Below are 56,570 nucleotides of genomic sequence, written 5' to 3'. Positions count from 1 at the left end.
GGCTTCAAGGCGTCGCTCTGGCACGAGTACGAGGCGATCCTCACCGAGTTCGCCGCGCTGGTCCGTACCGGTGCCCCGGCCGGCCCGGGGGCGCACGGCGGCCTGGCCGCGCTGGAACTGGTGGAGGCGGCCTACCGCTGTGCCCGGCCCGCGTTGGACGCGACCGCAGCGGAGGCGGACCGGTGAATCCGGCGGAGGACGGCCCGAAGCGCGTGGTGCGCGGATCACTGGTCAAGGTGCTCGTGCATCGCCGCACGGACCGGGGCATGCGGCTGGAGGAGCACGCGGCACGCTGCGTGCGCCGGGGCGAGGTGCACGAACTGGTCACCACCGACCAGTGGGACCCGCGCCCGGGCGCCCGGATCGACCGGGTGGGTTTCCTGGGCTTCGCCGAGCTGTTGTGCGGCGGGGTGATCGACCGGGGTGACCTGGTGCGGATCGGGGACACGACCGTCGGCACGGTGCTCGGCTTCGACGCCTGCCACCTACCGAACCACTACAACATCCTGATCCACGCGGCGCGTCCGGTCAGCGGCGGGGACCTTGGCCTGCGGCCGGAGACCACCGTCACCTTCGTCCAGGGCCGGGCCGGGAGCCACGGCACGGTTCCCGCGCCGCCCGGTGCCTGAAGGGCATCTGGCTGTGGAACCCGGGTGGTTGCCCACCCGGGTCACAGCTGCCGCTCGGGCAGCTCAGCCGAGCAGGTCAGCCGAGCAGGTCGACCTCCAGGCGGCCGAAGTGGAAGTCACGGACGACCTGCAGCAGTTCGTCCTCGGACAGCCTTCCGTCGCCGTTCGTGTCCACCTTCTGGAACATCTTCCCGGCCTGGGAGGCCGGCACGCCGACGGCGGACAGCCAGGCCTGGAACTCACGGGCGTCGATCTCGCCGTCGTGGTTGTCGTCGCACAGGCGGATCAGCGCCTTCACGACGGGAGAGAGCGCGCGGTTGAAGCTCGCCTCCCCCTCCTTGAACAGCATCTCCCCCGTGGCGTCGAGGAACTGCTCCCGGCTGATGGCGCCACCGGCCGGGACGCCGGCCTTCTGGGCCAGATGCTGGTACAGCCCCTGGAACGCGCTGTGGAGCTCCTGCACTTCCGGGGAGTCGGCGCTCTTGCCGAGGTTCTGGGCGATCCGGGCGGCCTCGCCCTGGAAGTCGCTCGCCTCCAGGACGCCGTTGCCGTCGGTGTCCCACTTCTCGAAGCGCTTCACCAGGCGGTCGTTGGCGACAGCGGTGCTCATGTGTCTCTCCTAGTCTCGGACGGTGTCCGATGGTTTCGAGTGGTGTCGGGTGGATGACGGACCGCGGCACCTGGGCAGGGCCGCGACCGCGCAGGGCGGTACCGCTGCGCGGGCTCTGGGGCCGGCGACGGCCGGCAGGGGGAGACGCCGGCTCAGGCCGACGCGAGGAGGCACCGGCTCCAGCCGGCGCGAGGATCAGAGAAGGGTGACCCGGCTGCCCACGGCTTTGCCGCGGGTGTCGAGCAGGGCGCAGCGGGCCTGGCCCAGTGCTTCCCTGGCGTAACAGGCGTGGTCCTGCAACAGGATCGCCACATCGGCCTGGGCCATGGCTTCCTGGAGGTTTTCGGTGCGCGGCAACGACCGTCCGCCGACCGTGAACTCGGCTATGTACGGGTCGTGGTAGGACACCTCGGCACCGGCGGCGAGCAGTCCTGCCGCCACCGGGTGCGCCGGCGTCTCCCGGACGTCGGCCACATCCGCTTTGTAGGTGATGCCGAGCAGCAGGGCGCGTGCGCCCTCAGGGCGGCCCCGGACGTCGGTGAGCAGACCCAACGCTCGGTCCACGACATGGTTCGGCATACGGCCGAGGACCTCGTGGGCGGCTGCCAGCGTGCGGAAGGCGAAGCCCTGGGATTCGGCCCGCGCGGCGAGATAGCGGGGGTCGACGGGAATGCAGTGTCCGCCGACGCCGGGGCCGGGCCTGAAGGGTGCGAAGCCGAACGGCTTGGATGCGGCGCAGTGCAGCACGTCCCAGATGTCGATGCCGGTCTCGTGGCAGAACAGTGCCACTTCGTTGACCAGGGCCATGTTGACGTACCGGTAGGTGTTTTCCAGGAGTTTGGCCATCTCCGCCTCCCGCGTACCGCGAGCTACGACGAGGTGGTCCACGAACCGGGAGTAGAACGCGACGGCGTACTTGGCGCACAGCGCGCTGCAACCGCTCACGACCTTGGGCGTGTTGCGGATGGTCCACGTCTCGTTGCCGGGGTCGATGCGCTGCGGCGAATACGCAAGGTGGAAGTCCTCGCCCGCCTGCAGCCCGCTGCCCTGCTCCAGCAGCGGCCGCACGACGTCCTCCGTGGTGCCGGGATAGCTGGTGGACTCCAGGACGACGAGCATGCCGGGGCGCAGCCGGGCGGCGACGACCCGGGCTGCGTCCTCGACCGCGGACAGGTCGGGTAAGCCCTCCGGTGTGAGTCCGGTCGGCACACAGATCACCACGGTCTGCGCGCCGTCCAGGATTGCTGGGTCGGTCGTGGCATGAAAGCCCGCGCCCAGCATGCCCGCGACCTCGGCGTCCAAGACGCCGCCGACATGGGAGCGGCCTGCGGCGAGTCCCGACACCACCGTGCCGGACACGTCGTACCCCACGGTCGCCAGACCTGCCGAGACGGCGGCTCTGGACAGCGGCAGCCCGACATGCCCCAGCCCGATGACGACGAGATCGGTGGCCATGTGCGTACGTTCTCCTGAGGGTGTGGGGGTGAACGGAAACAGGAGGGGCTCAGGCGGAGAAACTGCCGCTGCCGGGCGCGACGTGCGAGCCGTATCCGGGCTCCACGGTGAGGCCGGGTGTCAGACAGAACGGGTCGGCGTGGACGGTGACCGGACGATCGGTGTGGTTCGTCAGCACATGCGCGTCGAGCGGAAGCTTCTGGCACCCTTGCGGATCGCGATAGACAGTCAGCGGCGTCGCTTCGGTGGTGAACACCACCACATCGCCCTGCTCCGCCGCGGCAGCCGTGCCGGTGGCGGCGCTTGCCGCGAGCAGCGCACCGGCGGCGGCGAACATGAAGACAGCGGCGCAACGCATGAATTGGTCCTTTCGGCAGCGTGTTGTCGAAATGATTCTTTTCAGGAGATGCACCCGCTAAGCACGGCCCACCCCGATCCGCCCGAACCAGTGATGCAGTCAAGTGGAGTTGACGTCACGGTCGGTCACACGCGCGCCCCGTCGGTATCCGACGCGCACGGGGCGGACGGCACGCGGCCGGCCCGTACACCCGCAATTCCCGCGAAGGGGCACTCGACTACGACCCGACACTGTCATCGCCGTAGGGGCACAGACCCATCCCGAAGCCGCGCGCCTTTACTTCGCCGGATACACCAATCCACTCACAGGTGTCCTTCGTCAGGCCGGCATCGAGGCTCACGCCATCGCCCACGCGCTACGACGCGAGACAGTGCGGGTCCCTCTTCCCGAGGTAGCGGTCTCACCGTGACCTCGAGGCTCGGCCCGCTGGGCCCCTGGGCGGCAGGCATCACCCTCGCAAGAACCGAGGAGAACGCATCCAACATCTAGCGAGACGCCCACGAAGCCGCAGGTCAAGCCCACTCGCCGGTACCACGGACTCGTTCCACGTCGGGCATTTCGGGCAACACGTCGAGCGCACCCGGACGCGCCCGAGCGGCCGAGGAAAACTGCGGGTCACAGTCCCTTTGTGGCGGGCTCAAGAACCGCCACGCACTCCACATGATGAGTCATCGGAAACAGATCGAACGCCCGCAACATCCGCACCCGATACCCCCCATCCCGGAAATACCCCAAGTCCCGCGCCAGCGCCGCCGGATCGCACGCCACGTACGCGATACGACGGGCGCCGAGCGAGGAGAGATGCTCGACCGTCTTCCGGCCCGCTCCCGCCCGAGGCGGGTCGAGGACGATCAGGTCGACCTCGGTGATGCCCGTGCGCGGCAGGACCGACTCGACCTTGCCCTGTTCGATGCGGACGCGGGGGAAGTCGGCGAGGTTGTGCCGGGCGTCTTCGACGGCCCGCTTGCCGGATTCGATGCCGAGCACCGCGCCCTTCTCGCCGAGCCGGTCGGCCAGGGCGCCGGCGAAGAGGCCGACGCCGCAGTAGAGGTCGAGCGCCATGTCGCCCTTGCGTGGGAGCAGCCCTTGCATGACCGCCGTCACGAGCGTGTCCGCGGCCTTCGGGTGGACCTGCCAGAAGCCGCCGTTGCCGACGCGGTGGGTGCGGCCGTCGGCGCGTTCGCGGACGAAGGGACGGCCGTGGACGCGGTGGACGCCGCCGTCCTTCTCCTCCACCCGCAGCACGGACACCGGCTTGTCCAGCTCGACGAGCGGCAGCCGCGCGCCCGGCCTCGGCGTCAGGATCACCTGGCGGTCCTGCGACCCCGTCGCCGCGATCGCCTCGACTGACTCCATGCCCGTCCAGTCACGCTTCTCGATGCCCAGCTCGCTGACACCCTCGGCCGCGATCATGCAGTGGTCGATCGGCTCCACCTCGTGCGAGCGGTGCCGGCGCAGACCCGCCCGTCCCGTCTCGGCGTCCACGGCGTACTGCACCCGCGTCCGCCACGCCGGGACCTCACCGGCGGGCAGCTTGTCGCCCTCGGCCGGCATCACCGTGCCGTCCCAGCCGGCCTCCTCGGGCGTCAGCCCCGCCAGCCGCTGCAACTGCTCGGCGATGACCTCGCCCTTCAGCCGCCGCTGGGCGCCGGGCTTGGCGTGCTGCCAGTCGCAGCCGCCGCAGCGCCCCGGACCGGCGTAGGGACAGGGCGCCTCGACCCGGTCCTTGGAGGCGGACAGCACCTCCACCGCGTCCGCGCGCAGGAAACGGGAGCCTTCCTCGCCCTCGGTCACCCGCGCCACGACCCGCTCACCGGGCAGCGCGTGCCGGACGAACAGCACCTGCCCCGACTCCGTACGGGCGATGCAGTGCCCGCCGTGTGCGACGGGCCCGATCTCGACCTCGTACTCCTCCCCGACCAGCGACTTCTTCGGTTCTGCCTGCATGGCGGGGTGACTCCACAACGTCAAAGGAAAAGGGAAACGGGCGGTCAAGGGGAACCGCGGGACAACAGCCCACCAGTCTACGTGCTCAGCCGCACGTCACTCCTTCCCGCTCGGCTCCTTCGCACTCGGCTCCTTCGGCCGCTGCTCCGCGGGACCACGCCGCACCGACCCCGGCGCGTTCCACTCCTTCCGCGCCCGCTTCTTCGCGAGCTCGGACGACTCCAGCTGGTAGGGCACCGAGGTCACCATGACACCCGGCGTGAACAGCAGCCGGCCCTTCAGGCGGAGCGCGCTCTGGTTGTGCAGCAGATGCTCGTACCAGTGGCCGACGACGTACTCGGGGATGATCACCGACACGGCGTCGCGCGGCGACTCCCGGCGCACGTTCTTGACGTACTCGATGATCGGCCGCGTGATCTCCCGGTACGGCGAGTCCAGCACCTTCAGCGGTACGTCGATCCCGCGCCGTTCCCACTCCGCGCGCAGCGCCTTGGTCTCGGCCGGGTCGACGTTGACGCTGAGCGCCTCGAGGGTGTCCGAGCGCATCAGCTTGGCGTAGGCCAGGGCGCGCAGGGTGGGGCGGTGGATCTTGGAGATCAGGACGACGGAGTGCACGCGGGACGGTCGTACGCTGTCGTCGCTCGGGCCCTCGGGGGCGGCGAGTTCCTCGGAGACGTGGTCGTAGTGGCGGCGGATGGCCGACATCGTGACGTAGAAGATCACCATGCCGAGCAGCGCGACCCAGGCGCCGTGGGTGAACTTGGTGACCAGGACGACGACCAGCACCAGGCCGGTGAAGAAGGCGCCGAAGGTGTTGATCGCGCGGGAGCGGATCATGTGGCGGCGCTTGGCGGGGTCCTTCTCGGTGGCGAGGTGGCGGTTCCAGTGGCGGACCATGCCGGTCTGGCTGAGCGTGAAGGAGACGAACACGCCGACGATGTAGAGCTGGATCAGCCGGGTGGAGTCGGCGCCGTACATCCACACCAGCAGAATGGCCGCGCCGGCCAGCAGCACGATGCCGTTGGAGAAGGCGAGCCGGTCGCCGCGGGTGTGCAGTTGGCGGGGCAGATAGCGGTCCTGGGCGAGGATCGAGCCGAGCACCGGGAAGCCGTTGTACGCGGTGTTGGCCGCGAGGAACAGCACCAGCGCGGTGGCCGTCGCGAGGATCACGAACAGGAAGCTGCCCTTGCCGAAGACGGCCTCGGCGACCTGGGTGATGACCGGGTTCTGGACGTAGTCGGAGCCGAGCGCGACACCGTTGCTGAGCAGGTCGACGGCCGGGTTCTCGGCCATGCGGACCTTGGTCGCCATGGCCAGCCCGATGATCCCGCAGAACATGGTGACGGCGAGCAGACCCATCATCGCCAGCGTGGTCGCCGCGTTCTTCGACTTGGGCTTGCGGAAGGCCGGGACACCGTTGGAGATCGCCTCCACACCGGTGAGCGCGGCACAGCCGGAGGAGAAGGCGCGCAGGAGCAGGAAGACCAGCGCGAAACCCGCCAGGCCCTGGTGCTCCGCCTTGATCTCGTACGACGCCGTCGGCGCCCGCATCGGGTCGTCGAGCACCAGCCCGCGGAACGCGCCCCACGCGATCATGATGAACACGCCCGCGACGAAGACGTACGTCGGGATCGCGAAGAGCTTGCCGGACTCCTTCACTCCGCGCAGGTTCATCAGTGTCAGCAGCACGATCACGGCGATCGCGCAGGCCACCTTGTGCTCGACCACGAAGGGGATCGCGGAGCCGAGGTTCTCGATGCCGGACGAGATCGACACGGCGACGGTGAGGACGTAGTCGACGAGCAGCGCGCTCGCGACGGTCAGGCCCGCCTTGTTGCCGAGGTTGGTGTTGGCCACCTCGTAGTCGCCGCCGCCGCTCGGGTAGGCGTGCACGTTCTGCCGGTAGGAGGCGACCACCGTGAACATCAGCACGACGACCGCGACCGCGATCCAGGGGCTGAAGTGGTATGCCGACACGCCCGCGATCGACAGGACCAGCAGCACCTCTCCGGGCGCGTACGCCACGGAGGACAGCGGGTCGGAGGCGAAGACGGGTAGGGCGATGCGCTTCGGCAGGAGTGTTTCCCCCAGCCGATCACTGCGCAGTGCGCGCCCGATCAGAATCCGTTTGGGCACGTCGGTCAGTTTGGACACAACAGAGGATCGTAGGCGTTCGAACGGGGGGCCGCCCACCTGCCACCCCACATCTGCTCACCGGGTGAAAACGGGGACCGGTGCGGGGGCGGTTTCCGCGGGCCGTCCGGCACCTATGCCTATATGACAAAACCCGGCCGTTGCCGACCTCTGGAGGATCCATGCACAGCACCGCCCAGCTGATCGGCGCCGCGGCCGCCCTCGTCGGCCTCGGCATCCTGACCCTGGTCAGCGTCCGCAGCATCAGCCGCCGCTGACCCGCTCGGACCCGTGCACGGGGGTCCCCTCCGCCGACCGCGCGTGTGTAGCTTGGGCGGCGGTCTGAGACCCTGTTCAGACCAAGTCAACGACTCTTTGACAGCGGAAGGACGGTCGTGCACATCGTCATCATGGGCTGCGGCAGAGTGGGCTCCGCTCTCGCCCAGACCTTGGAGCAACAGGGGCACACGGTCGCCGTGATCGACCAGGACCCCACCGCCTTCCGACGGCTCGGCTCCTCGTTCGGTGGCCGCCGGGTCACCGGCGTCGGCTTCGACCAGGACACCCTGCGCGAGGCCGGCATCGAGGAGGCGGGCGCCTTCGCCGCCGTCTCCAGCGGCGACAACTCGAACATCATCGCCGCCCGCGTCGCGCGCGAGATGTTCGGCATCGAGAACGTCGCGGCCCGTATCTACGACCCCCGCCGCGCCGAGGTCTACCAGCGCCTCGGTATCCCGACCGTAGCGACCGTCCGCTGGACCGCCGACCAGATGCTGCGCCGTCTGCTCCCCTCGGGTGCCGAGCCGTTGTGGCGCGACCCCACCGGCGGTGTCCAGCTGGCCGAGGTGCACGCCTCGTCCGCCTGGGTCGGTCACAAGATCAGCAGGCTGCAGGAGGAGACGGGCGTCCGCGTGGCGTTCCTGACCCGCCTCGGTGAGGCGATCGTGCCCAGCTCGCAGACGGTGCTGCAGGAGGGCGACCTGGTGCACGTGATGATGCGCACGGACGAGGTCGACAAGGTCGAGGCGGCGTTCGCCAAGGGTCCCGAAGAGGAGGGCGGTCACTGATGAGGGTCGCCATTGCCGGTGCCGGTGCGGTGGGCCGCTCGATCGCGGGCGAACTGCTGGAGAACGGCCACGAGGTCCTGCTCATCGACAAGGCGCCGACCGCGATCTCGGTCGAGCGCGTCCCGCAGGCGGAGTGGCTGCTCGCCGACGCCTGCGAGATCACGTCCCTGGACGAGGCCGCGCTCCAGCGCTGCAACGTCGTGATCGCCGCGACCGGCGACGACAAGGTGAACCTGGTCGTCTCCCTGCTGGCGAAGACGGAGTACGGCGTCCCGCGCGTCGTCGCCCGGGTGAACAACCCGAAGAACGAGTGGCTCTTCAACGAGTCCTGGGGCGTCGACGTCGCCGTCTCCACCCCCCGCCTCATGTCCGCCCTCGTCGAGGAGGCGGTCAGCGTCGGCGACCTGGTCCGGCTGCTGCGCTTCAGCCACGGCGACGCCAACCTCGTCGAGCTGACCCTGCCGGAGGAGTCGGCCCTGGCCGGCACCCGGGTCGGCGATGTCGAGTGGCCCCAGGACACGTCCCTGGTCACGATCATCCGCGGCAACCGCGTCCTCACCCCGTCCAAGGAGGACTCCCTGGAAGCCGGCGACGAACTGCTCTTCGTGGCAGCCCAGGCCCGCGAGGAACAACTGGAGGACCTGCTCTCGGTACGCCGCGAGGACACGGTGAGCTGAGCCGGTTCCGGTTCTACGACGACGGAGGGCGCCCTGCGATCGCAGGGCGCCCTCCGTCGTCGTAGAACCGCTTGCTACCCGTCCCGGCGGTGCCGGCCCGCCGTGGCCTCGTCGTGTTCCTGTGTGAGGGCCGCCTTGCGTTCCTGCTCGGCCTTTTCCTCCGCCTCCATCTCGGCGAAGACGTCGATGGGTGCCGGGGCCTTCGCGAGGAACACCCAGGTCAGCCAGACGGCCAGCAGGAACGGTGGGATCTTCAGGGCGACCAGGACCCAGCCGAGCTGGGTGGTGTCGGCCCACCAGTACAGCGGGAAGAGGATCGCGCACTTGGCGAGCAGGATCAGGCCCCAGGCGTAACTGGCCTTGGCGTACGCCTTCTTGCGGCCCGGGTTGCGGGTGCGCCAGGAGAGGTTCTCCTTGAAGACCGGGCCGAGGATCAGACCGAGCAGCGGGACGCCGGCCAGGGTCGTGATGATGTACGCGAGCGCCAGGCCCAGCGTGTAGAGCATGCCGGGCAGGTAGAAGTCCTTGGCGTTGCCCGTCATCATCGCGAACACGACACCGAACGCGACGCCGAAGACTCCGCTGAAGGCGTGCTTGACGGTGTCCCTCATCGCCAGACGGACCACGACCAGCAGCACGGACACACCGAGGGCGGCGATCGCCGACAGGTGCAGATCCTTGTTGATCGTGTAGATGGTGACGAAGAGAAGACCGGGCAACACCGTCTCGATCATGCCCCGCAGGCCGCCGAACGCCTCGAACAGCGCTGCCTCTGTCACCGCCCGGGCGTCGTGCCCGGCGGCTGCGGTGTCTTCGGTGTCTGTGGTCGGCTTGTCGAGCGACGTCACCGGCTACTCCCGTCCAAGGGGTCTCAGTTCGTATTTCGGGTTGAACAGCACACGGCGTCCGCGGCTCATCGAGATCCGGCCCGACGCGATCAGCTTGCGTCCGGGCTCTATCCCCACGATGGAGCGCCGGCCCAGCCACACCACGTCCAGCGCGGCGGAGCCGTCGAACAACTCGGCCTCCAGGGCCGGAACTCCGGCACGCGGCCGCAGGGTGACCGTGCGCAAGGTACCAGTAACGGTCACTATCTGACGGTCGTGGCAGTCACCGATGCGGATACAGCCTGCGGTGTCGGCGTCCTCGCGCAGTTCCTCCGACTCCAGGTCCTCCTGCGACGAGGAGAGCCGGTCGAGCATGCGCCGGAACCGGCCCACCGGCTTTTCGGAACGAGGAGCACCACTCATATCTGAAGCGTACCGGGGCCCGCCGACAGCTACGTACCCCCGGTGCTAGCGCTCGAACCGGTACCCCATCCCGGGTTCCGTAATGAAGTGTTTCGGGTGCGACGGGTCGGCCTCCAGCTTTCTCCTGAGCTGGGCCATGTACACCCGCAGGTAGTTCGTCTCCGTCCCGTACGACGGCCCCCAGACCTCCTGCAGCAGCTGCTTCTGGCTGACCAGGCGGCCGCTGTTGCGGACGAGGACCTCCAGGAGGTGCCACTCTGTGGGGGTCAGCCGTACGTCCTTGCCGGCGCGGTGGACCTTCTTGGCACCCAGGTCGACGGTGAACTCGTCGGTCTCCACCGTCACGTCGTCCTCGCCGCCCCCGGTGGGCTCGGCGCGGCGGACGGCGGCCCGCAGCCGGGCCAGCAGCTCGTCCATGCCGAAGGGCTTGGTGACGTAGTCGTCGGCGCCCGCGTCCAGCGCCTCGACCTTCTCGTCGGAGGTGTGCCGGGCGGAGAGCACGATGATCGGCACCCGGGTCCAGCCGCGCAGCCCCTTGATCACGTCGACGCCGTCGAGGTCGGGCAGTCCCAGGTCGAGCACCACGACGTCGGGGTGGCGGGCGGCGGCGAGCTGGAGGGCGGTGGCACCGTCGTGGGCCGCGTCGACCTCGTACTTGCGGGCCTTGAGGTTGATCACCAGGGCGCGCACGATCTGCGGTTCGTCGTCGATCACGAGCACCCGGGTCATAGGGACTGCCTTTCCGGTCGAGCGGGGTGAAGAGGTTCCTGCGCGTGCGGTTCTGCCGCGTCCGGCGGGCGGGAGCCGGTCCCGTGGAGGGAGAGGACCATGGTGAGGCCGCCGCCGGGTGTGTCCTCGGCGTGCAGGGTGCCGTCCATCGCCTCGGCGAAACCGCGGGCTACGGCGAGACCGAGGCCGACTCCGGCGCCGCGCGGGGCGTCGCCGTAGCGCTGGAAGGGCTCGAAGATGCGCTCCTTGGCGTCGTCGGGGACGCCGGGGCCGCGGTCGACCACCCGCACCTCGACCCGGTCCGCGATGGCGCTGGCGGACACCAGGACGGGCTTGCCGTCCGGGCTGTACTTGACGGCGTTCTCGACCAGGTTGGCCACCGCGCGCTCCAGCAGCCCGGCGTCGACGGACACCATGGGCAGCGTCTCGGGGATGTCGAGTACCACGCTGTCCTCGGGCACCCCGCCCAGCGCCATCGGCACCACCTCGTCCAGGTCGATCTCCCGGATGATCGGGGTCACGGTGCCGGTCTGCAGCCGGGACATGTCCAGCAGGTTGCCCACCAGGTGGTCGAGGCGGTCGGCGCCGTCCTCGATGCCCTCCAGCAGCTCCGCCTGGTCCTCCTCCGACCACGCCACATCGTCGGAGCGCAGGCTGGTCACCGCCGCCTTGATGCCGGCCAGCGGGGTGCGCAGGTCATGGCTGACGGCGGCCAGCAGCGCGGTGCGGATCCGGTTGCCCTCCGCCAGCGCCCGCGCCCGGTCGGCCTCCGCCCGCAGTCGCCGCCGGTCCAGCACCACGGCCGCCTGCGCGGCGAACGCGGCCAGCACCCGCCGGTCCTCCGCCGGCAGCACCCGCCCGGTCAGCGCCAGCGCCATGTGGTCGCCCACCGGCACGTCCACGTCCGCGTCCTCGGGGTTCGTGCACGGCCGCGGCCCCACACTGCCGGCGCAGGTCCACGGGTCCACGTCGCTCTGCCGCTCCAGCAGCGCCGCCGACTCCATCCCGAACGTCTCCCGCACCCGCTCCAGCAGCTCCTCCAGCCCGGTCTCACCGCGCAGCACATTGCCCGCCAGGAACGACAGGATCTCCGACTCGGCCCGCAGCCGCGCCGCCTGCTGGGTACGCCGGGCCGCCAGATCCACCACCGACGCCACCGACACCGCCACCCCGACGAAGATCACGAGGGCGACGATGTTCTTCGGGTCCGCGATGGCCAGCTGGTACAGGGGCCGGGTGAAGAAGTAGTTCAGCAGCAGCGACCCGAAGGCCGCCGAGGCCAGCGCCGGGAAGAGCCCGCCGAGCAGGGCCGCCGCCACGACCACCGCCAGGAACAGCAGCATGTCGTTGGCCAGGCCGAGATCGACGGCGTTCAACAGCACCGCCAGGAGCGCCGGGCCGGCCAGTCCGACCAGCCAGCCCCAGATGATCCTGGACCGACCGAGACGCGCACCCCGGGCGGCGGGCAGGCCCCGTCCCTTGCCCGCCTCGTCATGGGTGATCAGGTGGACGTCGAGATCGGGCCCTGAGTCCCGGGCGACCGTCGCCCCCACGCCCGGCCCGAAGACGTACTGCCAGCTCTTGCGCCGGGACACACCGAGCACGATCTGCGTGGCGTTCACTCCGCGCGCGAAGTCCAGCAGGGCGGCAGGAATGTCATCCCCGACCACGTGGTGGAAGGTGCCGCCCAGGTCCTCGACGAGCGTGCGCTGAACCGCCAGTTCCTTGGGCGAGGCGGACGTGAGCCCGTCGCTGCGGGCGATGTACACCGCCAACACCTCACCACCGGCCCCCTTCTCCGCCAGCCGCGCCGCCCGCCGGATCAGCGTCCGCCCCTCCGGACCCCCCGTCAGCCCCACCACGATCCGCTCCCGCGAACCCCAGATCGCCGACACCCGATGCTCACTGCGGTACTGCTGCAGATACTCGTCGACCCGGTCCGCCACCCACAACAGCGCCAGCTCCCGCAACGCCGTCAGGTTCCCCGGCCGGAAGTAGTTCGACAGCGCCGCATCCACCTTGTCCGGCCGGTAGATGTTGCCATGCGCCATCCGCCGCCGCAGCGCCTGCGGCGACATGTCCACCAGCTCTATCTGATCCGCGCGGCGCACCACCTCGTCCGGCACCGTCTCCCGCTGCCGCACGCCCGTGATCGACTCGACGACATCGCCGAGGGACTCCAGATGCTGGATGTTCACCGTCGAGACCACATCGATCCCGGCCGCCAGCAACTCCTCCACGTCCTGCCACCGCTTGGCATTCCGCGACCCGGGAATGTTCGTGTGCGCCAGCTCGTCGACCAGCGCCACCTTCGGCCGGCGCGCGAGGACCGCGTCGACGTCCATCTCCGTGAAGAGACCGCCGCGGTACTCCAGCTCGCGGCGGGGGGTCTGCTCCAGACCGTGCAGCATCACCTCGGTCCGCGGCCGCCCGTGATGCTCCACGAACGCCACCACACAGTCCGTGCCGCGCTCCACACGCCGATGCGCTTCGGACAGCATCGCGTACGTCTTGCCCACGCCCGGTGCCGCACCGAGGTAGATCCGAAGCTTGCCGCGTCCCATGGCCCTATTGTCTTCCCGTTCATTGCTGCGTACGCAGCGTCGACCTTACGGCCAACGATGTGGACAAACAGGACGGGGTGGGCGGCAGGGGACGTCTTTGACAGAACCCTGACGGTTCCGCGCACGAAAAAGGGCCGCACCCCGAACCCGGGGTGCGGCCCTTCTCGTGGCTGACTAGCGGACCTCGGTGATCTCCGGCCCGCGCTGCAACTGCCCCATGCCACCGGAGAAGCGCGAGCCCGCCTCCTCCTGCTGGATGGTCTCGGGGACCATCTGCGCGTCGTTCGGCAGCTTCAGGACGATCGGGTCGCGAGGCGCCATCGGGCCCTCGCCGCGGACCACGACCGTGTCCCGGAAGATCTGCTCGAGCAGCCCCGCGGCCTGCGGCTGCACCGCACCCTGCCCGGAGATCACCCCGCGCAGGAACCAGCGGGGCCCGTCCACACCGACGAACCGCACGACCTGGAAGCCGCCCGTGCCGTCCGGCAGTTGCACCGGCACCTGGGCGCGCAGCTCCCAGCCCAGCGGACCCTCGACCTCGTCGACGATGCCACCCTGCTGAGTGATGCCGCCGGCGATCTCCTCACGTACCTCGCCCCAGATGCCCTCGCGCTTGGGAGCGGCGAAGGCCTGCAACTGGACGGCGCTGTCGCGCAGCACGACGGTCGCCGCGACGATCGCGTCGCCCGCGACCTCGACCCGCAGCTCCATGCCGTCGACACCCGGCACGAAGATGCCGCCCAGGTCGACCCGGCCCTCGGCCGCGTCGCTCACCTCGGAGCTGTCCCAGGGCCCGTCGGGCCGCGGCTCCGGCTCGAGCCGCACGCGCCCGCTCTCTACCTCAACGTCCGCCTCAGTGTCGACACTGTCGACGACCTGCTCGGCCTCGCCGGCCGCGTCGTCGGCGGCACCCTTCTTCTTGCGACGTCCGAACACGTCACTGTCCTTCCCGGTCGGATACGACCGAAGCGTATCGATTCCCACCCGTCGCGCCGCCCACGGCGGCCTGACCGCTTGTGCTGTTCGTTCCGGTCACCGCGGCATGGCCGCCGGTGGATCCGAAGCCCCCTTCGGCCCGCGCCGACCCGGGAAGCTCCGCGACCTCCTGGAAGCGGACCCTCTCGACCTGCTGGACGACCAGTTGGGCAATCCGGTCGAAGCGCTCGAACCGCACGGCCTCGCGCGGGTCGAGATTCACCACGATCACCTTGATCTCTCCACGGTACCCGGCATCAACCGTCCCCGGGGCATTGACGAGGGCGACACCGCAGCGGGCGGCGAGACCGGAGCGCGGGTGCACGAAGGCCGCGTACCCCTCCGGGAGCGCGACAGACACCCCCGTGGGCAGCACGGCCCGCTCACCGGGCTCCAGCGCGCACGCCTCGGTGGTACGCAGATCGGCTCCCGCGTCACCGGGGTGCGCGTACGACGGAAGCGGTACGTCCGGGTCGACGCGCCGGATCAGCACGTTCACGGGGTCACGGCTCACGGATTCACCTCGAAGGCGCGGGCACGCCTGATCTGGTCCGGGTCGTCCATGGCGGCCCGGATCTCCTCCGGGCGGCCGTTGTCGGTGAAGTGATCGACCTTCACCTCGATGAAGAGCGCGTCGGCGCGGACGGCCACGGGTCCGTCGGGACCGTCGATGCGTCCGACGGCCGTCGAGTAGATCTTCCGTCCGGCCACCGCCACGACCTCGGCGGTCAGATGCAGGGTGGTGCCCACCGCCACCGGCGCGACGAAGTCCGTCTCCAGGCGGCCGGTCACGGCGATGGTGCGCAGCAGCCAGTTCAGCGAGCCGAGGGCCTCGTCGAGGGCGGACGCCAGCACGCCGCCGTGAGCGAGCCCCGGGGCGCCCTGGTGTGCGGTCCGCACGGTGAACTCGGCGGTGAGGGAGACACCTTCGCCCGCCCGCGCCTCCAGATGCAGTCCGTGAGCCTGCTCGCCGCCGCAGCCGAAGCACTGGCCGTAGTGCGCGCCGAGCAGTTCACCGGGCGCGGGAGCGTCGGGATGACGCACCGGCTTCCTGGCGTCGGCGGGGGGCTTGAGAACTGCGGACGAACCACTCACAGCCGCAGACCTTACCCGCGCGCCGACCCGATACCGACACCGTGCCAAGCTTGGCCGTATGCAGCTCTCCGCCACCCCGTACGAAGAACGCCTGACCGCTCCCCGCTCCTGGTGGCTGATCAGCTTCCTGGTCGGGGTCTCCATGGCGCTGATCCTGCTGCCGTTCGGCACGCTGCCGATGCTCGGCGGCCTGGCCGGGGGCACCGCGGCCGCGGCCGTCGTCGCCAGTTCGTACGGCTCGCCGCGCATCCGCGTCGTCGGCGGCTCGCTGATCGCGGGCGAGGCGAAGATCCCGGTGACGGCCCTGGGCGAGGCGGAGATCCTCGACCCGGAGGAGGCTCGCGCCTGGCGCACGTACAAGGCGGACACGCGCGCGTTCCTGCTGCTGCGCGCCTACATCCCGACCGCGCTGAAGGTCGAGGTCACCGACCCGGACGACCCGACGCCGTATCTGTACCTGTCGACGCGGGAGCCCGAGCGGCTGGCGGAGGCGCTGGAGGCCGCGCGGGCGGCGGCCGCCTAGGCAAAGATTCGGTTCAGTTCCCGAGTTCCTTGGGGATCTCGCCGATGCGCAGCGGATCCGCGGGAGTCTCCAGCGGTGGCAGTGCCGTCAGCGTCTCCCACGGCACCTGTGCCTTGCGCAGGTCCTTGCGGATGTGCTCGGCGAGCTTGCGGGTGTCTCTGCGGTTCATGACCGCCCCGACCGCGGCCCCGACCATGAACGGCATCAGGTTCGGCAGGTTGCGGACCATGCGCTTCATGATCTGCTGGCGCAGCTGGCGCTTCATCTGACCGTTCATCGCCGCGCTGAACGTCGACGGCTTCGTCACGTCGACCCCGCGCTCTCCCGACCAGGAGTTGAGATACGCGGTGCTGCGCTGCTTGAGATTGCCGGGCGGACGTACGCCGTAGACCTCGTGCAGCTCGGCGATCAGTTTCAGCTCGATGGCCGCGACGCCGGTGATCTCGGCGGCCAGTTCGGTCGGCATCGCGGGCGGTACCGGCAGCATGGCCGCCGCTCCGATGCCCGCGCCGACCGTGGACGTCGCGTTCGCCGCGCCCGTCACGAGCTTGTCCGCCAGCTGCTCGGGCCCGAGGGCGGGGAACTGCCGGCGCAGCGTCTCGAGGTCGCGTACGGGGATCCGCGGGGCGATCTCGATCAGCCGGTCGGCGAGGTACGCCAGGCCCGCCCTGGCCCGGCTGCCGCTCTTGCGGACGCCTTCCCTGGCCTTGTCCCGGAAGACCGCCGCACTCCCCCACCCTCGGCTTCGTTCGGGCGGGGGGACCCCCATCCGTGCGACGAGTGCCGGAGCCTCCGTCGGGACCGGCACCGGGAGGTCGGCCCGGTCGGCCGGTTCGAGCGAGGCCGATCCGGAATCGGATGAGCCCCGCTCGTCGTCACGCGCGCCATGAGGACCGTCGAGCGGCCCTTCGTCCGCTCCCCGTGAGAAGCGGCGCTTCCAGGGAGGGGTCGAGCCAGTCACGGCCGACCCGTCCTCAGTCGCAGTCGCGGCAGATCGGCTGGCCGTTCTTCTCCCGGGCCAGCTGGCTGCGGTGGTGCACCAGGAAGCAGCTCATGCAAGTGAACTCGTCCTGCTGCTTGGGCAGTACCCGGACGGCCAGCTCCTCGTTCGAGAGGTCCGCGCCGGGCAGCTCAAGACCTTCGGCGGCCTCGAACTCGTCGACGTCCACTGCGGAGGTCGACTTGTCGTTCCTACGGGCCTTGAGCTCTTCAAGGCTGTCCGAGTCGACGTCGTCGTCGGTCTTGCGTGGGGTGTCGTAATCCGTTGCCATGTCGCTCTCCCCCTCTGGGTGTCTGTGGTGTCTCCAGCGCACGTAACGCGTGAGAGGCCGGACTTGTGCCCGACCCGAGGCGGAGATTTTGCCTCACATCAAGGTCTGTTACTCAATCGACACCCAACCGGACTCCTCAAGAGTGATCGGCTTGGATGGCGATGCGGACCGTACACGGTCCCGATGCCGCACTTCAAAGGCGTCTCACCGTGTACTTCCCGTGATCAAGCTCCCCGAAAACCGGGATTTTCCCGGCTTTCCGACAGGGTGCATGATCACTGAGAGTAGATGGCCGGAAAGTTGCCTTTGTGATCGATCACACAGGGAGACGCCAGGAGCGGTCCATGAAAATTCCGCGCAAAGCGAACATCCCCGTGTGTGTCGCGGAATGGTCTCAGACGGGCAGGGTGACCCGCATCATGAGCCCTCCCCCCTCACGCGGTTGCGCCGTGATGTGCCCGCCGTGTGCCCGGGCCACGGACCGGGCGATGGACAGCCCGAGTCCGACGCCCTTGTCACTGCCCGTGCGCTCGGTACGCAGCCGTCGGAACGGCTCGAAGAGATTGTCGATCTCGTACGCCGGGACCACCGGGCCCGTGTTCGTGACGACCAGGACCGCCTGACCGTGCTGGACCTCGGTGCTGACCTCGACCCAGCCGCCCTCCGGAACGTTGTACCGCACGGCGTTCTGCACGAGGTTCAGCGCGATCCGCTCCAGCAGGACGCCGTTGCCCTGAACCACCGCCGTTTTCTGCTCGCCCCGGATCCGCACGCCCTTGGCCTGCGCCTCGGCGTGCACCTGGTCGACGGCCTGCGAGGCGACCTCGGCGAGGTCCACCGGTTTACGCTCGACGATCTGGTTGTCGCTCCGCGCGAGCAGCAGCAGGCCCTCCACGAGCTGCTCGCTGCGCTCGTTGGTGGCCAGCAGCGTCTTGCCCAGTTGCTGGAGCTCCACCGGCGCCTGCGGGTCGGACAGGTGCACTTCGAGGAGCGTGCGGTTGATCGCGAGCGGGGTGCGCAGTTCGTGCGACGCGTTTCCGACGAAGCGCTGCTGGGCGGTGAAGGCTCTCTGCAGCCGCTCCAGCATGTCGTCGAAGGTGTCCGCCAGTTCCTTGATCTCGTCGTCCGGGCCGTCCAGCTCGATCCGGCGGGACAGGTCCGAACCCGCCACCGCGCGTGCCGTGCGCAGAATCCGGCCCAGCGGCGACAGGACGCGGCCCGCCATGGCGTAGCCGAAGGCGAAGGCGATCACGGCCAGGCCGAGCAGGGCCAGGAGGGAGCGGCTGAGGAGATTGTCGAGGGCGTGCTGACGCTGTTCGTTGACGCAGGCGTTCATCGCCTCGTTGAACACGTCCGGCGTGGCGCTCGACGGCAGGTCACACACATTGCTGGTGACCTGCCCCTTAGTGATCTTGAAGGGCAGGTCGCTGCCGACGTTCAGCGCCTGCGCCGCCAGCAGATAGATGATCGACAGCAGCAGGATGCCCGCGATCAGGAACATGCCGCCGTACAGCAGCGTGAGCCGTATCCGGATGGTCGGGCGCAGCCAGGGGAACGGGGCCTCCGGCCTGCGGGGGTCCCAGGTGGGCTTCGGGGGCGCCTGGGGAGGCGCAGGTGTGGCGGCCACTGGATCAGATCCGGTAACCGGAGCCGGGGACGGTGACGATGACGGGCGGCTCGCCCAGCTTGCGGCGCAGGGTCATCACGGTCACGCGCACGACGTTGGTGAACGGGTCCGTGTTCTCGTCCCAGGCCTTCTCCAGCAGCTGTTCCGCGGAGACGACCGCGCCCTCGCTGCGCATCAGCACCTCCAGGACGGCGAACTCCTTCGGCGCGAGCTGGACTTCCTTGCCGTCGCGGAAGACCTCGCGGCGGTTCGGGTCGAGCTTGATGCCGGCGCGCTCCAGGACGGGCGGCAGGGGCACGCTGGTGCGCCGGCCCAGGGCACGCACGCGTGCCGTGAGCTCGCTGAACGCGAAGGGCTTGGGGAGGTAGTCGTCGGCGCCGATCTCCAGGCCCTCGACCCGGTCGCTGACGTCGCCCGACGCCGTGAGCATCAGCACGCGTGTGGGCATGCCGAGTTCGACGATCTTGCGGCAGACGTCGTCGCCGTGCACCAGCGGGAGGTCACGGTCGAGGACGACCACGTCGTAGTCGTTGACGCCGATGCGCTCCAGGGCGGCCGCACCGTCGTACACGACGTCGACGGCCATGGCCTCCCGGCGCAGTCCGGTGGCCACCGCATCGGCGAGCAGTTGCTCGTCCTCGACGACGAGTACGCGCACGTCGCTTGTCCTTCCTGTGTCCACCCGCGTAGCGCCTCCAGGGCGCACTCGGGCAGGGTCTACGTGGGTGTGTTGGTCTCCATCCTGCCCTTTTCGGCCATAAGTCGGCGGTAAGGCGGGGAACCGGGGCCCTGGGGGAGCGTGCGGCGGCCGGGAATACGAGATTTTCTCCTCGGGTTGAGGTTTCCGTGGGAGGGAGCGCGGGGAGGACCGATTACACCCCGCGATCACGCTCTGCATGTACCGCAGCACCATGTGGTACGCCGCAATCCGCTTTCCGCAGAGCGGGCGTGGGTGTCCGGCACCGTCGCCGCCCAGCCCGGGCTGCGCTGGGCATCCACAGGAGACGTGATCGCCCCTTCCGAACGGCACACCCCCGTGCCACCGACCCACGACCCAGGACGAGGGGGCGCAGCATGGACGCATTCACCGCAGGACTTCTGCAGCGCATAAGGGCGACCGAGTCCGACCTGACGCGGGCTCGTGACGAGGGCGACGACTTCCTCGTCGAGGTGGAGCAGGGCGAGCTCGACGACCTGCGCCGCCTGGCGGCCGAACACGGTGTGGAGGTCGGCGCCGCCAGCGTCTGATCCACCAGCACGCGCACGACGACAGTCCCCGGCGAATCCAGCGCCGGGGACTGTCGTTTTGTGACTGGTTCTTGCTCAGTCTTGGTTCTTGCTCAGTCGTGCCAGGCGCCGAAGTCTTCCAGGAGGCGCTGCAGGGGCTCGAAGACGCCCGGTGTGGCCGCGACCGTCAGGGCGTACGACGGGGGCTCTGCGGGCCGTCCGCCGGTCAGCGCGCCTGCTTCACGGGCGATGAGGTCACCGGCGGCCAGGTCCCAAGGGTGCAGCCCCCGCTCGTAGTAGCCGTCCAGGCGGCCCGCGGCCACGTCGCACAGGTCGACCGCGGCCGAGCCGCCGCGCCGGATGTCCCGCAGGAGCGGGATGAGTTTGTGTACGACGTCGGCCTGGTGGGCGCGGACTTCGGAGACGTAGTTGAAGCCGGTCGAGACCAGGGCCTGGTCGAGGGGCGGCGCCGGGCGGCAGGTCAGCTGCCGCTCACCGTCCCACGCGCCCGTGGCCCACGCGCCGCCGCCACGAATCGCGTGGTACGTCTCACCGCGCATCGGCGCCGCGACGACACCGACGACCCGCTCGCCGTTCTGCTCGGCCGCGATGGAGACGGCCCAAGTGGGCAGCCCGTACAGGTAGTTGACGGTGCCGTCGAGCGGGTCGATCACCCAGCGGATGCCGCTGGAGCCCTCGACGGAGGCGCCCTCCTCGCCGAGGAAGCCGTCGTCGGGGCGGCGGTCGGCGATCAGGCCGGTGATCAGCTTCTCGGCCGCGATGTCCATCTCGGTCACCACGTCGATCGGGCTGGACTTGGTGGCGGCGACCGCGAGGTCGGCCGGGCGGCCGTCACGCAGCAGCTCGCCCGCCTGTCGGGCGGCCTCCTGGGCCAGGGCGAGCAGGTCCGAGTGCAGGGGGTCGGTCACGGCGCTCCTCACGCGTACGTGCTGTCGGCGCCCGCGGCGGCGGGACGGGGGGCACGGGCCGGGCAGCAGCCCATCGGGCAGAGGTGGTGGCTCGGGCCCAGGGCGCCCAGGGCGCACGGTGTGACCTCCTGGCCGCGCTCGACGGCGGCCCGCTCCAGGACGAGGTCGCGGATCGCGGCGGCGAACCGCGGGTCGGCGCCGACGGTGGCGGAGCGGCGGAGCGGCAGCCCCAGTTCCTCGCCCTTCGCCTTGGCCTCCGTGTCGAGGTCGTAAAGGACCTCCATGTGGTCGGAGACGAAACCGATGGGCGCCATGACGACCGCCGGGGCCCCGGCCGCGTGCCGCTCCTCGAGGTGGTCGCAGATGTCGGGCTCCAGCCACGGGATGTGCGGTGCTCCGGAGCGCGACTGATACACCAACTGCCAGGGGTGGTCGACGCCGGTGCGCTCGCGCACGGCGTCCGCGATCAGCTCCGCGACGTCCAGGTGCTGCTCGACGTAGGCGCCGCCGTCGCCGTGGTCCTCGACCGGGCCGGAGGTGTCGGCGGCGGCCGTCGGGATCGAGTGGGTGGTGAAGGCGATCTGCGCGCCGTCCCGGACGTCCTCGGGGAGGTCGGCCAGTGAGTGGAGCACGCCGTCGATCATGGGCTCCAGGAAGCCGGGGTGGTTGAAGTAGTGCCGGAGCTTGTCGATCTTCGGCAGCTCCAGGCCCTCGGCCTGAAGCTGGGCCAGCGAGTCCGCCAGGTTCTCGCGGTACTGGCGGCAGCCCGAGTACGAGGCGTAGGCGCTGGTGGCGAGGACCAGGATGCGGCGGCGGCCGTCGGCGACCATCTCGCGCAGGGCGTCCGTCAGGTACGGCGCCCAGTTGCGGTTGCCCCAGTAGACCGGCAGGTCCACGCCGTGGTCGGCGAAGTCCTTGCGGAGGGCGTCGAGAAGGGCGCGGTTCTGGTCGTTGATCGGGCTGACCCCGCCGAACAGGAAGTAGTGCTGCCCGACTTCCTTGAGGCGTTCCTTGGGGATGCCGCGCCCTCGCGTCACGTTCTCCAGGAACGGAACCACGTCGTCCGGGCCCTCCGGGCCGCCGAACGAGAGCAGGAGGAGGGCGTCGTAGGGGGTGGCATCGAGCGCGTCTGGCATGACTCGATCCTGCCACCCGGTGCTGACAGCCGGGAAACGGCGGGGTGAGCAGTGCGGTCCCGGTGGTGCATGTGGGTGACGTGGCTCGTAATCTGTATCAGCCCCCTTTACGCCTTACCTCAGCCCGCGCCGGGCCCGTGCCCGGCCGAGGGACACCCGCACCCGCCGTACCGGAGACCTCGTGCCCAGCCCCTACCTCGCCCTGTTCGCCGCCCCCGGCTCCAAGGGCTTCGCCGCCGCCGGCTTCCTCGGGCGGATGCCGCTGTCGATGATGGGCATCGGCGTCGTCACGATGATCTCCCAGCTCACCGGCCGGTACGGGCTGGCGGGCGCCCTGTCGGCCACCATCGCGCTGGCGGCCGCGGTCGCGGGCCCGCAGGTGTCGCGGCTGGTGGACCGGTACGGGCAGCGGCGGGTGCTGCGCCCGGCCACGCTGGTGTCGCTCGTCGCGGCGGCACTGCTGCTGTTCGCCGCGCACTACGAGTGGCCGGACTGGGTGCTGTTCGTGGCCTGCGTCGGGATCGGCTGCGTGCCGAGCATCGGGGCGATGATCCGTGCCCGCTGGGCGGCCCTGTACCGGGGCACCCCGCAGTTGCACACCGCGTACTCCTTCGAGTCCGTGGTGGACGAGATCTGCTTCATCTTCGGGCCGATCATCTCCATCGGCCTGTCCACGGCGTGGTTCCCGGAGGCGGGACCGTTGCTCGCCGCCTGCTTCCTGGCGGCGGGGGTCTTCTGGCTCACCGCACAGCGCGCGACCGAGCCGAAGCCGCATCCGCGCGAGCACCGCGGCGGCGGCAGCGCGCTGCGCGCACCCGGTCTGCAGGTCCTGGTGGCCACCTTCGTGGCGACCGGAGCGATCTTCGGGGCCGTCGACGTGGTCACCGTGGCCTTCGCCGAGGAGCAGGGGCACAAGGGCGCGGCCAGCCTCGTGCTGGCGATCTACGCCGCGGGCTCCTGCGTAGCAGGAGCCGTGTTCGGGCTGCTGCGGTTCCACGGGGCGCCCGAACGTCGCTGGCTGCTGGGCGTGTTCATGATGGCCGTGAGTATGATCCCCCTCCTACTGGTCGGAAACTTGCCGTTTCTGGCCGTGGCGCTGTTCGTTGCGGGTCTGTCCATCGCTCCCACGATGATCACGACGATGTCCCTCATCGAAGAGCACGTACCACGCGCGCAGCTCACCGAAGGCATGACCTGGGTGAGCACAGGGCTCGCGGTCGGGGTCGCACTCGGCTCCTCCGTGGCCGGCTGGGTGATCGACGCGGCCGGAGCGCGTGCCGGGTACGGGGTTCCGGCGGTGTCCGGGGCCGTCGCGGTCGCGGTCGGTTTCCTCGGGTATCGCCGGCTCAGCAGGCCGGCTCCACGTCGGGGAGGCACCGTTGAGCACCACAGTGAGCGGCAGGAACGGCACGTGGCGTAACTGGGGCGGCACGGTCGCCGCCCGGCCGACGCGGCAGGTCGAACCCGCCTCCGTGGACGAACTGGCCGCGGCCGTACGGAAGGCGGCGGAGGACGGGCTGACGGTGAAGGCCGTCGGTTCCGGGCATTCGTTCACGTCCGTCGCCGCCACCGACGGTGTGTTGATCCGTCCTCAACTGTTGACCGGCATCCGCAACATTGATCGCGAAGCCGGGACGGTCACGGTGGAGGCCGGCACCCCGCTCAAGAGACTCAACATGGCTCTCGCCCGCGAGGGCCTGTCGCTCACGAACATGGGCGACATCATGGAGCAGACGGTCTCCGGGGCCACCAGTACCGGCACCCACGGCACCGGCCGCGACTCGGCCTCGATAGCCGCCCAGATCACGGGACTTGAGCTGGTCACGGCCGACGGCTCGCTGCTCACCTGCTCGGAGAAGGAGAATCCGGAGGTCTTCGCGGCCGCGCGCACAGGTCTCGGCGCCCTCGGCATCATCACCGCGATCACCTTCGCCGTGGAGCCGATCTTCCTGCTCACGGCCCGTGAGGAGCCGATGAGTCTGGACCAGGTCACCAGCCGGTTCGACGAACTCTGGGCGGAGAACGAGCACTTCGAGTTCTACTGGTTCCCGCACACCGGCAGCACCAACACCAAGCGCAACAACCGCAGCGCGGGCCCGGAACAGCCGGTGGGGCAGCTCGCGGGCTGGTTCGAGGACGAGTTCCTCTCCAACGGCGTCTTCCAGGTGGCCCAGTGGGCCGGCCGCGCGGTACCGGCCACCGTCCCGGCGATCGCCCAGATCTCCAGCAAGGCGCTGTCCGCACGGACTTACACCGATATTCCCTACAAAGTCTTCACTTCGCCGCGCCGGGTGCGCTTCGTGGAGATGGAGTACGCCGTTCCGCGCGAGGCCGTCGTCGAGACGCTGCGCGAACTCAAGAGGACGGTCGACCGATCCGGCCTGAGGATCAGTTTCCCGGTCGAGGTGCGCACGGCCCCCGCGGACGACATCACGCTCTCCACGGCGTCCGGCCGCGACACCGCCTACATCGCCGTCCACATGTTCAAGGGGACGCCCTATCAGGCGTATTTCACCGCCGCCGAACAGATCTTCACCGCGCACGAGGGCCGGCCGCACTGGGGCAAGGTGCACACCCGGGACGCCGAGTACTTCGCCGGGGTCTACCCCCGGTTCGGTGAGTTCACGGCGTTGCGGGATCGGCTCGATCCCGAACGGCGGTTCCAGAACGACTACTTGCGGAGGGTGCTGGGGTCGTAGCCGGCACGGGACGCAGGCGCGAAGCCATTGGTTCCGTATTTGCCGATTGCGTGAAGTGCGCCACGTTCAAGATCCCGAAAACCCGCGCCCGGACGGCCGAGTCCGCCCCCTTGCCAGAAGTTGGGCGGCGAGCCAATCCACGCACGTGGTCCGAATGGAGTACTGTTGCGAGCCCTGGGTTCGGTCTCCCGCCAGGGCGTCCGTGGCCTTCAAGGACCGCCGTGAGGGGGCTAGTTGCACAGGGTGACGGAGTTTGTCACTTAGCGTTGCGAATAGGTAACCGTGCCATAACGGCGATCCAGGGCCCTGGCCCGACACGCCGGGCAACTCGGCAAGGTTGTGGCAGGCTGCACCCGGGCAGGCCACACTCGACTAGCGGAAGCAGCGACGCACGTGACGTCGGCAGGCACCACCCGGGAGGTCCCCATGCCCGAACTGCGTGTCGTGGCCGTCTCCAATGACGGCACACGGCTGGTGCTCAAGGCTGCCGACTCGACGGAGTACACCCTTCCGATTGATGAACGGCTGCGCGCCGCCGTGCGCGGCGACCGGCCGCGCCTCGGCCAGATCGAGATCGAGGTGGAGAGCCATCTCCGCCCGCGTGACATCCAGGCGCGTATACGTGCGGGTGCGACCGCGGAAGAGGTCGCACAGATGGCCGGAATTCCGGTCGACCGCGTACGCCGCTTCGAGGGTCCGGTACTGGCCGAGCGCGCCTTCATGGCTGAGCGGGCCCGCAAGACACCCGTCCGCAGACCCGGCGAGAACGCCGCCGGACCTCAGCTCGGCGAGACCGTCCAGGAGCGGCTGCTGCTGCGCGGCGCCGAGAAGGACAGCGTCCAGTGGGACTCGTGGCGCCGTGACGACGGCACCTGGGAAGTCCTGCTGGTCTACGTGGTCGCGGGCGAACCGCACTCGGCGAGCTGGACGTACGACCCGCCCCGGCGGCTCGTGCAGGCCGTGGACGAGGAGGCGCGCTCGCTGATCGGCGAGTCCGAGGACCTCGCCTCGGCGGAGCCCAGCTTCCCGTTCGTGCCGCGCATCGCCCGGCTGCCGCGCGATCGCCCGCTGGACCGCCCGGACCGTCCGGTGCTGCCGTCGCCCTCCCCCGAACCCGAGGTGGAGAGCGCCGGCGAACGCGACTCGCTGACCAGCCTCCTGGAGGCGGTGCCGAGCTTCCGCGGCGACATGGTCGTCCCGGAACGCCCGGCGCCGGATCCGGTGGAGGAACCTCCCGCCGCCCCCGAACCCGCCGAGGAGGAACCCCCCGCGCCCGCCGCCTCGGCCGGGGCCGGTTCCGCCTACGCCGACGTCCTCATGCCCCGGTCCGTCGGCAGCCACCGCGACCGTCTGATCGGCTCCACCGACCGCCAGGCCGAAGCCGACGGCGTCCGCCCCGGCCGCCGGGCAGCGGTGCCGAGCTGGGACGAGATCGTGTTCGGGACACGGCGGAAGAAGCAGGAGTAGTAGGTCGTACGAGAGTGGGGCCCGCGCCTGACCAAGGCGCGGGCCCCACTGTCGTACGGCTGAACGGCTATTGAGGATCCGGCCCGACGGCGACCGGCCGGGACGGATCCGCGGACCACTCCGACCAGGACCCGACGTACAGCGCCGCCGGAATGCCCGCGACCGCCAGGGCGAGCACCTCATGGGCGGCGGAGACTCCCGAACCGCAGTAGACGCCGGCCTCGGGGCCGTCCTCGGACACGCCCAGGGTCTTGAACCGGGCCCGAAGCTCGTCCGCGGCGAGGAAGCGGCCGTCCGGCGCCACGTTCTCGTTCGTGGGCGCGGACACGGCGCCCGGAATGTGTCCGCCTACCGGATCGATCGGCTCCACTTCTCCCCGGTACCGCTCCCCCGCCCGCGCGTCGAGCAGCACGCCACTCCGGGCCAACGCCGCGGCCCCCTCGGCATCCAGCATGTCCACCGCTCCCGGCACCGGCTGGAAGTCACCCTCGGCCGGCACGGGCAGGGTCGTCTCCAGCGGGCCCTGCCAAGCGGGCAGCCCGCCGTCGAGGACCCGCACCTGAGGATGCCCCGTCCAGCGCAGCAGCCACCAGGCACGTGCCGCGGCCCAGCCCTGGCCGCCGTCGTACACGACCACGGGCACCGACGACGAGACACCGGCCCGGCGCATGGCCGTACCGAATTCGGCCATGTCGGGCAGCGGATGCCGGCCGCGCTCGCCCGGTGCCGACGCGAGTTCACGGTCCAGATCGACATAGACCGCGCCGGGGAGATGACCGGACTCGTACTCGGCCCGCCCGTCGAAGGGCGGTTCACCGGCCGCCTTGGCCACGCTCAACTGCCAGCGGACATCGAGCAGGACGGGCGGGGTCGGTCCCGCCAGCTCGCTCGCGAGTTCGATTGCGGAGATGATGGCGTTCATGGCCACCATCCTTGCGTATGGGGTGGCCGCATCGTCCATGTCCGACTACTCTGCTCGGCCGGACAGCCCCGATCACGAGGCGTACGGGATCGGGCACATGCTGTACAGCGGATCGACATCCGTCGGCAATCGCACCGAAATGGGCAAGGAACCGCACACCGGGCATTCTCCGGGCATGGGCCCGCAAAGACGGCGGCGCGCCCGGAGCGCGCGGTCCCATGGGGGTGCGAGCATCGGCACGGGGGTCCGCAGAGCGGTGGCGACACGGCTGCCGCAAGGGGTCGAGGAGAGAGTGACGATGACCGAGGCACGGGGGTCGGCCGGCCCGAACGGCGAAACGCACGCGCCTGGCACGCCCTGCTGGGTGAGTCTGATGGTGCACGGGCTGGCCACGACCCAGGAGTTCTACGGGGCTCTGTTCGGCTGGGAGTTCCGGCCCGGCCCCCAACAGCTCGGCCCCTATGTGCGCGCGCTGCTCGACGGCTCCGACGTGGCCGGCATCGGCCAGCTTCCGCCGGACCGGCACCTCCCCATCGCCTGGACGCCCTACCTGGCCTCGGACGACGTCGATCTGACCGCCGAGACGGTACGGCTGTGCGGCGGCACCGTCGGGGTGGGGCCGCTGGACGCGGAGGACGCCGGGCGGCTGGTGATCGGTTCGGATCCCTCGGGCGCGGTCTTCGGCGTGTGGCAGGCGGCGGCGCATCGCGGCACGGCCATCGCCGGGGTGCCCGGCACTCCGGCCTGGCACGAGTTGCTGACCTTCGAGACGGCGAGCGTCGCCAAGTTCTACGAGACCGTCTTCGAGTGCGACGAGGAGCCGGTGATCTCCGCCGACTTCGACTACGTGACCCTGCTCATCGACGGCCGCCCGGTCGCCGGTATCCACGGCGTCGGCAACTCCCTGCCCCGTGACCGGGGTCCGCACTGGGTGACGTACTTCGAAGTCGCCGACACCGACGAGAGTCTCGCGCAGGTCGCCGACCTCGGCGGGCATGTCCTGGGGCCGGCCCACGACACCGAACACGGCCGCGTGGCCACGGTCGCGGACCCCGAGGGCGCCAGGTTCTGCCTGGTCCAGAGCCCGGCCTGAGCTCAGGCCGGTGAGCCCGAGCCGCGAGGACGGCTTGCCCTCCCGTCTCAATGGCCGAGCCCGGCGCCTCCGTCGACCGGGATCACGGCGCCGCGCACATATCCGGCACCGGCCAGGAACGCCACCACATCGGCGACCTCCTCGGGCCGGGCGAGCCGTCCGGCCGGGGTCTGGCTCAGCAGGTCGCGGCGCTGCTCCTCGGTGAGCGCTCGGCTCATGTCCGTCTCGGTCAGACCGGGCGCCACCACATTGCAGGTGATGTCCCGGGAGCCGAGTTCATGGGTCAGCGACCGGGCGAACCCGACCAGCCCCGCCTTCGCCGCCGCGTAGTTGGCCTGTCCGGCGGCTCCGTGCAGCGCCACCGTGGAGGAGATCAGCACGATACGGCCGTGGCCTTCCCGGAGCATCCCGCGTATCGCGCGCCGGGCGACCCGGAAGGCACCTGTGAGGTTGGTGTCCACGACGGAGGTGAAGTCCTCCTCACTCATCCGCACCAGGAGACGGTCGTGGGTGACGCCCGCGTTCGCGACCAGAACGGTGACGGGCCCGTGGGCGGCCTCGGCCTCCTTGAAGGCCTGGTCCACCTGCTGACTGTCCGTCACATCGCAGCGTACGGCGATGAGTCCCTCGGAGACCGGGGGTTCAGCGCCCCGGTAGGTCACCGTGACCCGGTCCCCCGCCCTCGCGAAGCGGCGTGCCGTGGCCAGGCCGATCCCCCTGTTCCCCCCGGTCACGAGAACTGACCGAGCCGGTGCCTGTTCCATCGTCCCCTCCGTTCCTCTTCCACTGTTCTTGCGCCTTCTCCGCTTCCGGTGTTCCCGTTCCGCTGTTTCCGCTGTTTCCGCTGTTTCCGCCGTCGACGTCCCGCGCGCGCAGCCCGACGACGGACACGGCGAACCCGACGAGGGCCAGTACGGCGGTCCAGAACGTGGCCGCGTACATCGCGTCGAGGAAGGCACGGTCGGCCGTGGCCGCCAGTTCCGGCAGACGCAGCGAGCCGGCCAGCGAGCGTGCCGCCTCGGCCGAGGTCCGGGCCTGCTCTTCGGCGCTCGCCGTCAACCCCTGTGCGTCACCGGGCAGTTCGGCGTCCGCCATCCGCGCCCGGTACACCCCGGAGAGGATCGAGCCTGCCATTGCCACCCCGAGCGTCCCGCCCACCTGTCGTGTGACGCTGTTGACGGCCGAGCCGGCGCCCGCGAGATGCGGCGGCACCCCGCTCATCATCACGGCCGTGACCGGCGTACCGACCAGACCCATCCCGAACCCCTGCACCCACAGCAGCGCGGCGACGGTCAGGATGGAGGTTCGTCCATCGAACCACAGATAACCGACGTAGGTCGCGGCCGTGGCCAGGACTCCGGCCGCGACCGTCCACCGGGCCGACAGCAGCCGGCTCATCGCCGGGGAGGCCTGGCTGCCCAGGACGATGCCGACCGCGGCGGCGATCATCACGGTTCCGGCGTCGGCGGGGGAGAGTCCGCGGGGCCCCTGGAGGTAGAAGGCCGCGTAGAACAGATGCCCGGCCAGCGCCATGAACGCGATCAGCAGTACCACACTCCCGGCAGTGAACCCCGGCTGCCGGAACAGTCGCAGGTCCAGGCTGGGGGCCGGGGACCTGCGCTGACCGGCCACGAAGGCGGTGAGCAGTGCGCCGCCCAGGAGGAGGGGGAGGAGGACGTGCGGGCCGTACCAGGTCCGTCCGTTGCCGAGCTCGATGATCCCGTAGACCACGCCGCCGAGGCCGAGCACCGAGAGGCCCATCCCCGGCAGATCGAGCACCCGGCGCCGGGGACCTTTCAGCTCGGGTACGACGGCCACCACCCCGGCCAGACACAGGGCCACGATCGGCACGTTGACCAGGAACACCGAACCCCACCAGAAGTGGCTCAGCAGCGCCCCGCCCACGACCGGGCCGACGGCCACGCCCAGACCGCTGGACGAGCTCCAGATCGCTATCGCCCGGGTGCGTTTCTCCTCCGGAGTGCTCTGCACGATGACCGACAGAGTCGCGGGCATCAGCAGCGCACTGCCCGCGCCCATGAAGGCCCGCGCCACGATCAGCCAGGCCGGGCTCGAGGCGAACGCCCCGGCGCCGGAGGCCGCGCCGAACAGTGCCAGACCGGCGATGAGGGTGGTGCGGGGGCCGAACCGGTCGGCCAGCGCGCCGCCCGCGAAGAGGGTGCCGGCGAAGACCAGGGTGTAGGCGCTCGCCACCCACTCCAGTTCGGCGGGGGTCGCGCCCAGGCCCTCGTCCGGGTCGGCGAGGGTGGTGACGGCGACGTTGAGGACCGAGGTGTCCAGCCAGATCAGCATCTGGGCGCAGACCACGACCACCAGGACGGGCCACGACCGGGACGGCGCGGCCTTCTCTTCCGTCGGGCCCACGGTGCTCATCGGATGCCTCCGTCGTCCGTGGTGTCGCCGAGGTGCCCGTAGCCGCGCAGCGCCCGGTCGACCAGCGCGTCGGCGGCGCCCGTGTAGCGGGCCGGGTCGAGCAGTTCGGACAGCTGGTCGGGGGTGAACCGGGCCGTCACCTCGGGATGGCCGGACAGCACCTCGCCGATCGTGCGCCCGGTGTCGGCGGCCTCGGCCGAGGCGGCGGTCAGCAGCCTCTTCGCCCGTACCTTGCCGAGCACCGGGGCGAGCGCCACCGTCAGCCGTTCGGTGACGATGGCGCCGCCGGTCAGTTCGAGATTGGCGAGCATTCGATCGGGGTGGACGATCAGCCCTTCCGCGAGTTCGACGGCCGTGTGTGTGGCCCCGCCCGTCAGCCGCAGCGCCTCCCGCAGCGGCTGCCACTCCGCGTGCCACGCCCCGGCGGGCCGCTCGTCCTCGGCGAGCATGCACTGGGCCAGTACGAGGGCATGGGCGGGCACTTGACGGGCCGCCGCCACGATCAGCGTGGCGAGCGCGGGGTTCCGCTTCTGCGGCATCGCCGAAGAGGCCCCGCGTCCCGCGGCCGCGGGCTCGGACACCTCGCCGATCTCGGTACGGGACAGCGTCTGCACATCGAGCGCGAACTTCCCGAGCGCTCCGGTGACCAGCTGGAGCACCGCGCCCAGTTCGGCGATCGGAGTGCGCACGGTGTGCCACGGCAGCACCGGTTCGGCCAGCCCCAGGGCCTCCGCGAACGGGCCGAGCAACTCGACGCCGCCCTCACCCACCCCGCCGTCCAATGCCGCGTACTCGCGATACGCGGCCAGGGTGCCTGCCGCGCCGCCGAGTTGGGCCGGGAGGGCGGACGCGACCGTACGGACCCGGACCAGGGCGTCGGCGACGAGTTGGAGCCAGCCCGCTGCCTTGAGGCCGAGGGTGGTGGGCACCGCGTGCTGAGCCAGGGTGCGCCCGGCCAGGACCGTGTGGCGGTGGTTGTCGGCCAGCGCGGCCAGGGAGGCGCCGGTACGTTCCAGGTCGGCGGCGATCAGGCCGAGCACTCTGCGGGCGATCAGCATGGCCGCCGAGTCGAGGATGTCCTGGCTGGTCGACCCGCGGTGCACGTACTCGGCGGCTGCCGCGTCCCTGGCGGCGACCACCTCGGTGAAGGCGCTCACCAGCGCGACGACCGGGTTGGCCGCGGCCCGGGCCGCCTGGGCCAGGGCGACCAGGTCGAGGCGGTCCGCGCGGGCCACCGAGGCGATCGCCTCCACCGCCGCGGCGGGCGTCAGCCCGACGGCGTGCTGGGCCCGGGCCAGCGCCACTTCGGCGTCCAGCATCGCCTGCAGCCATGCCTCGTCGGTCACCTCGGCCGCGACGGGCGTGCCCGCCCAGGTCGGGGCGAGCAGGCCCGCGTCGGTGCCCACGGACATCCCGTTCACGCTCTTCGGCCCCCTGCGTCTGGTGTCTGACGTACGGTCAAGCTGCTGATGGGCAACGCCACTTCGTTCTCCTCCAGCCGCAGAGCCGCCCGCGCGATCGCGTCCGAGTCCTCCAGCGTCACCGAGCCGACGCCCGGCCTGATGCCGACCGCCGTCACCCAGCGCACGCCCTCCGTCGGCACCCCGAAGGCGAACCGGCGCGGATGCGCCCGGCCCGCCGCGTCCACGAGTCGGGGCGGGCTCCCTGTCACCGCGAGTCCACCCGTCTCCCAGCCGGTCAGCCGGTACGGGCCGCACTGGCCGGCCGTCAGCAGCCCTCGCAGCAGCGGATTCGTGCTCCGCCGCAGATCGACAACGGGCAACCGCGCCTCGACCAGTGCGCTCACCAGTACCGGAGGAGCGGACACCAGCTCCGCGTCCACGAGGAAACCGCCTTCGCGTGCCGAGGGCCGCACCCGCATCCGCGGACCGACCATGTGCAGCACCTCGGCCTCGATCAGCGCGATCAGCTGCTCGATCCGGAAGGCCGGCGGACCGATCGAGGTGAACGCGTTCAACGGCGTGTACCAGCCGTCCAGTTCGGCACGGTACGACTCACCGGACACACCGCCGTGGTCGACCACCAGCCGGATCTCGTTGCGCAGATCCCGCAGGGCGTCCAGCGCGGCCTTCAGCGGCCCGCTCACATTGCCCAGCCGGGCCTCGGCGACATCCCGCCGCAGGTGGTCCAGCAGCCAGTGCCGGAAGTCGTCCCGGTCGGCGAAGGTCCGCTCGCCGTACGGACGTTCGATCCGCTGCCAGTCCCACCGCTCACCGGGCGGCACGGCGTACCTGTCGAGCAGAGCTGTCTCGGGGATCCGACCGGACAGGCAGGACCGTACGAACTCCTCGGCGGCCTCGATCCCGTGGGCGGCCCGGATCCACGCCTCGTGGTAGACGGTGCGGACCTCCCGGTCGATCAACGGCCAGATGTCACGGCGAAAGATGACGGGCTGCCCGCCGTCCGCCCGCCGCCGCAGCCCGGCGATGACCTCCGGGGTCAGGAACCGGGGGTGGTGGCGGCCGAGTGCGCCCTTCTCGTTCTCGCCCCGGGCGTGGTACGGCACACCGCGCCGCGAACCGGCGTACAGGACCGGCTCATTGCCGCTCGGAAGGTACACGAGTCCGGACTGGCTCTCCTTGAACGTGCCGCCGCGGCCCTCGGTGAGCAGCGCCAGTTGGTCGAAGAAGTTCAGCCCAAGGCCACGCAGCGCCACCCGCGTGCCTGGCGGGATGCCGCTCAGATCGGCGTCGGCCGGGTTGGCGGGACCCACATAGGCCAGGCCGTGCCGGTCGGCGAAGGAACGCAGCTCCCGTTCCTCCTGACTCGGGGTCAGCTCCCCGTGGCCGAGCGCCAGGACCACCGCGTCCATCCCGGACAGCAGGCCGCCGTCCTCCAGTGTCACCGTCTGCCGCCCGTCCGGGGCGTCGTCCAGCGCGACCGCGGTCGCCCGGTGCGTGTGGACAGTCACTCGGGGAGTGGCGGTGCGCAGAAGGTGCCGGAACACCCACTTCAGGTAATGGCCGTGGAATGCCCGGGTCGGGTAGGTGTCCGGGCCGAGCCGCCGCGCCTCGTCCAGGACCCGGTCCGGGCAGCCCTCGGCGAACGCCCCCTGGCTGACCATGCGCGCCCACTCGTACAGGCTGGGCCCCGGCACCGACGGCCCCGCGCAGTCCACGCTGTCGTCGGTGAACAGGGTCACCTGGGAGGCGACCGTGTTCATCAGCAGCTCGTCCGGCTGGTCGGTACGCCACACCGCGCCCGCGCCGGGCGGGTACGGGTCGACGAGGTGGACCACGACCGGACGGGTGGTCCCGGCGGTGCCGTCGGCGTTGGCGCAGATCCGTTCCAGGACCGAGAGCCCGCGTGGACCGGCACCGATCACACAGATGACGAGGGCGTCACCGGGCCCGCTCTGTGCAGGCTCGGTCCGTCCTGGCTCGGTCATTCCCCGCCCAGCCCGTCGCGCCAGCTCGGTCGCAGCGGCTTCCAGGCGAGTGCCGTACGGGCCCGGTCGTTGGCCGCGCCGTGTGCCGCGGTGAGTTGATGGGTCATGTACCAGCCGAGCAGCCGGGGTGCGAGCTCCGCCGGGATCGTACGAGGGGACGGGCCGGCCAGCGTGCGGGCGTAGTGCGGGAGCCATTGCGCGGCCGGGGCCGGGTCGTCGTCCGTCACGTGGAACACCCCGGTGACGTCCGACTCGATGGCCGCCACCGTCGCCGCCACGGCGTCCTCCACATGCAGGAACGACATGATCCCGGCACCGTCCCCGGGCAACGGGAACCGCCCGGCCAGCACCGCCTGCGCGGTCCCGCCGTTCCGTGCGTACGCGGTCCGGGGCCCGTACAGCGAGCCGTACCGCAGCACCACGCCCGCGAGGTCCGGGCCGCTGCCCAGGACCAGCCGCTCCAGTTCGGCGACGGCCTGGACGGTGGAGGCCCAGCCGGGGTCGGGCGCGTCCACGTACAGCGGCGCGTCCTCGTCGACGACGGGAACCGTGGCCGGGGCGGCGGCGAAGGCGATGGACTGCGCGACCAGCCGCCGCGCACCGGCCGCCCGGGCCGCCTCGACGAGGTGAGCGGTGCCCTCGGTCCGCAGCCGCCGGGTCTGTGCGAAGGCCCCCGGCGGGTCGTCGTGCATCGACCGCAGCGCCGTCATCTGGTGGACGACCACCTGGGGCCGGGCGTCCGAAACCGCCGACAGTACGGCCTCGCGGTCGAGGGCGTCGGCGACCACGACCTGCTCCGCCTCCGGGGCCCGTGCCCGCGATCCCTGACGCACCAGCGCGCTCACCTCATGGCCCCGCGCCCGCAGCGCGCCCACCAGTGGATGTCCGATCACGCCGGTGGCTCCGGTGACAAGTACACGCACTGCTCAATCCTCCGTAACGGGCGGGACGACAGGAGTGGCAACAGGGGTGGCGACCCGCATCAGCAGCCGACACGCCTTGTCCCCGTCCCGCAGACAGCTCTCGGCCCGGTTCTCTGTCAGGGTCACGCCGAGTCCCTCGGACCAGCCCGCGTGGATGTCGGTGCACGGGCACCGGTAGCCCTCCAGCGAACCGGACATCCGCACCATGGTGATGGCGAAGTTCCGCCGCAGGGTGAGCACGATCAGGTCGTCACCCTCCACCTCGGTGGAGGCGTTGCGCAGTTCCGGCGGAAACATGCGGTCGCCGCAGTCGTCGTAGCGGCGGCGCAGCTCCTCCAGGTCCTTGCCGCTGTCACCGGTGTCCGGGAGCGCACCGCTCCGGCGTGCGACTTGCTGCGCGACCTTGAGGGCGACCTTGCGCATCGCCTCGGCGTTGATCTCGTTCGCGGCCTGTTGCCCGAACCGCTCGGCCACGCCCTGGTACCAGTTGGCGTCGTGCTGCCACCACAGCCGGTACGCCTCCGACGCCCGGGCGCGGTGGTTGACTTCGCCGGCATCCGTTTCCGTACTCATGCGTGCTCCGTAAGTTCCTTGGCGGCGAAACGGTCGCGCATCACGCGTTTGAGGACCTTGCCGGTGGCGCCCTTGGCCACGTCGTCGGACTTCATCGGCACGGCCCGGGTCACCGGGGGGAAGCCGGCGTCCGAGAGGACAGCGTTGACCCGCCCGGTCCACGCCTCGTTGTCGTCGGCGCCGTCGTGCGTGAGCTGGAGCAGCGCGTACGCCTCGGCTTCTCCGTCGCCGTCCCAGTCGGCTCGTACGCCGGCCGGGGCGACCCCGACGACGGTGCAGTCGGCCAGCTCGGGCAGCTCCCGCAGCAGCAGCTCCTCGGTGCGGGTGCTGAACAGGATTCCGTCGCGGGTCCGGATGGCGTCGGTCGCCCTGTCCAGGTGGTAGAAGTTGCCCTCCTCGTCCTGGTAGGCGAGGTCGCCGGGCAGCCAGTAGCCGCCCAGCCGCATGCGGTTCCAGGTCAGCGAGTCGTTCCAGTAACCGGGCGTGATCGTCGGCGACTTCAGGCCGAGGCGGCCGATCTCCCCGGGCGCCAGCGGGGTGCCGTCCTCGGCGAGCACGGCGGCCTCGGCGAAGCTGAACGGCTTGCCGATGCAGCGCGAGTACGCGGAGGTGTCCTTGGTGTGCCGGTTGTGGAAGAGCGAGTGGCCGACTTCGGAGGAGCCGAGCCCGTCGATGAAGACGGAACCCTCGACCCGCCTGCGGCGCAGAACCCCGCCGTCCCTGCTGATCTCCTCGCGGACGCCGTGCCGCACCAGGGCCCGGATGTGCGCCTCGTGCGCCGCGTCGCCGGTGTTGAACCACACCTCGACGCTGGACAGGTCACGGGCCGCCAGGTCCTCCCCGGCCATCTCACCGAAGGTTCCGGCGAAGGCCAGCACCGTGCTCGGCCGGAACTCCTCGATGGCGTCGAGCACTTCGGTGCCGCGCTGGCTGGAGAGCAGCTTGATGTCCGCGCGCAGCAGCAGGCAGTACAGCAGGGTCGCGATGGAGGCGTTGTGCGGGCCCGGGAGCGCCACCAGGGTGCGCGCCATGTCGGCTCCGGTGGAGTAGCGCAGCCGGTGCACCTGCGAGTACATCAGCGTCCGGTGGCTGTGCGGCACCCCCTTGGGCATGCCGGTGGTCCCGGAGGAGTGCGAGATGATCACCGGGTCGGTGGGGTCGTGCCGGTACGGGTACGACGTCGGCAGCCGCTCGCGGAACTCCGGCCCGATCCCGTCGGCGGTCACACAGAAGCCGAGCCCCGACTCCGGGCCCGACAGCACGGAATGGTGCTCGGCGTCCGTGAACGCGCCCACCGCACCCTGACGGCGCACGTACTCGCGGGCGATCTCGGGGCGCAGATTGCCGTTGACGAGCGACGGGATCGCGCCGAGGGACGTCAGGGCCAGATAGTTCACGGCGTTCTCGGCACTGGAGAAGGTATGCACGGCGACCGGGTCGCGGGGACGCACGCCCTGGGCGGCGTACCAGCCGGCATACGTCTCGACGGCCTCGCAGAGCTGACGCAGGGTCAGCACCTCGGGGCGGCTGCCGTCCGGCGCCTGCCAGCTGCCGTCCGTCCGCAGCACGGGCTCGTCGAGCGGGCGGTCGTACGCCTTCAGGCGGTGCAGTACGTTGCCGGCGCCGAGTTCGGTGTCGGAGCAGATCCGCGCCCGCTCCTGCCTACTGATGAGCATGGTTCTCCGTCTCGTTCCCTACTCGGTGGCGGCGGTGAGGATGAAGGCCGGCGACCGGGGCTCAGTCACCAGCAGGTGGCTGCCGCCGTCCCGCAGCAGTCGCCGGTGGGCGGCGGCCAGGTCGAACAGGCCCTGGATGCTTCCGGGATGCCCGGCCGCGCCTGCCCCGCTGGCGTCGTACGCCTCGGCCGACCGGACCGACACCGGTGCCTCGCCTCCGGGACGGCCGAGCAGCACCGCCGCCGCGAGGCCGGCGGTCGCGGGCAGGTCCGGGAGCGGGCGGCCGCTGTCGGCGACCAGTTCCTGATACATGGCGGCAAGACGCTCGCTGCCGCCCAGCTCCACGCCCAGCACAAGGACCCGGTCCAACTCCGGGTCCTCCAGCAGCAGATCGGCCATGGCCAGCAGTTCGGCCACCGGGTCGTCGAGGGTGGAGAGGCTGAACGTCTGCCCCGTGATCCCGAACTCCTGGCTCGTATAGCCCAGTACGGCATTGGCGGTGGCCTGCATGAACAGCAGCGGGTTGTGGACCCGCCCCGACACCATGCGCTGGCTGGCCAGGTCCGCGGTGGTGGTGTCCCCCATCAGCGTGGCCAGCACCACGGCCGTACGAGCGCCGTCGCCGGGCCGTTCGGTGAGGCACTGCCTGCTGACGTCGAAGGCCAGCGGGCTGAAGGCGGACTCGACGAAGCCGGGGAGTCGCGGGAGCGGGATGTCGTCGTCCCGCCCGGTGCCATGGGTGGCGGTGGCGGTCGCGAGGATGCCGAGGGGCGAGCGGAGTACGGTCTTCTCGATCTTCTCCGTCGTCATGGCCGCTCCAGCACGAGTGCGGTGTTGGCGCCCCCGAAGGCGGCGTTGATGGTGAGGGCTCGGCGCGGGTCGGCCTGGCGTGGCTGGTTCGGTACGTAGTCCAGGTCGCACTCGGGGTCCGGGCGGCCGTATCCGGCGGTCGGCGGCAGTACGCCGTCCATCAGGGCCAGCATCGTGATCACGAACTCCACGACGCCCGCCGCCTCCAGGAGGTGGCCGGTGGTGCTCTTGGTGGAGCTGACCGGTATCGACTCGACCCGCTCCGGCAAGGCGGCTCGCAGCCCGCGGGTCTCGGCACCGTCGTTGTACTTGGTGCCGGTGCCGTGGGCGTTGACATAGCCGAGGGTCGCGCCGTCCGGGTCGCCGGCGAGCCGCAGCGCCTGGCGTGCCGCGCGGGCCAGGCCGACACCCTCCGGATGCGGCTGGGCGATGTGGTGGGCGTCCGTGGCCGCGCCCCAGCCTGCGATGGTCGTCAGCGGCCGGGCACCGCGGCGCCGGGCGTGCTCGGCGGACTCCAGCACGACGGCCGCCACCCCGTCGCCAAGGAGCAGTCCGCTGCGGTCGGCGCTGAACGGGCGCACCATGCCGTCGCGGGACAGTGCCCGCCCGGAGTCGAACTTGCCGAAGGTCTCCTCCTCCACCAGGTATCCGCCCGCGCAGACCGCCGTGTCGATCCGGCCGGAGGAGATCAGCCGGCAGGCGTGGATGATCGCGGCGGCGGAGGCGACACAGGCATTGGTGAAGGTGAGCCGCGGCCCGGTGAGCCCGAGGCCGCCGGCCAGCAACTCGGCGAGGTGCGCGGGCACGGCGTCGGCGTACCGGGCCGTTGCACCGTCCGGGACGCGCTCTGTGGATGAGGATGGGGACAGGGAGTCGGCGGTTCGCCAGTAGCGGGTGACGCTGGTGTGGTCCCCGGCGGCGCCGAGCAGTACCGCCGCCTCCGTGCCCGGGCGCAGTCCGGCCATGTCGAGGGCTTCCGCGCCGCACCGGGCGAGCGCGTACCGCAGCGCCCAGTCCTCGACCGCGTCGGGTCCGTCCGGGGCGGCGGCCGCCATCGGCGTACGGTACGGGCCGGTGTCGAACCTCGTCGTGGGCGTGAACGAGGGGACGCCCGCGAAGACCCCGCGCCGGAGGGCCTCAGCACCCGTACCGAACGCGGTGCGGACGCCGAATCCGGTCACCGTCACCTCAGCGCTCATCGCGGCCGCCTCCCTCCGCCCGGTCCGTCTGGGCGGCCCGCAGAAGCTCGGTGAGCCGCCGGAGCGAGGTCAGCCCGGCGATGTCCTCGTCGGAGGGCTCCACGACCAGGCCGTAGCGCTCCTCCACCACGTGCAGCAGCCACACCAACCCGAGGGAGTCCAGGACCAGTTCGGCGTCCTCGCCGAGGTCGTCGGGCAGCCCGGGGAAGATCTTGCGGTCCGACAGCAGCTCCCGGACGGTGTCGGTGGTGATGGCGGACAGCACGGGGTCCGCGTCGCTCGCCGTGGTTCCCGCGCTCATGCCTTCGCACCACGCCGGACGACCTCGGCGACAAGTCCGCCAAGGGTCAGGGAAGCCAGGGACTCGATATCGGTGTCCGGTATCTCCACACCGAACCGCGACTCCAGCCGCAGCGTGAGCTCGATAAGACTCAACGAGTCCACATCCAGCCCACCGACGGTCACCGGACTGTCGTCCGTGATGCCGTCACGGCTGGTCAGGATGTTCATCTCGTCGATGACAGAGGTCAGGACGAACTCGCGGATCTCGTCTTCCAAAGTTGAGGTACTCATGATCAACATCTCCAGTGAGGGAGTCAGCGCCCCGAAGGGGCGCGGGGAACTGCGCGACCGGCCACAACGGACCCGCAGACAACAAACAACCGGCGTAACCCCGGCTCACCCAGCGGAGCGCAGCGCCGCCGCGTTGCGCACCAGCTTCCCGTTGGACGTACGAGGCAACGCCTCCAGAACCCGCACCACCCGCGGCAGCTTGTAGTCCGCCAACCGCTCCCGGCACCACCGCAGCAACTCCTCCCCGGAGGGAGGCTCATGACCGGCGGCCACGGCAACGAACGCCTCGGTCACGCCCTCATGGACCAGAACCGCCTGCTCAACCGCCGGATGCTCCCGAAGCACGTTCTCGACCTCGGTGAGGTCCACCTTCAGCCCGCCGATCACGACAAGGGAGTCCGCACGCCCGTGCACCCGCACCGCTCCGGTGCCGTCCACCGTGGCCCGGTCCCGAGTGTGCAGCCACCCGTCCTCGTGCTGACTGCCACCCGAGTCGAAGAGGTACGGCGACTCCTCAAGGGCGACATCCAGCTCACCCTTGTGCTCCCGCACCACCACCCCCGGCGCGGCCCGCCCGACCGACGGCCGCAACGTACCGCCGGCGTCCATGGCGACCACTCCGGTCTCGGTGGTCCCGTAAGACTCGCCGACAGCCACCCCGTACAGCTCGGCGAACCGTCCCGCCACCGCCGGAGGCATCAGCTCGCCGCCCGACACCGCGACCCGTAGCTCGGGCAGTTCGGGAGGATCGATGGCGGCGGCGAGCAGTTCGTAGTGCATCGGCACCCCGAACAGGGCGGTGATCCGGTGGTCCACAGCGGTACGCAGGATGTCGCGCGCCGAGACCCGGGGCGCGAACACCACGGACACCCCGGCCGCCAGCGAGTGCAGCAGCCCGGCGATCAGACCGAAGCTGTGCGCGGTCGAACTGAGCAGCAGCAGCCGGTCGCCCTCCCCCGGCATCCCGGGAATCGCGGCGAACCGTTCCACCTCGGCGGCGAGCGAACGCGCGGTCCTGCCGATCACTTTCGGCCGCCCAGTGGAGCCCGAGCTGAACTGGACCAGCCGGTGCCTGGTGGTCGCGGCCCGCCCCGTCCCGTGGCACTCGGTGACGACCTCGTAATCGGACCGGAAACCAAACGTCGCCCGGACGTTGACCCCTGCGCTGACCATGAACTGCGGCCGGCAGGTCGCGCAGAGCGCCTCCACCTCGGCCGGTTTCAGCCGGAAGTCGAAGAGCAGCACCTGGGCACCCAGCCGCCACAGCGCGAGCAGCACCTCGACCTGGGTGAAGCTGGGCGGTGTCCGCAGGCCCACGGTGCTGCCGGGGCCGATGCCGTATCCGGCGAAGACCGCGGCCTGCTTGCCGACCCGTTCCCGCAACTCGGCTCGGGTGACGGTCTCCTGCTGATGCGTCAGATACGGCAGTCCGTCGTCCCGTGCGTCGAACAGCCGCTGGATGAAAGGGCCCATCTCGTCGTCCACGTCATTCACGAGGTCCACGAGCTCGCCCATCAGACCTCCTTGCAGAACTCGCCGATGGGCAGGCCGACATGGCGCTGGTCCTTGGCCAGATAGCCGAGCAGTTCGTCACCGGTCTGCAGCTCGGTGACGTTGAGGACCTTCCCGCCCGGGCCGAGCACCCGTACATGCCAGTCGTCCTGCACCGTCAGGCTGACCAACTGTCCGTTCTCGGCATGAGTACGGATCTCGAGCAGCGGCCGGGATTCGAGCTTGGCCCGCCCGACCACGACCCGCCGCGTCCGCCCGTCGGCGCCGACCGCCAGCAGCGCCATCCCGGAGCCGACCTCGCTCAGGTAGCTGGTGCGGTTGTCGGGCCCCAGCGTGTACGAGTGCAGGGCACCGGCGTTGACCCGGAACGGCCTGGTCGGCATGTACGGCAGCGGATGGGTCTCGCTGCAGCAGAGCACGAACCCGGAGGAGTACGAGCCGACGAGGATGCCCTCGTCCTCATCGAAGTGCGAGCAGGTGTCCACGCAGACCCGGTCGCCGAGCCCGACGTGCCGGATGCTCTCCACGGTCAGCGTGGACAGCTCCAGTTGGGGTGTGGTGGCTTCCAGCAGCCGTGCCAGCGCGAACACCTCGTCGGCGCTGCGGGGCGAGAAGAGGACGCCGTCCGAGCCGCGCTCAAGGACGTCGAAGACGATCCCGGCCTCCTCCAGGTCGTCGACGACGGTCACCAGCTTGCCCTCGGCCGGCTCGGCCGCCGCGAGCACGATCTCCAGCGGGATCTTGGTCGGATCGGCGAAGTGGATGACGGTGTACGGCAACGCCATGGCACCCGCGCAGGAGAGCTGCAGGGTGCGGTCGTCCCGTACATCGACGAAGCCGGCGACGGTCGCACCCTCGGCGGCACGGTGCTCCGCGGCGACCGCGTCCAGCTCGTCCTGGGTACCGAACTGCCGCAGCAGTACGTCGATTCCGGCACCGGCTGAGGAGGTGGCGGCGGCCGAAGACTTCGACTCCTTGGCGCCCTCGGCGTCCTTGGTGTCCTTCGCGCCCCCGGTGCCCCGCACCTCCTTGTCGCTCTTGTCACCCGGCTTCTTCGCGCCGCCCGCGGCCGGACCCGCGGAGACCAGCACCCGAGTGATGGTCGGCGGCAGCGTCCCGAGCAGCTCGGCATCGGTGGCCAGCACCCCGGCCATCCTGGTGTGGACGGCCGCGTCAACCACCGCCTGGAGCTGCGGCCGTGGGACTTCACGGAGATCGATCCACGCGAACCTCATGCGACACCTGCTCCGATCGTCGAGTAGTGAGTCATGCTCATGTCATCAGTTCCTCCGGCTGGACGCGTCGCCTGCCCGGCGTCCCCCGACGTGCTGCCGTCGACACCGCGACGGTGCACGACCGCCGCGAGCCCGGCCACCAGAGAAGCGGGCGAGGGGGCCGAAAAGATCCGGCGACCGACGGCCAGCCCCTGACAGCCGGAGGCCATCACCGCGGTGCCGTACTCGATGAGGTCGGAGCCGTCCGGCGACCCTCCGGCCGCCAGGACGGGGATGGGACTGTGGGCCACCACCTCGGCCATCCGCTCGAGCGGCAGGGCGACGGAGGTCTTCACCATGTCGGCACCCAGGTCCGCGGCGACATTGACCAGATGCGCGAGGAGGGCGGGATCGCGCGGGTTGTCGATCCGAGGGCCCCGCGGGTAGATCATCGCGATCAGCGGCATGCCCCAGTCATCGCAGGAGCGGGCCACCGCCCCCAGGTCCGCGAGCTGCCGACTCTCGGTTTCCGAGCCGATGTTCACATGGACGCTGACCGCGTCCGCGCCGAGCCGCAGCGCCTCCTCGACGTCGCCGACCAGCACCTTGGCATCGACATCGGCCGCGCAGGCGGTACTGGCGCTCAGGTGCACCACGAGCGCGCAGCTCTTGAGGATCTCCGGTGCGAGGGCCCGGGCACGTCCCTTGTGGACGATGATCCCGTCGGCCCCGCCGGCGACCAGCGCCCGCAACAGGTTGTCCCATTGGCCGGCGGGGACGAGCGGGCCGTCCGACACGCTGTGGTCGAGCGGGACGAACAGATATCGGTCATCACCCGCCAACGACAGTCTTCGTAGACGCAATGACTTGCCAGTTTTCAGCATGGATAATGCGCCTCCCCAGCCCAAAAGGCTGAATGGCAAAGGTCCGGCAGCGGCTTCGATTGAAGTGTCCGAAAAACGACGGTCGTAGAACATTCAAGTTCTATCCCGCGTAAGCATTCATGGCTGATCTCCGGTTTGGCAAGGTGCGATCCCGGGTGAATTTCTATGCTGATCCCTGCAAAAATATTGAAAGGAAATTGACAGGAATGATGGGGTTGACGGCGCCGAGGTGTGGTGTTCGTGGTGGATTCGTGTAGTAAATGGTCAGAAGGTGGGCACGGTGTGCTGTATACACACTCAGGCGGCACCCTCTGCTCGCAGCCGCATCGAGGCCTTATTGTTTGTTGGTGCCACGTGTCAACGGGCTCTTATTCTTTCGTGGATCCCGGCGACCTTGTTCGGTGAATCGGACGAGGCGGCATCCTTGTTGAAATTGAATTCCCGGGATTAGGGTGACAGGCGCACTCCGGTTCGTGTTACATGCGAGGCCGTCCCCCATCTGGACCCGGACCGTTCCCCCGCTCCGGGCGTACCGGAAGTGATCCCCCATGCCCGATTCGACTTCCCAGACCGTTCCCGATCCCGAGACCGTCGGTCCCAGACCGGCCGCGTCACCATCGCCGGCCGAGAAGGGCCAGGCATCGAGGGTCGCCGTCGCGAGCCTGGTCGGCACCACGATCGAGTACTACGACTTCGCCGTGTACGGCACCGCCGCCGCGCTCGTCCTCGGCCCCGCCTTCTTCCCCTCCGACAACCCCACCGCTTCCTCCCTCGCCGCGTTCCTCACATTCGCCGCGGCCTTCCTCTCCCGCCCCCTCGGCGTCGTACTGTTCGGCACGATCGGTGACCGACTGGGCCGCCGAAAGGCCCTGGTCATCTCGCTGTTGCTGATGGGTGTGGCGACGGTCGGCGTCGGACTGCTGCCGACGTACGAGACCGCCGGGCTCCTCGCTCCCGTACTGCTGGTGACGCTCCGTCTGCTGCAGGGCGTGAGCATGGGCGGCGAGTGGGGCGGGGCGGTGCTGCTCGCCGCGGAGCACGCGCCACCCGGCCGCCGAGCGCTGTACGCGGCCATCCCGAACGTCGGCCCCTCGCTCGGCTTCCTTCTCTCCACCGCCGTCATCCTGCCCACCCTCAACATCGCGGGCCAGGACGGCTTCGCGGACGGCGCCTGGCGGATCCCGTTCCTGCTCAGCATCGTGCTCTTCGGGATCGGCCTGTGGGTGCGGTCGACGGTCTCCGAGTCACCTGTGTTCAGCTCGGGGGCCGGCCGTACGGCACCCGCACCCGTGTCCCGTTTCCCGCTCGGTACGCTCCTCCAGCAGCACCCCGGCCGGCTGCTGCTCGGCACCGGCGCGGCGATCGGCGGCTCGGCCGTCTACTACCTGACGATCGTCTACAGCCTGTCGTACGCGCCTCAGTCGCTCGGCATCTCCCGGAACACGATGCTGACCGCCGCGAGCATCGGCGCGGCGGCCGGAATCGCCCTCACCCTCCCGGCCGCCAAGCTGGCCGACCGGATCGGCCGCCGCCCCGTGATGCTGACCGGAGCAATCGGCTCCGTACTGTGGGCCGTACCGATGTACGCCTCGCTGAGTTCGCGCAACGGTCTGGTGATCACCGGCGCCTACACCGTCGGACTCATGCTGCTGGCGCTGATGTTCTCCCCCATGGCGACCTTCCTCGCCGAACTCTTCCCCGCCCGCCTGCGCTACACCGGAGCCTCCGCCACCTTCATCCTCGCCAACACCCTCGGCGGCGGCTTCGCCCCGAGCATCGCCACGTGGCTGAACAGCCAGTGGGACTCCCCGCTCGTACTGGGCTTCTACACCGGCGGCCTCTGTCTGCTGAGCCTCCTGTGCCTACTCGCCCTGCCGGAGACCCGCGACCACGAATTCGACGCCTGACTGCCTGACCGGCTGACGGTTCGTATCCCTGACGTCACGTCACGACGAGGAGACCGGCAGCACGTCCGGTGACAGCGCCGCCGCGTGTGCCGTCGCCGCGGTCATACGGCGGCGATGGTGGCGGCGGCACAGGACCTCGTAGCCGATGTCGTCCGCCTGGTTGACATCGCCGACGACGACCTGGGCACCCTCGACGACCATCGCGCCGCCTATGGTGCGGGCGTTGTGCGTGGCGCGGGCACCGCACCAGCACAGGGCCTCGACCTGGAGGACCTCGACCCGGTCGGCGAGTTCGACGAGGCGCTGCGAGCCCGGGAACAGCTTGGAGCGGAAGTCGGTCGTGATGCCGAAGGCGTAGACGTCGAGGCCCAGATCGTCGACCACGCGCGCGAGTTGGTCGATCTGCTCCGGCGCGAGGAACTGCGCCTCGTCCGCGATGACGTAGTCCGCGCGGCCACCGTGGGAGAGGTGGTCGACGAGGTAGGCGTACAGGTCCTGTCCGTCCTCGACCTCCACCGCGTCCGTGACCAGCCCGAGCCGGGACGACAGCTTGCCCTCGCCCGCACGGTCGTCGCGCGTGAAGATCATGCCCTGCAGTCCGCGCGCCGAACGGTTGTGCTCTATCTGGAGAGCCAGCGTCGACTTCCCGCAGTCCATCGTTCCGGAGAAGAACACCAGCTCGGGCATGGGAAGTCGAGCACCTTTCGGCAAGGATCTACGAGAGTGGGCGTCAGGAGCGTACTTCGAGCAGCGGGACCAGCTGCTCGGCAGGGGTCATCGAGCCGTGGTTGCCGACCATCGCCGACTCCTTCGGCTCCCGCTCCGAGGCGATGATCAGTACGTCGTCCCGTGCTGCCGCGACGACGTCGCCGATCCGGTAGTACACCCGCTCGTCGCATTCCCCGGGCCGGCCGAACCAGCCCGCCGCGATCGCCTCGTCCCGCGACGCCACCCAGAACTGCTCGCCGAGCACCTCGCGCCAGCAGGTCAGGACGTCGTTCTCGGCGCCCGGCACCGCGTAGACGTGGCGGGCGCGGCCCTCGCCGCCCAGCAGGGCGACGCCGGCGCGCAGTTCCCAGTCCTCGTCGAAGTCGATGCGGTGCTGCTCGTCGAAGGGGACGTCGATCATGCCATGGTCGGCGGTCACGTACAGCGCGGTGCGCGGCGGCAGTTGCTCGGCGAGGCGCTGGACCAGCCGGTCGACGTACATGAGCTGGCCGCGCCAGGTGTCGGAGTCGACGCCGAAGCGGTGGCCGGCGCCGTCGAGTTCGGAGTAGTACGTGTAGACGAGCGCGCGGTCGGCTGCGGCCAGTTGCTCGGCCGCGAGGTCCATGCGGTCCTCGCCGGTCAGCCGCCCGTGGAATGTTCCGCCGCTGAGCGCCACCTTCGTCAGCGGGGTGTTCTGAAAGGCGGGAGAGGTCACCTGGGCCGCGTGCACGCCCGCGTCCTGGGCCAGCTGGAAGACCGTGGGGTACGGCTGCCAGGGGCGCGGCGCGGTCCACGGATGCCAGCGCAGCTGGTTCATCAGCTCGCCGGTGGCCGGATTGCGGACGGTGTATCCAGGCAGGCCGTGGGCGCCCGGCGGCAGGCCGGTGCCGACGGAGGCGAGGGAGGTCGCGGTGGTCGCCGGGTATCCGGCGGTGAGCGGACGGCCCGTGCCCCCGCGCGAGCTGCTGATGAGGGAGGTCATGAAGGGCGCGTCCTGGGGGTGCGCCTTGAGCTGCTCCCAGCCGAGGCCGTCGATCAGGAACACGCAGTTGCGGTCGGCCGCGGTCAGTTCCGCGATGGCCGCGGTCATTCCGGGTACGTCCATGCCGGCGGCCAGCGTGGGGAGCAGGTCGGCGAGTGAGCCGCTGCCGTACTCGGGCCGGGGGGCGGAGTCGACGGTGAGGGGTTCGGGGTGGGTGTCCCAGGCCGGCTGAACCATCAGTCGTCGAGGTCCGCGGTCGCCTCGGAGAGCGACTGGGCGAAGGCCAGAGCCTGGCGGACCGTCTCCGGGCCGTCGCCGGCCTCGCTGACGCGCAGGCTGAGGTCGTCGGCCGTCGAACTGCCCGTGTAGCCGTGGTCGGCCTCGCAGTTGGGGTCGCCGCAGGCGGCGGGCTCCAGGTCGAGCCGGGAGACGGCGCCCCAGCCGATGGTCAGCACGACCTCGCGGGGCAGCGTGCCCGGCGTGTACGACTCCGGGTTGGCGACGACCCGGCTGACCACGACGGACGAGATCCGGCTGAGCTTGACCGACTCGGTGGAGGTCGTGGCGTACGGCGTCGGGGAGGTGCTGTCGGCCGCCTGCTCGTCGGTGTGGCTGACGATGAAGCGGTTGCCGGTGAGGACGAGCACGGTCACATGCCGCCGCACCTCGTTCTGGTCGAACGTCGTCTCCTGGTGGACCAGGAACGACCGCATGGGCTCGCCGCCCACAGCGGCCTCCACCGCCTCGGCCACGAGGGCCGGGTAGTAGCCGCTGCGCTCGATCGCCGCTCGCAGCCCCTGGGTCGTCGTACTGGTCTTGGCCATGACGCCATCCTACGGGGGCCCACTGACTGCGAGGCACCGGTCACGCCGGTCTCTCACAGACGCCGGTCGCTAGTACACCGGAAGCGTTCGCGGGCCGAGGTCGTCGCGGGCGGGCGGGGGTGCCAGCCGCACGGAGGCTCCGAGCACGCTGACTCCGCGCTGGGCCACGACGACCGGCTCCAGGGTCACCGCGACGACCTCCGGGTGGTCGTCCACCAGCCGCGACACCCGCAGCAGCAGCTCCTCCAGGGCCGGGGTGTCGACCGGCGTCGAGCCGCGCCAGCCGAACAGGAGCGGTGCCGTCCGGATCGACCGCACCAGCGAGGTCGCCTCCCGGTCGGTGACCGGGACGATCCGGTGCGCCGTGTCGTCGAGCAGCTGGGAGGCGGCCCCGGCGAGCCCGAACGACAGCACCGCCCCGGCCGCCGGATCGATCACCGCCCGTACGACGGTGTCAACCCCGCGCGGCGCCATCCCCTGCACCACCGGCCGCAGCTCCTGCGGCTTCCCGAACAGCTCCGTCAACTCGGCGTACGCCCTGCGCAGTTGCTCCTCGTCCGCCAGATCCAGCCGTACGCCGCCCAGATCGGCCCGGTGCCTCAGGTGCGGGGCCGTGGCCTTGAGGGCGACGGGGTAACCGAGGGCGTCGGCGGCCACGGCGGCGTCATCGGGTGACAGCGCGGGGAGAGCCCGGTGGACCCCGATCCCGTACTTCCCGAGCAGCTCACACGTCTCCTCGGTCCCCAGAGTCAGCCCCTGCCCCCGCGCCAACAGCCCGTCGATCAGCTGGGCAGCACCCTTCTCATCGATGTCCTCGTACTCCGGCACCTTGCCGGGTTCGGCAGCATCCCGCCGCCATTGCGCGTACTTCACGGCTTCGCCGAGAGCACGAACGGCACGCTCGGCGGCGGGGTAGGCGGGAATGAGGCCAGCTTCTTCCTCAGCTGCCGAGCCTGCGGTGGGCAGTCGTTCCGCAGGGCGGAACGGGTGGGCACCGCCTGCAGCGCGGGGCAACGTGTCACCCGCCTGTGGTGCAGTACTGGCCGCAGCCGACAACGCCTCAGCAAGCCCCCCAAGCTCCACATGCACCACCAGCACCGGCTTCCCGGGAACCTCCGCCGCAGCCGACCGCAACGCCTCCGCCAACATCGCGTCCCCGACCAACTCCCCGACCGACGACTCCCCGATCGCCGGTATCGCCGTCACCACCACCGCATCGCACACGTCATCCGCCAGCACCCGCGACAACGCCGCATGGAAGTCCTCCGCGGTAGCCCCCGTGGTCAGGTCCAGCGGAGCCAACGGCCGCAGCCCCTCGGAGAGACACGCGTCGTACGTCAGCAACCCCAACGACTCCGAGTTCCCCAAGATCGCCACCCGAGGCCCCGCAGGCAGCGGCTGACGCGCGAGCAGCAGCCCCACATCGACCAGCTCGGTGATCGTGTCCACCCGGATCACCCCGGCCTGCCGCAGCAACGCGGACACCGTGGCATGCGGCAACCGCGTCGCCCGCACCGCATGCCCCTGCGGCGCCGCACCCCCGTGCCGCGCGCCCTGCACGACGACCAACGGCTTCGCCGCCGCCGTACGCCGGGCGAGCCGGGTGAACTTGCGGGGGTTGCCGATGGACTCCAGGTACATGAGGACGACGTCGGTCTCCGGGTCGTCGTACCAGTACTGAAGGACGTCGTTGCCGGACACGTCCGCCCGGTTGCCGGACGACACGAAGGTGGACACGCCCGTGACCCCGGTGACCCCGCCCCCGCGCCGGTGCAGCCGGGACAGCAGCGCGATCCCGATGGCGCCGGACTGGGCGAAGAGCCCGATGCGGCCGGGGCGGGGCATCTGGGGGGCGAGGGACGCGTTCAGCCGTACGCCGTCGGACGTGTTGATGATCCCGAACGCGTTGGGGCCGATGATCCGCATGCCGTACGCGCGCGCGTGCCGTACGAGTTCCCGCTGCCGCTCGCGCCCCTCGGGGCCGCTCTCGGCGTACCCGGCGGAGACCACGACGAGACCCTGCACCCCGTGCTCACCGCACTCGGTGACGACCTGAGGGACATGGTCCGCGGGCACGGCGACGACCGCGAGATCGACGGGCCCCTCGATGTCCCGCACGGAGCGGTATGCCGGCACCCCGTCGAGGTCCTTGAGCCCTTCGGGGAGAGCCCGGTTCACGGCGTACAGACCGCCTGTGAACCCGGCGTCCCGGATGTTGCCGAGGACGCTGCGGCCCACACCGCCGGGGGTGCGGCCGGCGCCGATGACGGCGACGGAGCCGGGCATCAGCAGCCGCTGCACGGACCGCGCCTCGGCGCGCTGCTCGCGCGCGTACTGCACGGCGAGCGACCGGTCGGTGGGTTCGAGGTCAAACTCCAGGCGTACGACGCCGTCCTCGAAGCTGCGCTTCTGGGTGTACCCGGCGTCCGTGAACACCTTGATCATCTTGTTGTTGGCGGGCAGCACCTCCGCGGCGAAGCGACGGATGCCGCGCTCGCGGGCGACGGCGCCGATGTGCTCCAGGAGGGCGGACGCGACACCGCGCCCCTGATGGGCGTCCTGCACGAGGAAGGCGACCTCGGCCTCGTCGGCCGGCGCCGACGCGGGCAGCCCCTCGGCGCCGATGCGGTCGTAGCGTACGGTGGCGATGAACTCGCCGCCGATGGTGGCGGCGAGTCCCACCCGGTCCACAAAGTCGTGGTGCGTGAAGCGGTGGACGTCCTTGGCGGACAGACGCGGGTAGGGCGCGAAGAAGCGGTAGTACTTCGACTCGTCCGACACCTGCTCGTAGAAGCTGACCAGGCGCTCGGCGTCATCAACGGTGATGGGGCGGATGCGCGCGGTGCCGCCGTCGCGCAGCACCACGTCGGCTTCCCAGTGGGCGGGGTACTCGTGCCGGTCCGGCGCGCTCTGCATGGGGCCCAGAGTACGGCTCGCGTACGACAACGGCGCGAGGCAGTCTGTGGAGGACGGGAGTCGGGCCGAGGCCGCGGTCCGACGGCACTTCGAGGACGGGACGCACGACCGTTCCGGGCTTGCTTCACGATATGGGAAACTGGTCTAGACAACCCTGAACACCTGAAGGGCAGCATCACATGGCTGAGCGCCGCGTCAACGTCGGCTGGGCCGAGGGTCTCCACGCCCGCCCCGCCTCCATCTTCGTCCGGGCCGCCACGGCCGCAGGGGTCCCCGTGACGATCGCCAAGGCCGACGGCAACCCCGTCAACGCGGCCTCCATGCTGGCTGTCCTCGGGCTCGGCGCCCAGGGCGGCGAGGAGATCGTGCTCGCCTCCGACGCCGAGGGTGCGGACATCGCCCTCGACCGGCTGGCGAAGCTGGTCGCCGAGGGGCTCGAGGAGCTTCCCGAGACCGTCTGAGAAGCAGAATTGAAGGGCTCGTCCGAATTATCGGGCGAGCCCTTCGCGTTTTCCGATCGCGGGCAGCAGAAATAATCCCCCACGAATTAGACCCTCTTTGTATACGGCTCTTGTGTTAATGCCGCAGGCTCGTCATGTTTACGGCATGTTGCGAGTTCCTCACACGCTCCGTGCGCTCTCCCGGGACACCGAACCGCAGCCGGTGCACGACTGCCGAGCGCTCCGTGTGCTGCGCCGTGACCGCCCGCGCGCGCTCGCCGTCGCCGCGCGCCACGGCGTCGACGATCGCGCCGTGCTCCGCCCAGGACTCCACGGGGTTGGCCGGCGCCTCCACGGCGTACATCCAGGCGATCTTGTGCCGCAGCTGGGTCAGCATGGAGGTCAGCGCGGGGCTGCCGGAGGCCTGGGCCAGCGTCTCGTGGAACCAGCCGCCCAGGGAGCGCAGATCCTCGCTGTTGCCCCGCCTGGCCCGCTCCTGACCCAGCCTGACCAGGCCGCGCAGCACCTTGAGGTGAGCCTCGGTGCGCCGCTGGGCGGCCCGGGAGGCGCCGAGCGGCTCCAGGAGCATGCGCATCTCCAGCAGGTCGGCGGCCTCCTGCTCGGTCGGTTCCGCGACGCACGCGCCCGCGTGCCGCCGGGTCACCACGAACCCCTCGGCCTCCAGCGTGCGCAGGGCCTCACGGACGGGGACGCGCGAGACGCCGTAGCGGCGTGCCAGGAGTTCCTCGGTGAGCCGGCTGCCACGCTCGTAGACACCGGCGACGATGTCGTCCCGGATCGCCGTGCATACCGAGTGCGCCGGAATACGCATGACCGACCTCCGCTTTAATCCCCGTGAAACGTCGACGATTGACGCGTGTTCAGTGACTCTATGGCAATGAGCCGGAATTTCCGATGGCGGGCCGGAATCCATGGATATTTTTTGGACAGCCGGGGGTATGAAAGGCCGAAAGCCCCGGCTCGGGGAGCCGGGGCCAGCGTCGCGGAGGGGTCTGTCGTCAGACGTTCACGCCGTGCGAGCGCAGGTAGGCGACGGGGTCGATGTCGGAGCCGTACTCCGCGGTCGTACGGGCCTCGAAGTGCAGATGAGCCCCGGTGACGTTGCCGGTCGCGCCGGAGAGGCCTATCTGCTGGCCCGGGGTGACGCTCTGGCCCACCGAGACGCCGATGGACGACAGGTGGCCGTACTGGGTGTACGTGCCGTCGTTCATCTTGATCACGACCTGGTTGCCGTACGAGCCCTCCCAGCCCGCCTCGACGACGGTGCCGCTGCCGACCGCGTGGACGGAGGTGCCGCTGGCGGCGTGGAAGTCGACGCCGGTGTGGCTGCCGGAGGACCACACGGAGCCGCCGGCGCCGTAGCCGGTGGAGACGTACGAGCCGGTGATCGGCATGACGTAGCTGTTGAGGCGCTTGCGCTCGGCCTCGCGGGCGGCGCGCTCCTTGGCCTCGCGGGCCTGCTGCGCCCGCTCCGCCGCGGCCTTCTTCTTGGCCTCTTCGGCCTTCTTCTTGGCCTCGGCCGCCTTCTTCGCAGCGGCGGCTTCTTCGGCGGCCTGCTGCTGGGCGGCGGCCTGTTCGGCGATCTGGTCGGCGGCGGCGCTGCTGAGGACCGGGATCAGGCCTGTCGTCTCGGCCGCCGGCTCGGCGGCGAGCGCGGGAGCGGCCAGGGTGCCGATGACGCCGGTGGCGGTGAGGGCCGCGACGCCCGCCGTGCGGGCGGTGGTGCGCTGGATGCGGCTGGGACGGCGGTGCTTCCCGGTGGCGCGGGTGAACGCCATGTAGTGGCTGGTCCTTTCCTTCCTTCTCGCCTACCGGGTTAGCTGACGGGTTCGGAGCAGGAAGGTCTCCTACGGACCCCCTCGCGGCACGCGCGGGCGTCCGATTCACCCCAGGGACTACGTTGGTGGGTCCCCGGCTCCCCTGGCTCGCGCCGTGTGGGGACTCGGCGATGACTGTCCGGTGCCGCGGGTGCGGCGCAGTGCCTGACGGACAGCCCGGAAGACGCTAAACGGGACATCTTTCAATCCCCAAACGGATCACGGCTTTTGTAGCGCATGCCACAGGCCAGACAGGCAACCTCTCCCGTAATTCGGGCATAAGGGAGCCCCGGTGGCGCTTCCGTCACCGGGGCTCCACGCGCGCGTACCCGTGCGCTCGGCTCTCCTCGCCTCTACTCGGCGGACACGACCGTGACTTGACCGATGCCGAGGGCCTCCACCGGCTCCTTGATCTGCGCCGCGTCGCCCACGAGCACCGTCACCAGGCGGTCCACCGGGAAGGCGCGTACGGCAGCCGCGGTGGCCTCGACGGTGCCGGTCGCGGCGAGCTCCCGGTACAGCGTGGCCTGGTAGTCGTCCGGCAGGTACTGCTCCACCTGGTCGGCCAGCGTGCTGGCGACGGCCGCGGCGGTCTCGTACTTCAGCGGCGCCACACCGACCAGGTTCTGTACGGCCACATCGCGCTCGGCGTCGGTGAGCCCGTCGGCGGCGAGTGTCCGCAGCACCGTCCACAGGTCCTCCAGGGCGGGACCGGTGTTCGGGGTGTCGACGGAGCCGCTGATGGCGAGCATCCCGGCACCCGAGCCGTCCGGGGCGGACCTGAGGACCTGCCCGAACGCCCGCACTCCGTAGGTGTAGCCCTTCTCCTCGCGCAGGACGCGGTCGAGCCGGGAGGTGAGGGTGCCGCCGAGGCAGTACGTGCCGAGCACCTGGGCGGGCCACACGCGGTCGTGCCGGTCGACACCGACGCGGCCGATGAGCAGCTGGGTCTGGACGGCGCCGGGGCGGTCCACGATGACGACGCGGCCGGTGTCGTCGGCGGTCACCGGCGGCACCGGGCGCGGCTGCGCGGGTGAGCCGGTCCAGGCGCCGATCGTCTCGCCGAGCAGCGCGTCCAGGTCGATGCCGGTGAGGTCGCCGACGACCACGGCGGTGGCCGTGGCGGGACGCACGTGCCTCTCGTAGAAGGCGCGTACGGCCGCGGAGTCGATGTTCTCGACCGTCTCCTCAGTGCCCTGGCGCGGACGCGACATGCGCGAGTCGGCCGGGAACAGCTCCCTGGACAGCTCCTTGGCGGCCCGGCGGGAGGGGTTGGCCAGCTCGTGCGGGATCTCGTCGAGGCGGTTGCGGACGAGCCGTTCGACCTCGCTGTCGGCGAAGGCGGGCGCCCTGAGGGCGTCGGCGAGCAGGCCGAGCGCCTTGGACAGCCGCGAGGCCGGGACCTCCAGGCTGAGCCGGACGCCGGGGTGGTCGGCGTGCGCGTCGAGGGTGGCTCCGCAGCGCTCCAGCTCGGCGGCGAACTCCTCGGCGGAGTACTTGTCGGTGCCCTCGGAGAAGGCCCGCGCCATGATCGTGGCGACACCGTCGAGGCCGGCCGGTTCGGCCTCCAGCGGCGCGTCCAGGAGCACTTCCACGGCGACGACCTGCTGGCCGGGGCGGTGGCAGCGCAGGACCATGACGCCGTTGTCGAGGGTCCCGCGCGTGGGGGCCGGGAACGCCCACGGCCTGGCCTCGCCGGCCCGGGGCTCGGGGTGGAATTCCATAGCGGCGAGCTCGGTCACTTGGCCGCCTCCTCGTTCTCGTCGGTGGCTTCCACGGTCGCCGCGGACTCCAGGTCTTCGGTGGGCTCCTCGACGGTCTCCGTGGGGACGGTCGGCTCATAGACGAGCACCGCGCGGTTGTCGGGCCGCAGTCGGGCCTTGGCGACCTCCTGGACCTCCTCGGCGGTCACCTCGAGCACCCGCCCGACGGCGGTGAGGGCGAGCTGCGGGTCGCCGAACAGGACGGCGTACCGGCACAGTTCGTCGGCGCGGCCCGCGACCGTGCCGAGCCGGTCCAGCCACTCGCGCTCCAACTGGGCCTGGGCGCGCTCCATCTCCTCGGCCGTGGGGCCTTCCGCGGCGAACCGGGCGAGCTCCTCGTCGATGGCGGCCTCGATGACCGGCACCTCGACGTCACCGGACGTCTTCACGTCCAGCCACCCCAGGGAGGGCGCGCCGGCCAGCCGCAGCAGGCCGAACCCGGCCGCGACCGCCGTACGGTCGCGTCGTACGAGCCGGTTGTAGAGGCGGGAGGACTCACCGCCGCCGAGGACGGTCAGCGCCAGGTCGGCCGCGTCGCACGCGCGCGTGCCGTCGTGCGGCAGCCGGTAGGCGGCCATCAACGCGCGCGCGGGGACCTCTTCCTCGACGATCTCGCGCAGCTGCTCGCCGATGATCTCGGGCAGTTGGCCGTCGCGCGGAGTGGGCTTGCCGTCGTGCGCGGGGATGGAGCCGAAGTACTTCTCGATCCAGGCGAGCGTCTGCTCGGGGTCGATGTCGCCGACCACGGAGAGCACCGCGTTGTTGGGCGCGTAGTACGTCCGGAAGAACGCGCGGGCGTCCTCCAGGGTCGCCGCGTCCAGGTCGGCCATCGAGCCGATCGGGGTGTGGTGGTAGGGGTGGCCCTCCGGGTAGGCGAGGGCCGTCAACTTCTCGAAAGCCGTGCCATAGGGGACATTGTCGTAGCGCTGCCGCCGCTCGTTCTTCACGACGTCGCGCTGGTTCTCCATGGACTCGTCGTCGAGGGCGGCGAGCAGGGAGCCCATGCGGTCGGCCTCCAGCCAGAGGGCGAGTTCCAGCTGGTGGGTGGGCATGGTCTCGAAGTAGTTGGTGCGCTCGAAGCTGGTGGTGCCGTTCAGCGAGCCGCCGGCGCCCTGCACCTTCTCGAAGTGGCCGTTGCCCTTCACCTGGCCCGAGCCCTGGAACATCAAATGCTCGAAAAGGTGAGCCAGGCCGGTACGGCCCTTGACTTCGTGGCGCGAGCCGACGTCGTACCAGAGGCACACCGCCGCAACCGGGGTCAGGTGGTCCTCGGAGAGCACCACGCGCAGGCCGTTGGCCAGGCGGTGCTCGGTCGCTGTCAGGCCCCCGGTGCCTGCCTGGTCTGTGGCCGTGTGACCCATGGGCATGTACGTCCCTTCGATCGCGGAAACACTCGTCGTAACTGCGGAAATCCCGCCGGTCCTGCCACTGTATGCAAGCGTGCGGAGGGTCGGCGAAGTTCCCGCCCGACGTACGCCCAGAGCGAGATCGCGTAGCCTGCGGACGTGTTGTCCCGTCTGAGGCGGGCGGCACCTGTGAACGCCGGGCGGGACGGCCGACGCCGGGTCCTGGTCCGCGTTGTCAGTGCCGCGGTCCACAATGGTCCGCGTCAGACTCATTCAACGCTTCAGCAAGAGCGCGC

The 56,570-nt window shown here is 70.6% G+C and carries 53 protein-coding genes and 1 riboswitch (1 of these 54 only partly in view); of the genes, 12 read left to right on the top strand and 41 right to left on the bottom strand.

The window, feature by feature from the left end:
- A protein-coding gene (locus KCH48_RS24865) for a Gfo/Idh/MocA family protein (protein ID WP_210576931.1) crosses the window boundary here: on the top strand, positions 1-186 show its end. 765 nt of this gene lie to the left of the window's left edge; only the last 186 of its 951 coding nucleotides appear in the window; its start codon lies beyond the left edge, outside the window; it ends in the stop codon at positions 184-186.
- Positions 183-629: a hypothetical protein gene (locus tag KCH48_RS24860; protein ID WP_210576930.1), complete on the top strand. Its 447-nt coding sequence runs from the start codon at positions 183-185 to the stop codon at positions 627-629. Before KCH48_RS24865 ends, KCH48_RS24860 begins: the two co-directional genes overlap by 4 nt.
- Positions 630-705: 76 nt before the next feature.
- Here the strand turns inward: KCH48_RS24860 and KCH48_RS24855 are convergent, their stop codons facing one another.
- From KCH48_RS24855 to KCH48_RS24835, 5 genes are all read right to left on the bottom strand, one after another.
- On the bottom strand, positions 706-1,239 hold the full coding sequence (locus tag KCH48_RS24855) for an EF-hand domain-containing protein (protein WP_210576929.1): 534 nt from the start codon (positions 1,237-1,239) through the stop codon (positions 706-708).
- 195 nt (positions 1,240-1,434) lie between these two features.
- Positions 1,435-2,694 (bottom strand): nucleotide sugar dehydrogenase, encoded by a 1,260-nt coding sequence (locus KCH48_RS24850; RefSeq protein ID WP_210576928.1) that lies wholly within the window; start codon positions 2,692-2,694, stop codon positions 1,435-1,437.
- 49 nt (positions 2,695-2,743) lie between these two features.
- Positions 2,744-3,031 (bottom strand): hypothetical protein, encoded by a 288-nt coding sequence (locus tag KCH48_RS24845; RefSeq protein WP_246885803.1) that lies wholly within the window; start codon positions 3,029-3,031, stop codon positions 2,744-2,746.
- Positions 3,032-3,667: 636 nt separating this feature from the next.
- Entirely contained in the window at positions 3,668-4,999 is a 1,332-nt protein-coding gene (locus tag KCH48_RS24840; protein WP_210576926.1) for a class I SAM-dependent RNA methyltransferase, read from the bottom strand.
- Between the two features lie 96 nt (positions 5,000-5,095).
- Complete coding sequence (locus tag KCH48_RS24835; protein ID WP_210576925.1) at positions 5,096-7,153, bottom strand: APC family permease; 2,058 nt, start codon at positions 7,151-7,153, stop codon at positions 5,096-5,098.
- A 374-nt stretch (positions 7,154-7,527) separates the two neighbouring features.
- On the opposite strand from KCH48_RS24835, the gene KCH48_RS24830 reads away from it, so the two are divergent.
- Entirely contained in the window at positions 7,528-8,199 is a 672-nt protein-coding gene (locus KCH48_RS24830) for a TrkA family potassium uptake protein (RefSeq protein WP_210576924.1), read from the top strand.
- Positions 8,199-8,876, top strand: coding sequence for a TrkA family potassium uptake protein (locus tag KCH48_RS24825; RefSeq protein ID WP_210576923.1), 678 nt, complete (start codon positions 8,199-8,201; stop codon positions 8,874-8,876). Before KCH48_RS24830 ends, KCH48_RS24825 begins: the two co-directional genes overlap by 1 nt.
- 74 nt (positions 8,877-8,950) lie before the next feature.
- On the opposite strand, the gene KCH48_RS24820 is transcribed toward KCH48_RS24825, so the two are convergent.
- From KCH48_RS24820 to KCH48_RS24790, 7 genes are all read right to left on the bottom strand, one after another.
- On the bottom strand, positions 8,951-9,724 hold the full coding sequence (locus KCH48_RS24820; protein ID WP_210576922.1) for a DUF3159 domain-containing protein: 774 nt from the start codon (positions 9,722-9,724) through the stop codon (positions 8,951-8,953).
- A 3-nt stretch (positions 9,725-9,727) separates the two neighbouring features.
- Positions 9,728-10,126: an OB-fold nucleic acid binding domain-containing protein gene (locus KCH48_RS24815; RefSeq protein ID WP_210576921.1), complete on the bottom strand. Its 399-nt coding sequence runs from the start codon at positions 10,124-10,126 to the stop codon at positions 9,728-9,730.
- A 45-nt stretch (positions 10,127-10,171) separates the two neighbouring features.
- Positions 10,172-10,855: a response regulator gene (locus tag KCH48_RS24810; protein ID WP_210576920.1), complete on the bottom strand. Its 684-nt coding sequence runs from the start codon at positions 10,853-10,855 to the stop codon at positions 10,172-10,174.
- Positions 10,852-13,419 carry a sensor histidine kinase KdpD gene (locus KCH48_RS24805; protein WP_210576919.1) on the bottom strand — a complete coding sequence of 856 codons (2,568 nt, stop codon included), beginning with the start codon at positions 13,417-13,419 and terminating at the stop codon, positions 10,852-10,854. The genes KCH48_RS24810 and KCH48_RS24805 overlap by 4 nt, the downstream gene beginning before the upstream one ends.
- A 174-nt stretch (positions 13,420-13,593) precedes the next feature.
- A complete protein-coding gene (locus tag KCH48_RS24800) occupies positions 13,594-14,355 on the bottom strand; it encodes a DUF3710 domain-containing protein (RefSeq protein WP_210576918.1) in 762 nt (253 codons plus the stop codon).
- Between the two features lies 1 nt (position 14,356).
- On the bottom strand, positions 14,357-14,908 hold the full coding sequence (gene dut, locus KCH48_RS24795) for a dUTP diphosphatase (protein ID WP_210576917.1): 552 nt from the start codon (positions 14,906-14,908) through the stop codon (positions 14,357-14,359).
- Positions 14,905-15,489, bottom strand: a complete 585-nt coding sequence (locus tag KCH48_RS24790) for a PaaI family thioesterase (protein ID WP_210576916.1) — start codon at positions 15,487-15,489, stop codon at positions 14,905-14,907. Before KCH48_RS24790 ends, dut begins: the two co-directional genes overlap by 4 nt.
- Positions 15,490-15,547: 58 nt before the next feature.
- Between KCH48_RS24790 and KCH48_RS24785 the strand changes: the two genes are divergently transcribed.
- Positions 15,548-16,012 carry a DUF3093 domain-containing protein gene (locus tag KCH48_RS24785; RefSeq protein WP_210576915.1) on the top strand — a complete coding sequence of 155 codons (465 nt, stop codon included), beginning with the start codon at positions 15,548-15,550 and terminating at the stop codon, positions 16,010-16,012.
- Positions 16,013-16,025: 13 nt separating this feature from the next.
- Here KCH48_RS24785 and KCH48_RS24780 read toward each other — a convergent pair whose 3' ends face one another.
- The 4 genes from KCH48_RS24780 to KCH48_RS24765 all read right to left on the bottom strand — a co-directional run bounded on the left by KCH48_RS24780 (position 16,026) and on the right by KCH48_RS24765 (position 19,568).
- A complete protein-coding gene (locus KCH48_RS24780) occupies positions 16,026-16,973 on the bottom strand; it encodes a hypothetical protein (protein ID WP_210576914.1) in 948 nt (315 codons plus the stop codon).
- Between the two features lie 13 nt (positions 16,974-16,986).
- Positions 16,987-17,283, bottom strand: a complete 297-nt coding sequence (locus tag KCH48_RS24775) for a DUF4193 domain-containing protein (protein ID WP_005481602.1) — start codon at positions 17,281-17,283, stop codon at positions 16,987-16,989.
- A gap of 394 nt (positions 17,284-17,677) precedes the next feature.
- Positions 17,678-18,910 (bottom strand): HAMP domain-containing sensor histidine kinase, encoded by a 1,233-nt coding sequence (locus KCH48_RS24770; RefSeq protein WP_210576913.1) that lies wholly within the window; start codon positions 18,908-18,910, stop codon positions 17,678-17,680.
- A gap of 4 nt (positions 18,911-18,914) precedes the next feature.
- Positions 18,915-19,568: a response regulator transcription factor gene (locus KCH48_RS24765; RefSeq protein ID WP_007385219.1), complete on the bottom strand. Its 654-nt coding sequence runs from the start codon at positions 19,566-19,568 to the stop codon at positions 18,915-18,917.
- Positions 19,569-19,984: 416 nt separating this feature from the next.
- Here KCH48_RS24765 and KCH48_RS24760 point away from each other — a divergent pair, with 416 nt between their 5' ends.
- Positions 19,985-20,158: a hypothetical protein gene (locus KCH48_RS24760; protein ID WP_210576912.1), complete on the top strand. Its 174-nt coding sequence runs from the start codon at positions 19,985-19,987 to the stop codon at positions 20,156-20,158.
- 92 nt (positions 20,159-20,250) lie between these two features.
- On the opposite strand, the gene KCH48_RS24755 is transcribed toward KCH48_RS24760, so the two are convergent.
- Together KCH48_RS24755 and KCH48_RS24750 are read right to left on the bottom strand one after the other, a co-directional pair.
- A complete protein-coding gene (locus KCH48_RS24755) occupies positions 20,251-21,066 on the bottom strand; it encodes an inositol monophosphatase family protein (protein WP_210576911.1) in 816 nt (271 codons plus the stop codon).
- Positions 21,067-21,074: 8 nt separating this feature from the next.
- Positions 21,075-22,202 carry a ferrochelatase gene (locus KCH48_RS24750; protein WP_210576910.1) on the bottom strand — a complete coding sequence of 376 codons (1,128 nt, stop codon included), beginning with the start codon at positions 22,200-22,202 and terminating at the stop codon, positions 21,075-21,077.
- A 181-nt stretch (positions 22,203-22,383) separates the two neighbouring features.
- Here KCH48_RS24750 and KCH48_RS24745 point away from each other — a divergent pair, with 181 nt between their 5' ends.
- The 3 genes from KCH48_RS24745 to sepH all read left to right on the top strand — a co-directional run bounded on the left by KCH48_RS24745 (position 22,384) and on the right by sepH (position 26,368).
- Positions 22,384-23,622: an MFS transporter gene (locus tag KCH48_RS24745; RefSeq protein WP_210576909.1), complete on the top strand. Its 1,239-nt coding sequence runs from the start codon at positions 22,384-22,386 to the stop codon at positions 23,620-23,622.
- The gene (locus KCH48_RS24740; RefSeq protein ID WP_210576908.1) at positions 23,582-24,901 is read left to right on the top strand and encodes a D-arabinono-1,4-lactone oxidase; all 1,320 of its coding nucleotides are present in this window, start codon (positions 23,582-23,584) and stop codon (positions 24,899-24,901) included. The genes KCH48_RS24745 and KCH48_RS24740 overlap by 41 nt, the downstream gene beginning before the upstream one ends.
- 426 nt (positions 24,902-25,327) lie before the next feature.
- Positions 25,328-26,368 carry a septation protein SepH gene (gene sepH / locus KCH48_RS24735; RefSeq protein WP_210576907.1) on the top strand — a complete coding sequence of 347 codons (1,041 nt, stop codon included), beginning with the start codon at positions 25,328-25,330 and terminating at the stop codon, positions 26,366-26,368.
- A 67-nt stretch (positions 26,369-26,435) separates the two neighbouring features.
- Here sepH and KCH48_RS24730 read toward each other — a convergent pair whose 3' ends face one another.
- Positions 26,436-27,290, bottom strand: coding sequence for a sulfurtransferase (locus KCH48_RS24730; protein ID WP_210576906.1), 855 nt, complete (start codon positions 27,288-27,290; stop codon positions 26,436-26,438).
- A 298-nt stretch (positions 27,291-27,588) separates the two neighbouring features.
- Here KCH48_RS24730 and KCH48_RS24725 point away from each other — a divergent pair, with 298 nt between their 5' ends.
- Positions 27,589-28,383, top strand: a complete 795-nt coding sequence (locus KCH48_RS24725) for a VOC family protein (protein ID WP_210576905.1) — start codon at positions 27,589-27,591, stop codon at positions 28,381-28,383.
- Between the two features lie 47 nt (positions 28,384-28,430).
- Here KCH48_RS24725 and fabG read toward each other — a convergent pair whose 3' ends face one another.
- From fabG to KCH48_RS24655, 14 genes are all read right to left on the bottom strand, one after another.
- Positions 28,431-29,117 carry a 3-oxoacyl-ACP reductase FabG gene (gene fabG / locus KCH48_RS24720; RefSeq protein ID WP_307840934.1) on the bottom strand — a complete coding sequence of 229 codons (687 nt, stop codon included), beginning with the start codon at positions 29,115-29,117 and terminating at the stop codon, positions 28,431-28,433.
- On the bottom strand, positions 29,026-30,777 hold the full coding sequence (locus KCH48_RS24715; RefSeq protein ID WP_246885801.1) for an MFS transporter: 1,752 nt from the start codon (positions 30,775-30,777) through the stop codon (positions 29,026-29,028). Before KCH48_RS24715 ends, fabG begins: the two co-directional genes overlap by 92 nt.
- A complete protein-coding gene (locus KCH48_RS24710) occupies positions 30,774-32,189 on the bottom strand; it encodes an adenylosuccinate lyase family protein (protein WP_210576903.1) in 1,416 nt (471 codons plus the stop codon). Before KCH48_RS24710 ends, KCH48_RS24715 begins: the two co-directional genes overlap by 4 nt.
- A gap of 5 nt (positions 32,190-32,194) precedes the next feature.
- Entirely contained in the window at positions 32,195-34,186 is a 1,992-nt protein-coding gene (locus tag KCH48_RS24705) for an FAD/NAD(P)-binding domain-containing protein (protein WP_210576902.1), read from the bottom strand.
- Entirely contained in the window at positions 34,183-35,109 is a 927-nt protein-coding gene (locus KCH48_RS24700; protein WP_210576901.1) for an NAD(P)-dependent oxidoreductase, read from the bottom strand. Before KCH48_RS24700 ends, KCH48_RS24705 begins: the two co-directional genes overlap by 4 nt.
- A gap of 3 nt (positions 35,110-35,112) precedes the next feature.
- A complete protein-coding gene (locus KCH48_RS24695; RefSeq protein WP_210576900.1) occupies positions 35,113-35,682 on the bottom strand; it encodes a hypothetical protein in 570 nt (189 codons plus the stop codon).
- Complete coding sequence (locus KCH48_RS24690; protein ID WP_210576899.1) at positions 35,679-37,358, bottom strand: class I adenylate-forming enzyme family protein; 1,680 nt, start codon at positions 37,356-37,358, stop codon at positions 35,679-35,681. Before KCH48_RS24690 ends, KCH48_RS24695 begins: the two co-directional genes overlap by 4 nt.
- 18 nt (positions 37,359-37,376) lie before the next feature.
- Positions 37,377-38,168, bottom strand: a complete 792-nt coding sequence (locus tag KCH48_RS24685) for a hypothetical protein (RefSeq protein ID WP_210576898.1) — start codon at positions 38,166-38,168, stop codon at positions 37,377-37,379.
- A complete protein-coding gene (locus KCH48_RS24680; protein WP_210576897.1) occupies positions 38,165-39,367 on the bottom strand; it encodes a beta-ketoacyl synthase in 1,203 nt (400 codons plus the stop codon). The genes KCH48_RS24685 and KCH48_RS24680 overlap by 4 nt, the downstream gene beginning before the upstream one ends.
- On the bottom strand, positions 39,357-39,668 hold the full coding sequence (locus tag KCH48_RS24675) for an acyl carrier protein (RefSeq protein ID WP_210576896.1): 312 nt from the start codon (positions 39,666-39,668) through the stop codon (positions 39,357-39,359). Before KCH48_RS24675 ends, KCH48_RS24680 begins: the two co-directional genes overlap by 11 nt.
- Positions 39,665-39,949 (bottom strand): acyl carrier protein, encoded by a 285-nt coding sequence (locus KCH48_RS24670; RefSeq protein ID WP_210576895.1) that lies wholly within the window; start codon positions 39,947-39,949, stop codon positions 39,665-39,667. The genes KCH48_RS24675 and KCH48_RS24670 overlap by 4 nt, the downstream gene beginning before the upstream one ends.
- Before the next feature lie 96 nt (positions 39,950-40,045).
- Positions 40,046-41,455 (bottom strand): class I adenylate-forming enzyme family protein, encoded by a 1,410-nt coding sequence (locus KCH48_RS24665; protein WP_210576894.1) that lies wholly within the window; start codon positions 41,453-41,455, stop codon positions 40,046-40,048.
- Positions 41,455-42,687, bottom strand: coding sequence for a 3-dehydroquinate synthase II family protein (locus KCH48_RS24660; protein ID WP_210576893.1), 1,233 nt, complete (start codon positions 42,685-42,687; stop codon positions 41,455-41,457). Before KCH48_RS24660 ends, KCH48_RS24665 begins: the two co-directional genes overlap by 1 nt.
- Positions 42,684-43,550 carry a 2-amino-3,7-dideoxy-D-threo-hept-6-ulosonate synthase gene (locus KCH48_RS24655; RefSeq protein ID WP_210577008.1) on the bottom strand — a complete coding sequence of 289 codons (867 nt, stop codon included), beginning with the start codon at positions 43,548-43,550 and terminating at the stop codon, positions 42,684-42,686. The genes KCH48_RS24660 and KCH48_RS24655 overlap by 4 nt, the downstream gene beginning before the upstream one ends.
- A gap of 548 nt (positions 43,551-44,098) precedes the next feature.
- On the opposite strand from KCH48_RS24655, the gene KCH48_RS24650 reads away from it, so the two are divergent.
- A complete protein-coding gene (locus tag KCH48_RS24650) occupies positions 44,099-45,457 on the top strand; it encodes an MFS transporter (RefSeq protein ID WP_210576892.1) in 1,359 nt (452 codons plus the stop codon).
- A gap of 39 nt (positions 45,458-45,496) precedes the next feature.
- On the opposite strand, the gene KCH48_RS24645 is transcribed toward KCH48_RS24650, so the two are convergent.
- From KCH48_RS24645 to KCH48_RS24630, 4 genes are all read right to left on the bottom strand, one after another.
- Complete coding sequence (locus KCH48_RS24645; RefSeq protein ID WP_210576891.1) at positions 45,497-46,144, bottom strand: thymidine kinase; 648 nt, start codon at positions 46,142-46,144, stop codon at positions 45,497-45,499.
- A 43-nt stretch (positions 46,145-46,187) separates the two neighbouring features.
- Positions 46,188-47,384 carry an alkaline phosphatase family protein gene (locus KCH48_RS24640; RefSeq protein WP_210576890.1) on the bottom strand — a complete coding sequence of 399 codons (1,197 nt, stop codon included), beginning with the start codon at positions 47,382-47,384 and terminating at the stop codon, positions 46,188-46,190.
- Positions 47,384-47,971: a DUF5998 family protein gene (locus KCH48_RS24635; RefSeq protein WP_210576889.1), complete on the bottom strand. Its 588-nt coding sequence runs from the start codon at positions 47,969-47,971 to the stop codon at positions 47,384-47,386. Before KCH48_RS24635 ends, KCH48_RS24640 begins: the two co-directional genes overlap by 1 nt.
- 69 nt (positions 47,972-48,040) lie before the next feature.
- Positions 48,041-50,887: a bifunctional GNAT family N-acetyltransferase/acetate--CoA ligase family protein gene (locus KCH48_RS24630; protein ID WP_210576888.1), complete on the bottom strand. Its 2,847-nt coding sequence runs from the start codon at positions 50,885-50,887 to the stop codon at positions 48,041-48,043.
- A 179-nt stretch (positions 50,888-51,066) separates the two neighbouring features.
- Between KCH48_RS24630 and KCH48_RS24625 the strand changes: the two genes are divergently transcribed.
- Positions 51,067-51,348, top strand: coding sequence for an HPr family phosphocarrier protein (locus KCH48_RS24625; RefSeq protein ID WP_071373146.1), 282 nt, complete (start codon positions 51,067-51,069; stop codon positions 51,346-51,348).
- 115 nt (positions 51,349-51,463) lie between these two features.
- Here the strand turns inward: KCH48_RS24625 and KCH48_RS24620 are convergent, their stop codons facing one another.
- The 4 genes from KCH48_RS24620 to KCH48_RS24605 form a co-directional block, all read right to left on the bottom strand.
- A complete protein-coding gene (locus KCH48_RS24620; protein ID WP_210576887.1) occupies positions 51,464-52,159 on the bottom strand; it encodes a GntR family transcriptional regulator in 696 nt (231 codons plus the stop codon).
- Between the two features lie 187 nt (positions 52,160-52,346).
- Positions 52,347-53,126: a M23 family metallopeptidase gene (locus tag KCH48_RS24615; RefSeq protein WP_210576886.1), complete on the bottom strand. Its 780-nt coding sequence runs from the start codon at positions 53,124-53,126 to the stop codon at positions 52,347-52,349.
- 13 nt (positions 53,127-53,139) lie between these two features.
- Positions 53,140-53,306, bottom strand: a riboswitch (cyclic di-AMP (ydaO/yuaA leader).
- A 212-nt stretch (positions 53,307-53,518) separates the two neighbouring features.
- Positions 53,519-54,907 (bottom strand): pitrilysin family protein, encoded by a 1,389-nt coding sequence (locus tag KCH48_RS24610; RefSeq protein WP_210576885.1) that lies wholly within the window; start codon positions 54,905-54,907, stop codon positions 53,519-53,521.
- Positions 54,904-56,289 (bottom strand): pitrilysin family protein, encoded by a 1,386-nt coding sequence (locus tag KCH48_RS24605; RefSeq protein ID WP_210577007.1) that lies wholly within the window; start codon positions 56,287-56,289, stop codon positions 54,904-54,906. The genes KCH48_RS24610 and KCH48_RS24605 overlap by 4 nt, the downstream gene beginning before the upstream one ends.
- Positions 56,290-56,570 lie beyond the last annotated feature (281 nt).

The organism is Streptomyces sp. GESEQ-4 (assembly GCF_017948455.1).
Taxonomy (GTDB): Bacteria; Actinomycetota; Actinomycetes; order Streptomycetales; family Streptomycetaceae; genus Streptomyces.
Note: the sequence above shows the minus strand (reverse complement) of the source record. Positions and strands in the feature narration are given on the sequence as shown.

Coding starts and splice junctions, on each gene's coding strand:
- KCH48_RS24855 (WP_210576929.1), bottom strand. CDS start 1,239: ATGAGCACCGCTGTCGCCAACGACCGCCTGGTGAAGCGCTTCGAGAAG.
- KCH48_RS24850 (WP_210576928.1), bottom strand. CDS start 2,694: ATGGCCACCGATCTCGTCGTCATCGGGCTGGGGCATGTCGGGCTGCCG.
- KCH48_RS24845 (WP_246885803.1), bottom strand. CDS start 3,031: ATGTTCGCCGCCGCCGGTGCGCTGCTCGCGGCAAGCGCCGCCACCGGC.
- KCH48_RS24840 (WP_210576926.1), bottom strand. CDS start 4,999: ATGCAGGCAGAACCGAAGAAGTCGCTGGTCGGGGAGGAGTACGAGGTC.
- KCH48_RS24825 (WP_210576923.1), top strand. CDS start 8,199: ATGAGGGTCGCCATTGCCGGTGCCGGTGCGGTGGGCCGCTCGATCGCG.
- KCH48_RS24815 (WP_210576921.1), bottom strand. CDS start 10,126: ATGAGTGGTGCTCCTCGTTCCGAAAAGCCGGTGGGCCGGTTCCGGCGC.
- KCH48_RS24810 (WP_210576920.1), bottom strand. CDS start 10,855: ATGACCCGGGTGCTCGTGATCGACGACGAACCGCAGATCGTGCGCGCC.
- KCH48_RS24805 (WP_210576919.1), bottom strand. CDS start 13,419: ATGGGACGCGGCAAGCTTCGGATCTACCTCGGTGCGGCACCGGGCGTG.
- KCH48_RS24785 (WP_210576915.1), top strand. CDS start 15,548: ATGCAGCTCTCCGCCACCCCGTACGAAGAACGCCTGACCGCTCCCCGC.
- KCH48_RS24775 (WP_005481602.1), bottom strand. CDS start 17,283: ATGGCAACGGATTACGACACCCCACGCAAGACCGACGACGACGTCGAC.
- KCH48_RS24760 (WP_210576912.1), top strand. CDS start 19,985: ATGGACGCATTCACCGCAGGACTTCTGCAGCGCATAAGGGCGACCGAG.
- KCH48_RS24750 (WP_210576910.1), bottom strand. CDS start 22,202: ATGCCAGACGCGCTCGATGCCACCCCCTACGACGCCCTCCTCCTGCTC.
- sepH (WP_210576907.1), top strand. CDS start 25,328: ATGCCCGAACTGCGTGTCGTGGCCGTCTCCAATGACGGCACACGGCTG.
- KCH48_RS24730 (WP_210576906.1), bottom strand. CDS start 27,290: ATGAACGCCATCATCTCCGCAATCGAACTCGCGAGCGAGCTGGCGGGA.
- KCH48_RS24725 (WP_210576905.1), top strand. CDS start 27,589: ATGACCGAGGCACGGGGGTCGGCCGGCCCGAACGGCGAAACGCACGCG.
- KCH48_RS24715 (WP_246885801.1), bottom strand. CDS start 30,777: ATGAGCACCGTGGGCCCGACGGAAGAGAAGGCCGCGCCGTCCCGGTCG.
- KCH48_RS24710 (WP_210576903.1), bottom strand. CDS start 32,189: ATGTCCGTGGGCACCGACGCGGGCCTGCTCGCCCCGACCTGGGCGGGC.
- KCH48_RS24705 (WP_210576902.1), bottom strand. CDS start 34,186: ATGACCGAGCCAGGACGGACCGAGCCTGCACAGAGCGGGCCCGGTGAC.
- KCH48_RS24695 (WP_210576900.1), bottom strand. CDS start 35,682: ATGAGTACGGAAACGGATGCCGGCGAAGTCAACCACCGCGCCCGGGCG.
- KCH48_RS24690 (WP_210576899.1), bottom strand. CDS start 37,358: ATGCTCATCAGTAGGCAGGAGCGGGCGCGGATCTGCTCCGACACCGAA.
- KCH48_RS24685 (WP_210576898.1), bottom strand. CDS start 38,168: ATGACGACGGAGAAGATCGAGAAGACCGTACTCCGCTCGCCCCTCGGC.
- KCH48_RS24680 (WP_210576897.1), bottom strand. CDS start 39,367: ATGAGCGCTGAGGTGACGGTGACCGGATTCGGCGTCCGCACCGCGTTC.
- KCH48_RS24675 (WP_210576896.1), bottom strand. CDS start 39,668: ATGAGCGCGGGAACCACGGCGAGCGACGCGGACCCCGTGCTGTCCGCC.
- KCH48_RS24670 (WP_210576895.1), bottom strand. CDS start 39,949: ATGTTGATCATGAGTACCTCAACTTTGGAAGACGAGATCCGCGAGTTC.
- KCH48_RS24665 (WP_210576894.1), bottom strand. CDS start 41,455: ATGGGCGAGCTCGTGGACCTCGTGAATGACGTGGACGACGAGATGGGC.
- KCH48_RS24660 (WP_210576893.1), bottom strand. CDS start 42,687: ATGAGGTTCGCGTGGATCGATCTCCGTGAAGTCCCACGGCCGCAGCTC.
- KCH48_RS24655 (WP_210577008.1), bottom strand. CDS start 43,550: ATGCTGAAAACTGGCAAGTCATTGCGTCTACGAAGACTGTCGTTGGCG.
- KCH48_RS24650 (WP_210576892.1), top strand. CDS start 44,099: ATGCCCGATTCGACTTCCCAGACCGTTCCCGATCCCGAGACCGTCGGT.
- KCH48_RS24645 (WP_210576891.1), bottom strand. CDS start 46,144: ATGCCCGAGCTGGTGTTCTTCTCCGGAACGATGGACTGCGGGAAGTCG.
- KCH48_RS24640 (WP_210576890.1), bottom strand. CDS start 47,384: ATGGTTCAGCCGGCCTGGGACACCCACCCCGAACCCCTCACCGTCGAC.
- KCH48_RS24635 (WP_210576889.1), bottom strand. CDS start 47,971: ATGGCCAAGACCAGTACGACGACCCAGGGGCTGCGAGCGGCGATCGAG.
- KCH48_RS24630 (WP_210576888.1), bottom strand. CDS start 50,887: ATGCAGAGCGCGCCGGACCGGCACGAGTACCCCGCCCACTGGGAAGCC.
- KCH48_RS24625 (WP_071373146.1), top strand. CDS start 51,067: ATGGCTGAGCGCCGCGTCAACGTCGGCTGGGCCGAGGGTCTCCACGCC.
- KCH48_RS24620 (WP_210576887.1), bottom strand. CDS start 52,159: ATGCGTATTCCGGCGCACTCGGTATGCACGGCGATCCGGGACGACATC.
- KCH48_RS24615 (WP_210576886.1), bottom strand. CDS start 53,126: ATGGCGTTCACCCGCGCCACCGGGAAGCACCGCCGTCCCAGCCGCATC.
- KCH48_RS24605 (WP_210577007.1), bottom strand. CDS start 56,289: ATGGGTCACACGGCCACAGACCAGGCAGGCACCGGGGGCCTGACAGCG.